We start from the raw sequence: 55,309 nt of genomic DNA, 5'->3' as shown, positions 1-55,309 counted from the left end.
CGCCTTCTCCGCCGTCCACCTGTACTGGCTCCTCGGCGGGCGACTCGGCCTCCCGGACGGGCTCTCCGTCCTCGGCAACACCCCGCTCCTCGTGATCGACATCCTCGCCATCCCCCTCTGTGCCCTCGCGGCGGTCCTGGCGCTGGCACTCGTCCGCCCCTGGGGTGCCCGGTTACCGGCCAGACCGCTCGCCGTCGCCCTCTGGGGTACGACGGCCCTCCTCCTCGTCCACGCCGCACCGTCCGTCTCGGACTGGGCCGCGCTGGCCTTCGGCAGCCGCACCACCTCGGACTTCGACGCCATGGGCCGCTTCGCGACCCTCCTCTACGAGCCCTTCTTCATGACCGGCGGACTGCTCTTCGCCCTCGCCGCCCTCGGCCGCCGTCGCCCGGGCCGCGCCTGACGGGTGGGCCTGAGGCGTCGGTCTGGGGGGTCGGTCTGACGGGTGGGTCTGGACCCACCCGACTGTGGGGCCAGACCCGTGTCGGCCCGGTCGCCCGCTCCGTAGCGTCGTCGCCACAACGACACGGAGGAGCGGACACCATGGCCACGACCGAGCCGGCGAACCTCGGCAACTCCCGTACCCAGAACACCTTCAGCACGGTGAAGAAGTGCATCACGCTGTTCGGCGCCGTCGGTGCCGTCGTCCTCGCGACCGTCGCCGCGATGGCCTCCCTCGGCCACGAGACCACGCCGTTCATGTGGATCCGCGGCGTCATCCTGCTCGGGATCGCCCCGGTGCTCCACCGCATCGCCACCCGCGCCGCCCAGGGCTCCTACAAGGCCTTCGACCGCATCCGGACCCTCTCCACCGTGATGCCGATCGCGGTCATCGCCGTCGACCTGGTCCCCGGCCTCTGCCCGCCCTGGTACGCCGTCCTCCAGGGCCTCTCCGCCCTCGCCCTGATCGGCGTCGCCGTCCTCACCCGCGGCTCCGCCCTGAGCGGCGCCTTCCCCAGGCCCAACTGACCCGCTCCGCACCGCAGATGGCCGGTCCGCACCCGCGGCACCCGGTCATCCGGCGTTTCCGGAACGATGCTCACACCGGGCGCTCGTACCCGATCGCCCGCAGGACATCGGCGAGCCACACCAGGTGGTGGCCCAGTGCCCGGTCCTCGTCGGCCAGCACATCCCGCAGGTGCCCCCAGGACTCGGAGGCCTGGCCGATCGTCAGCTCGTTCGGCGCCTTCGCCATGTCGTAGGCCTCGTCGGGTGCGACTGCCCAGAAGTAGTCCTTCTCCAGGGTGAAGCCTTCGTCCCCCGCGGCTGCCTCCACGTGCCGCAGCACCACATCGAACGCCCCGCGCAACTCATCAACGGACACCCGCAACGCTTCATCGCTCATGGGCCCCATCCTCGCCCGCCCTGAGCCCCGGGCATAGCGTTCACTTTACATCCATTGCAACGAATCCCATGCGTGGCGTTGCATTTGAATCACGCCCACTGCAACGATTTCACTGCATTCACCTGCGGTGACGGCATTTTGGCGCAACGAGTCTGTTGCCAGATGTCTGAACGCAACGTAGCTTTTCCGTTGTCAGAAACGGCGGGCCGACAGGGGCCCGCCACCGGACGAAGGAGAAGGAACCATGCACAAGTTCGCCACCACCGCCCCGATCGCCGCCGTCCTGGACGTCCCCGCCGGCCGCATCCAGGTCATCGCCGCCGACCGCGCCGACACCACCGTCGACATCCGCCCCGCCAACCCCGGCAAGAACCGCGACGTCCAGACCGCCGAGCAGACCGTCGTCAGCTACACCGACGGCGTCCTGCGGATCCACACCGGCGAGCCCCAGAGCAAGCTGCTGGGCCCCGGCGCGATCGAGGTCACCGTCCAACTGCCCGCCGGCTCCCGCATCGAGGCCCGCACCGCAAGCTGCGAACTGCGCGCCGTCGGACGCCTCGGCGACATCGACTTCGAAGGCGCCTACCGCCAGATCAAGATCGACGAAGCCGCCGCCCTGCGCCTGACCGCCGTCGACGGCGACGTCGAGATCGGCCGCCTCACCGGCCCGGGCCGCATCACCACCGCCCGCGGCGACATCCACGTCACCGAAGCCGTCCGCGGCACCCTCACCCTGCGCACCGAGGCCGGCCACATCACCGTCGCCGCCACCACCTCCGCCACCCTCGACGCCGCCACCGGCCACGGCCGCATCACCAACACCCTGCGCAACACCGGCACCCCCGAACTCGACATCCACGCCACCACCAACCACGGCGACATCACCGCCAACAGCCTCTGAAACCCCCGCCCCCACCCCTCATCCCTGATCGCGAAGGAGCCCCGCCATGACCAGCACCCAGCACTCCGCCCCCGCCTGGACCGGCATGGTCGAGGTCGACGACACCGCCCTGGCCGTCGCCGACACCGGCGGGGACGGCACCCCGGTCGTCTACCTCAACGGCTCCTACGCCGACCAGTCCCACTGGCGCCGCGTCATCGCCGACCTCGGCCCCGGCTACCGCCACATCACCTTCGACGAACGCGCCCGCGGCAAGTCCCGCACCGCCACCGACTACTCCTTCGAGGCCTGCCTGCGCGACCTCGACGCCGTCCTGACCGCCCGCGGCGTCGAGCGCCCGATCCTGGTCGGCTGGTCCTACGGCGCCCTGATCGCCGTCCACTGGGCCGCCCGCAACCCGCACCGCACCCTCGGCGCGGTCTCCGTCGACGGCGCCTACCTCACCGACCCGATCGACGACGCCACCCGCGCCCGGGTCCGCGGCCTCTTCCGCCGCCTCAGCCCGATCTTCCCCATCGCCCGCCGCCTCGGCATGGCCGCCCGGATGAGCGCCGCCCAGCACGCCGAGATCAACCTCGAACTCATCGACCTGTGCGCCCCCGACGCCCTGGGCCCCGTCCTCGACCGCGTGAGCGCCCCCACCCGCTACGTCATGGCCAGCGGCGGCAACCTCGGCGCCGACGCCAAGACCATGGAGAAGCTGCGCGCCGACCTCACCCCCGTCCTCGCCCGCAACCCCCGCATCAGCGTCCACACCAAGGTCCCCAGCAACCACTCCAAGATCCTGCGCAAGGACTCCCCCGCCGTCGCCGACGCCATCCGCGACCTGGCCGTCACCCATGGCCGGCAGGCCGCGTGAGGCCGCCCGCCCGGTCGACCCGTACGCCGGGTCGGTCCCCCGTCGAACCCTCCCGCCGGCGGCCCCTCGCGAAGAGCAAGGGGCCGCCGCGTCCGTGGCTCACACCGCGGCGGTCAGCAGCTTCCGGAGGTGTTCCACCGCCGCCGCCACCGGGACGGACCGGGTCTCGCCGGTGGCCCGGGTGGTGACCTCGACCGTCCCCTCGGCGAGGCCGCGGGCGCCGACCGTGATCCGGTAGGGGATGCCGATCAGCTCGACGTCGCGGAACTTCACGCCGGGCCGTTCGTCGCGGTCGTCCAACAGCACGTCGACCCGCTCGCCGCGCAGTTCCCGGTACAGGGCCTCCGCGGTCTCCGTCACCCGCTCGTCACTGCCGCCGAGGACCACGACCGCCACCTCGAAGGGGGCCACGGCGACGGGCCAGACGATGCCCTTGCCGTCGTGGTGGGTCTCCACGATCGAGGCCAACGCCCGTTCCACGCCGATCCCGTAGCTGCCCATGATCGGGACGACGCGCCCGCCGTCCGGGCCCAGCACGGAGACGCCGAGGGTCTCGGTGTACTTGCGGCCGAGCTTGAAGATGTGGCCCACCTCGATGGTGACCACCACCTCCAGCGGCGTACCGCACCGGGGGCAGGGCTCGCCCGCGGTCACCTCCCGCAGGTCCGCCCAGCGCTGCACGGCGATGTCCCGCTCGACCGACACCCCGCGCAGGTGGACGCCGTCCGTGTTGGCGCCGGTGGTCATGTCGGTACGGCCGCGCAGGGCCTCGTCCGCGAGGACGGGCAGCCCGGCGACGCCGACGGCGCCCAGGCTGCCGGGGGAGGCCCCGAGCGCCGCCTGGATCTCCTCGGCGGTCGCGGGACGCACCACCGTGGCGGCGAGGGTGTCGATGAGCTTCTGCTCCACCAGGTTGTGGTCGCCGCGGACCAGGATGAGCGTCAGCCGGCCGTCGACCACGTACACCAGGGTCTTGATCTGCCGCTCCGCCGGTACGTCATGACGACGGGTCAGCTCGTCGATCGTCCGGGCCTCGGGGGTGTCGAACCGCTCGGGCGCGTCCGGTCCCGGGCCGTCCACGACGGCGGGCAGGGCGGACGTCGCCTTCTCGGTGTTCGCCGCGTAGTCACAGCCGGGGCAGCGGACCACCAGGTCCTCGCCCGCCTCCGAGGGGCTCATGAACTCCACCGACGCGCTGCCGCCCATGCTGCCACTGGACGCCTGGACGGCGATCGCGGGCAGTCCGAGGCGGGCGAAGATCCGCTCGTAGGCGGCCCGGTGCAGGTCGAAGGAGCGGTCCAGGCCGGCGGGCTCCACGTCGAAGCTGTACGAGTCCTTCATCGTGAACTCGCGCACCCGCAACAGCCCGCTCTTCGGGCGGGCCTCGTCACGGAACTTGGTCTGGAACTGGTACCAGAGCTGCGGCAGGTCCCGGTACGAACGCAGCTCCTGCGACAGCACGGTGAAGATCTCCTCGTGCGTCATGCCGAGCGCCAGGTCCGCGCCCTTGCGGTCCTTGAGCCGGAACATCTCCTCGCCCATCACCTCCCAGCGACCGCTGCGCTGCCAGATCTCCGCCGGGTGCATCGCCGGGAGGACGAACTCCTGGGCGCCGATCGCGGCCATCTCCTCGCGGATGATGCCCATGATCTTGGCGCGCACCCGGACCGCCAGCGGCAGCAGGGAGTAGTGACCGGCCATCAGCTGCCGGACGAACCCTCCCCGCACCAGCAGGCGGTGACTCACCGCATCCGCGTCCGCCGGGTCCTCCCGGAGGGTGGGCACGTACAGCTGGGACCAACGCATGGGCCGGACACCGTCCTCTCGGCAAGGCTGCGGAATGCCGCCGCAGTCTAGTGGTGGAGCCACGACCGGGTCGCTGCATTTCGGCCCGTGTGGTCCCCACGGAAACGCCTCCGGGCCGCACGAGGGCGGTGGCCCTTGCGCGGCCCGGAGGCGGTCGAATCGGAGGATGACGGCTTGGTCGTGCGGTTGTCGGCAGTGCGCTGGTCCCGTTCTCGCGAGTTCAGAGGCTGTTGGCGGTGATGTCGCCGTGGTTGGTGGTGGCGTGGATGTCGAGTTCGGGGGTGCCGGTGTTGCGCAGGGTGTTGGTGATGCGGCCGTGGCCGGTGGCGGCGTCGAGGGTGGCGGAGGTGGTGGCGGCGACGGTGATGTGGCCGGCCTCGGTGCGCAGGGTGAGGGTGCCGCGGACGGCTTCGGTGACGTGGATGTCGCCGCGGGCGGTGGTGATGCGGCCCGGGCCGGTGAGGCGGCCGATCTCGACGTCGCCGTCGACGGCGGTCAGGCGCAGGGCGGCGGCTTCGTCGATCTTGATCTGGCGGTAGGCGCCTTCGAAGTCGATGTCGCCGAGGCGTCCGACGGCTCGCAGTTCGCAGCTTGCGGTGCGGGCCTCGATGCGGGAGCCGGCGGGCAGTTGGACGGTGACCTCGATCGCGCCGGGGCCCAGCAGCTTGCTCTGGGGCTCGCCGGTGTGGATCCGCAGGACGCCGTCGGTGTAGCTGACGACGGTCTGCTCGGCGGTCTGGACGTCGCGGTTCTTGCCGGGGTTGGCGGGGCGGATGTCGACGGTGGTGTCGGCGCGGTCGGCGGCGATGACCTGGATGCGGCCGGCGGGGACGTCCAGGACGGCGGCGATCGGGGCGGTGGTGGCGAACTTGTGCATGGTTCCTTCTCCTTCGTCCGGTGGCGGGCCCCTGTCGGCCCGCCGTTTCTGACAACGGAAAAGCTACGTTGCGTTCAGACATCTGGCAACAGACTTGTTGCGTCAAAATGCCGTCACCGCAGGTGAATGCAGTGAAATCGTTGCAGTGGGTGTGATTCAAATGCAACAAAGGTCGGGCGACTCGTTGCAATGGATGAAGAGTGAACGCTATGCTGAAGCCATCCGCCGATGCCACAGAGGAGGCCGCGATGCCGGGAGGCAGACTCACCCAGCAGGAACGCCAGCAGATCGCGCTGGGACTGGCCGACGGCCTCGCCTACGCGGAGATCGCCCGACGCCTGGAGCGTCCGACTTCGACCGTCACACGCGAGGTGATGCGCAACGGCGGTCCCACCGCCTACCGCGCCGAACTCGCCCACCGCGCCACCGAACACCGGGCCCAGCGCCGCCGGCAGCCCGCGGCCCGGGGAGCGGGCGCGACCCCGTCGGCCGACGGACGCGATGTCGAGGCCGTGCGCGAGTACGAGGAGATGTTCGCCTCCGTCTTCATCCAAACGGGCCTGCCCAAGATGACGGCCCGGGTGCTGGCCTGCTTCTTCACGACCGACGAGGGCAGCCTCACCGCGTCCGAGCTCGTCCAGCGCCTCCAGATCAGCCCGGCGTCCGTCTCCAAGGCGATCGCGTTCCTGGAGACCCAGAGCCTGGTCCGCCGGGAGCGCGACGAGCGCCGCCGCGAGCGCTACGTCGTCGACGACGACGTCTGGTACCAGTCGATGATGGCCACCGCCCGTGCCAACGCCCACTTCGTCCAGATCGCCCGGCAGGGTGCAGGTGTCCTCGGCCCCGGCACCCCGGCCGGCGCTCGCCTGGAGAACGTCGCCCGCTTCATGGACTTCGTCTCCGAGAGCATCGCCCGGGCCGCCGAGCAGGCCCGTGAAATCCTCCACACGAAGCCCGAAGCGGCTTCCGGCGACACCGAGGGCAGCGCCGGCTGAGCCACCGTCGCGAGGCCTTGGGAGAGGTCCCGGGGCCGTTCGCCCGGGGCGTGTTCCATGAACGCCGCCCGAAGCTCATCCGGCGGCTGCGCGCCGCTGCCGCACCAGGACCTGCCCGCCGCCTTCGACCGTACGGACGACGGCATGGCGCACCAGCGGTCGCCATGCCGTCGTCCAGGTCGACCGCGGCACCTGAGGGGCACCGGGCGCGACCAGCGCGGCCTGGAACCCGTCGGCGTCGGAACCCGGCGGCGTCAGAACCCGACGGCCTCGCGGAGCAGCAGGACGGTGCCCGGGGTGAGCCGGGCCGGCGCGTTGAGCACCAGCAGCTGGTTGACGGCGCTGGGCTGCCCGTAAGCGGCCCGGGCGCGGGCGTCCTCCAGCGGCAGGGCGTGCTCCTGGACGCGGCGCAGGGCGGTGGGCAGGTCGGGGACCACCTTCTGCGCGCCGACCACCCAGATCGCCCGCCCGGCGCCGCCGACGCCCCCGGGCAGCTGGCTTCCGGTGCCCGAGGCGAGGACCAGGGAGCCGGTCTCGGTGACGGCGGCGACGCTGCCCACGATGACGTCGGGGGTGGCGGCCAGGCGCCGGAGGTCGTCGGCCTCGGTGACCCGGTCCATGCCCAGTGCCCGGGTCTTGACGGACCGGTAGCGGCCGCCGGTGTTGATGTCCTCGTCGAGGCCGGACAGCCGGAGGGTCTCGCTCGCCCCGGTGAACACGCTCGCGTCCGCCGGGATCAGCTCGTGGACCCGGGCGCGCGCGGCGGCGGCGTCGTCGAGGATCTCGACGGTGAAGCCGTGTTCCGCCAGCGCGGCGGCCGCGCGCTCCAGCCGGTCCGCGGGCGCCGGGGCGGTGAACGGCGGACGCGCCTGCGCGGCCCCCGGCGCCGAGCCGGTCAGCGGGGTGGTGTCCAGGTACCGGATCTCATAGACCCGCTCGGCGAACCGCCAGCCCTGCGCCGTTCGGCGGTAACGGTCGTGGTAGATCGCATGGTTGAGCCCCTGGAAGTCGTTCTTCAGGCGAACGATCTCGTGCATGTACGCGCGGCCCGTCGCGGTGTCGCCGTCGATCTCGATGGTGCCCGGGTGGGTGGTCTGCACGAAGAAGTCCCACTGTTCCTGGAGCTTCTCGCCGCCGACGCGGATCTGCTCGATGCCGGTCAGCTCGACGGGGACGTCGGGCATCCGCAGCACGCCGTCGGGCGTGAAGAGTCGGGAGAGGCGGGCGCGGTCGCGCATCATCACGGCGTCGGTGAACTCGGCCTGCAGCGCCTGGATCTCGACGCGGTCGGCGATCACCTGGAAGTCGTTCATCGGGTTCCTCCGTTTCGGTCCTGTCCGGTACGACGACCGGCACGACAACCGGTACGACAGAACGGCCCGCCGGAATGTGAGGTGGGCCGGACGTCACATTCCGGTGCGCCGTCCGGTCGGAAGGAGGAGTGGACGGACAGCGGCGGGAGGCGGGGAATGGACCAGGACCTGGACGTGATCATGAGAGAGCGGCGTCAACTGATCAATCTGGCCTACCGATTGCTCGGTTCACTCGCCGACGCCGAGGACGTGGTGCAGGAGACCTACGCCCGCTGGTACGCGATGACCCCGGAGCGGCGGGACGCCGTCGCCTCCCCCGGTGGCTGGCTGACCACGGTCGCCAGCCGGATCTGCCTCAACCTGCTCGGCTCCGCCCGCGCCCGGCGGGAGCGCTACGTGGGCGAGTGGATCCCCGAGCCGGTGCCCGAGCGCCGGGAGTGGACCGACGGGGCCACGGCGGACCCGGCGGACCGGATCACCCTCGACGAGTCGGTCAACATGGCCTTCCTCGTCGTCCTGGAAGCCATGACGCCGGCCGAGCGGGTCGCGTTCATCCTGCACGACGTCTTCCAGTACCCGTTCGCCGAAGTGGCCGCGATCGTCGGCCGCTCGACGGCGGCCTGCCGCCAGCTGGCCTCCTCCGCCCGCCGCCGGATCCGCGCGGCGCAGGCGCCGGCCGCCCCGACGAGCACCCGGGCCGGCATCGTCCGGGACTTCAAGCGGGCCTGGGAGGCCAAGGACCTCAAGTCCCTGATGGACCTCCTCGACCCGGACGCCACCGTGATCTCCGACGGCGGCGGGCTGGTCATCGCCATGCTGCGGCCGCTCTCGGGCAGCGAGCGGATCGCCCCCTTCCTCGACACCATCCGGTCCGTGCCCGGCAGGACGCTGCTGGAGCGCACCGTCAACGGCCAGCCCGGCCTGGTCGCCCAGCAGGACGGCGTCACCGACACCGTGTTCGCGTTCCGGATCGCCGACGACCGGATCACCCACATCTGGGCGGTGCGCAACCCGGAGAAGCTCCGCCCCTGGACGGAGTGACGCAGGACACGTCCAGAGCTGTCACAAGCCGCCCGGCTGTCGTGTCCTAAGGGGCGGCGACGGAAACCGCGAGACCGAAGGAGCCGACGGGGGCGGGGGCGCCGACGAGGCCTGGGAGAACGCGGCGAAGCACTACGACGAGGAGCAGCTCGCGGCGCTGGTCTGCACGATCGCGCTGATCAACGCGTTCAACCGCGGCAACGTCATGATCCGCCAGCCCGCCGGCAGCTACCAGCCCGGCCAGTTCGCCCAGCGCTGAGCCGGCACTGCGGGGGCACTGCGGGGGCACCGCGGGGACATCGCGTCGACGGCCGGGGAGCCCCTCCCCGGCCGTCGGCGTTCCCGGCGCACGCCTGACGTACGCCCGGCGCCTGTACGCACACCACCGAGCCCACCCCTGCAGGCTTGTCGCCCAAAAACCGACCGATAAGGTGTTAATCCAACATTCATCCATGCCGCATAGCCTGCGAGAGCTAGCCTCATGCTGAACGTCATCGTCCGACCGGGAGGCGAAACCCCCGTGCAAGGCACTGTCACCACACCGGGCGGCTCCGCCGTGGCCGGGAGCCAGGGCGAGGCCTTCCTCCTCGTCGTGGACGACGAGCCGAACATCCGCGAGCTGCTCGCCGCCTCGCTGCGCTTCTCCGGATTCCGGGTGGCCTCCGCCGCGAGCGGGACCGAGGCGCTGGAGCTGATCGCCTCCGAACGCCCGGACCTGGTGGTCCTCGACGTGATGCTGCCCGACCTCGACGGCTTCACCGTCGTCGCGAAGCTGCGCGAGCGCACCACCCGGGGCCAGATCGCCGGACCCGTGCACGGGCACCCCGGCGACCACCTGCCGGTGCTCTTCCTCACCGCCAAGGACGGCGTGGGCGACAAGGTGCAGGGCCTGGCCGCAGGTGCCGACGACTACGTCACCAAGCCGTTCAGCCTGGAGGAGCTGATCGCCCGCATCCGCGCGATCCTGCGCCGGGCCGGCGGGCCCGCCGAGGACGGCCGACTGGTCGTCGCCGACCTCAGCCTCGACCCGGTCGCCCACGAGGTCACCCGCGCCGGCACCCCCGTCTCGCTCTCCCCGACCGAGTTCAAGCTGCTGCACTACCTGATGGCCAACGTCGGCCGGGTGGTCTCCAAGGCACAGATCCTCGACCACGTCTGGGCCTACGACTTCGGCGGCGACCTCTCCATCGTCGAGTCCTACATCTCCTACCTGCGCCGCAAGCTCGACTCCGGCCCGGCCCACGGCCCCAAGCTGATCCACACCGTGCGCGGCATCGGCTACGCGCTGCGCCGCCCCCCGCAGGGCTGACCGGACCCGCTCGTGTTCGCCCGCTTCTCCTCCAGGTTGTCGCTGCGCGCCCGGCTGCTGGTGCTCGCGCTCGCGCTGGTCACCACCGGGCTCGCGGTGAGCGACACCTTCGTGCTCGGCACCGTACGGGCGCAGCTGGTGGAGCAGTTGGACGAACAGCTCCAGCGGTACGGGCCGCCCCTGTCCCGCAAGCCCCCCGGCCGGCTCACCACGCCGGACGCCGGCAAGCCCGCCGTCACCGGGCGGCGGATCAGCCTGCCCAGCCAGTACCTGGTGCAGTACCTGTCCTCGGACGGCAAGGTCCAGGCGCTCATGGTCCAGCCCGTCTCGGACAGCGACCCGGCGCCGCAACTGGCCGGGCTGGACCCGACCCGGACCGCCCCGGACGTCCCCTTCGACCTGCCCGACCAGCGCGGCCACCACAGTTGGCGGGTGCTGGTACTGCCGCTGCGGGCGCCCCGCACCCCCACCCCCGGGATCGGCGCGTACGCCTCGCCGACCACCACCCCGACCTACGTCATGGTGGCCGTCTCCCGCGAGGACATCGACGCCACCATCGGCAAACTGCGCACCTCCTTCCTCGCCATCGGCGGAGCCGTCCTGGTGCTGATCGCCGCGCTCGGCTTCTTCGCCGTACGGGCCGGGCTGCGGCCGCTGCGCCGGATCGAGTCGGACGCCGCGCGGATCGCGGCCGGGGAGCTGTCGCACCGCATGCCCGAGCTCTCCCCGGGCACCGAGGTCGGACGGATGTCGATCGCGCTCAACGGCATGCTCACCCAGATCGAGGCGGCCTTCGCCGCCCGCGCCGAGTCCGAGGCCCGGATGCGGAGCTTCGTCGCGGACGCCTCGCACGAGCTGCGCACCCCGCTGGCCGGCATCCGCGGCTTCGCCGAGCTGTACCGGATGGGCGCGCTGCCCACCGAGGCGGACGTCAAGCGGACCATGACCCGGATCGAGAGCGAGGCCGTCCGGATGGGCGCCCTGGTCGAGGACCTGCTGGTGCTCGCCCGGCTGGACGAGGAGCGCCCGCTCGACCTCGCCCCGATGGACCTGCGCACCCTCGCCGCCGACGCGCTGCACGACCTCACCGCCCTCGACCCGAGCCGCCCGGTCGCGCTCACCGGCCCCTCCGGCACCGGGGCGCCGGCCGCCGCGCCCGTCCTCGGCGACGAGGCGCGGCTGCGGCAGGTGGTCACCAACCTGGTCGGCAACGCGGTCAAGCACACCCCGCCCGGCACCCCGGTCCGGATCGGGGTCGGCGGCGGGGCCGACGGGGTCTGCCTGCTGGAGGTCGCCGACTCCGGGCCCGGCCTCACCGAGGAGCAGGCCCAGCGGGTCTTCGACCGCTTCTACCGGGTCGACGCCTCGCGCAGCCGCGACAACGGCGGCGGTGGCGGCCTCGGCCTCGCCATCGCCACCGCCCTCACCCGCGCGCACGGCGGCACCCTCACCCTGAACACCGCACCGGGCGAGGGCGCTACGTTCCGGGTCGAACTGCCCGCGAACGGCGACCGGGCCTCCTGAGTCTTTGTCGACTCGTCAATTCCTCTGCGAACCAAGCAATTTGCTGCGCCGTTCATTGCCGGACATCGGCATGGAGCGTAAAGAATCCGTGTGCCTAAGGCGTTTCCGGGCCCGAAACTCCTCGATCGGGTGAACCCGCTGCCGTTCACCCGGTCGGCCCCTCGGTCGTGTGCGACTGTGCTGCCGTCGCTTGTGCGAGCTCGTACAGGCTGATCACACTGGACGGGAAAGAGGTGTCTCGTGAGCGCGCTCGTTTCTGAGGTGACCGTCGTGAACCTGGACCAGGTGTTGTGGCAAGCGTGGAAGTCCATGGATGTGCCCGAGGGGTTCCGCGCGGAGATCATCGAGGGGACGATCACGTTGTCACCCACTGGCGAGACCCGTCACTTCACCGTCAACAGGCGGCTGGGTCGGGCTCTGTACGACTACCTGAGCGGTACCGGCTACGGGCCGGCACAGGACGGCAACGTGATTGCCGATCTCAAGGTGTTCATCCCGGATGTCTTTGTGGCGCCGGACGACACAGACGACATCGAGCATCCCGAGGGCGTGGGGGTGCTGGCCTCAGGGGTCTCGATGGTTGTCGAGACTGTCTCGCCGGGTGCCGAGGCCCGCAAACGCGACCATGTCCTCAAACGTCGCGCCTACGCCGGTGCAGGCATCCCGGTGTATGTGATCATCGACGACTGCGACGAGGGCGGCACCGTGACCGTCCTCACCGGGCCGGACAGGGAGCGCCGCGCCTACGAGTACTCCGCGCGGATTCCGTGCGGCAAGGAGGCCGTGATCCCGGAGGGCCCGGCCAAGGGCTTCGTGATCGGCCCCGGGATCACCGGCGAACGCCGTGACTGACCCCGACGTTTCGTTCAAACGGGACCTGTCCGAGTGGCGGATCGCCCTCGTCGCCTGGCGCCTCCTGGTGCTGCAGGCCGCCGACCCGGTGGTGGGGGCCGGCATGACGGAGCACTCCACGTACCGGGCGCATCCGTGGCGGCGGATCGAGCACACGCTGGGGAGCGGGCGGCGGCTTTTCTACCAGGACGCGGAGGCGTTGCGGGGGGAGGTCGCGCGGCTGGACCGGGCGCACAAGCGGATCCGGGGGACGACGCCGGACGGGCGCCCGTACGACGCGCGGGACGCGGCGACCAGGGTGTGGGTGCTGCTGACGCTGTTCGAGTGCGTGGTCGCGATGCGGAGCCTGGGCGGAGACCGGTACGACGCCGCGCAACTGGAGCTGGCGTACGGGGAGTTCAAGGAGGCGATCGCGGCCTTCGGCCTGCCGGAAGAGGAACTGCCCAAGAGCGCAGCGGACTTGCCCTCCTACTTCGCCCGCTACGCCCGCGAGAGGCTGGAGTTCAACGAAGCGACCCGCTACCTGCTGGACGGCATCCTGCGGGAGGCTCCCCGTCCCCGCCGGCTCTGGTTCCTCGGGGACGCCGGCTGGCGGGTCACCCGCGGGCTGGTCGCCCGGGTGATCCGGGAGCTGACCGTGGCGGACCTGCCGCCGGTGGTGCGGGAGCGGTTCGGGCTGGTCGCCACCCGGCGGGGCGCGCTGCTGTCCGTCCTGCTGCACCGCGGCGCCGGTGCCGTCGTACCCCTGCTCCCGGACCGACTGCGCTACCGCTCCCCGGAGGAGCAGCGCCCGCCGCGCCGCTACCGCCCGATGCGCCGGGACGCGCGCGGGCCCCGGGTGGACCGGTTCTTCCGCGAGGTGCTCGACCAGACCGGCGACGGCTACATCACCGTGCACGACCTGCGGGCGATGGCGCACAACGTGTGCTGGCAGCTGGACTTGGACGAGGCCGCCGAGGCCCGGGTGTACGAGGCGTTCGACGGCTGGTGGGAGCAGCTGCGCGCGGTGATGGACGCCAACAGGGACGGCCGGGTCAGCCGGGAGGAGTTCACGGCGGCCACTCTGGCGGGCTGCGACCGGGACGAGGCCTACCTGGAGCAGGGGTTGCTGCCCGCGCTGCGGGCGGTGTTCACCGCGGCCGACGCCGACGGCAGCGGCTTCCTGGAGTTCGACGAGTACCGCGCGGTGTTCGGTGGGCCGAGGGTCCATCCGGCCGAGTTGTCGCACGGTTTCCGCCAGTTGGACACCGACGGGGACGGGCGGATCACGGTGGAGGAGTTCCTGCGCGGCTTCACCGAGTTCTTCACCGCCCGCGCCGACTCCACCTCGGGCGCCCAGCTCCTGGGTCGACCGTAGTCACGGGCCTGCACCCGAAGCCGGCCCCGCCCGCCCAGCAGGCCCCGCCCGCCTAGCACGCTCCGCTCGCCGAAGCGAGCGGGGCGCGCCCCTGTCAAGCGCCGGTTCGGCCAAGAGGCGCGCGTGGTCCGCCCGGTCGTTCGTTGCCCCGGCCCCCGCCGGATCCGCAGACTGTGCGGACCGCAGCGCAAACCGTGACGCATGGCACACGACTGTCAACCCCACCCCACCTGCAGTTCCCTCGTAAGGATGATGGATACTGAGGCTTGTGAACGTGTTCACGTTCACAAGCGGACAAGCCTGCGTGGTTGAGCAGCGGTCTACGGCTATGGACGAGGTTTGTCCGAAAACGCCCTGAGAGGGGCCGTTGGAGAGAGGGCGACGTGGAACTGGCAATCGCTCACGAGACCATTGCGCGATGGCAATTCGGCATCACCACCGTCTACCACTTCCTCTTCGTACCGCTCACCATCAGCCTCGCCGCGATCGTGGCCGGGTTGGAGACCGCCTGGGTGCGCACGAACAAGGAGAAGTACTTCCACGCGACCAAGTTCTGGGGAAAGCTCTTCCTCATCAACATAGCGATGGGTGTCGTCACCGGAATCGTGCAGGAATTCCAGTTCGGCATGAACTGGTCCGACTACTCCCGCTTCGTCGGTGACGTCTTCGGCGCCCCGCTCGCGATGGAGGCGCTGATCGCCTTCTTCTTCGAGTCCACCTTCATCGGCCTGTGGATCTTCGGCTGGGACAAGCTGCCGAAGAAGATCCACTGCGCCTGCATGTGGATGGTCTCGCTGGGCACCGTGCTCTCCGCCTACTTCATCCTGGCGGCCAACAGCTGGATGCAGCACCCGGTCGGCTACTCGATCGACAAGGCCACCGGCAAGGCGCAGCTCACCGACATCGCCAAGGTGCTGTTCCAGAACACCACCCTCACCGTGGTCTTCCACACCCTGACCGCGGCCTTCCTCACCGGCGCCGCCTTCATGGTCGGCATCGCCTCCTTCCACCTCTGGAAGGCCAAGCGCAGGCCGGAGACCGCCGACCCCGAGAAGACCGCCGTGATGCGCACCTCGCTGCGGCTCGGCCTGGTCATCGCGGTCATCTTCGGCGCCGGCACCGCGCTCAGCGGCGACACCCTCGGCAAGGTCATGTTCGAGCAGCAGCCGATGAAGATGGCCGCCGCCGAGGCCCTGTGGGACACCCAGGCACCCGCGCCGTTCTCGATCTTCGCGGTCGGCGACGTCAGCAAGGGCCACAACTCGGTCGAGCTGGAGGTCCCCGGAGTGCTGTCCTTCCTCGCCAAGGACGACTTCAGCTCCGCCGTCCCCGGCATCAACGACACCGCCGCCGCCGAGGCCGCCGCGCACGGCGGCAACCCCAAGGACTACATCCCGAGCGTCTTCATGACCTACTGGGGCTTCCGCTTCATGATCGGCTTCGGGATGACCTCCTTCATGGCCGGCCTGGTCGGCCTCTGGACGACCCGACGGAAGCTCTTCCTGCGCCCCGAATTCCGCACCGGCGAGACCGAGGTGCCCCGGCTGATGCTCACCCCGAAACGGGAACTGGGCCCACTGCTCACCAAGTGGAGCTGGCGGATCGGCATCCTGACCATGGGCTTCCCGCTGATCGCCAACAGCTTCGGCTGGATCTTCACCGAGATGGGCCGTCAGCCCTGGGCCGTCTTCGGCCTGATGACCACGGCGAGCGCCGTCTCCCCCAACGTCGGCGTCGGCACCCAGATCGGCGCGCTGGTCACCTTCACCGTGCTGTACGCGATCCTCGCCGTGGTCGAGGTCCGGCTGCTGGTCAAGTACGCCAAGGCCGGCCCGGTGGTGACCGAGCGGCCCCCGACCGGGGACCCGTCGCTGCGCGGCCCGTCCGCGGACGAGGACGCCGACAAGCCGCTCGCCTTCGCGTACTGACGCACCCCACCGTGGAACTGAGGATCTGACATGCAACTCCACGACGTCTGGTTCGTGCTGATCGCGGTCCTGTGGATCGGCTACTTCTTCCTGGAGGGCTTCGACTTCGGGATCGGCGTCCTCACCAAGCCGCTCGCCCGCGACACCGCCGAGCGCCGGGTGCTGATCAACACCATCGGCCCGGTCTGGGACGGCAACGAGGTCTGGTTGCTGACCGCCGGCGGCGCCACCTTCGCGGCCTTCCCGGACTGGTACGCGACCCTCTTCAGCGGCTTCTACATCCCGCTGCTGATCATCCTGGTCTGCCTGATCGTCCGCGGCGTGGCCTTCGAGTACCGGGCCAAGCGCGACGGCGCCCGCTGGCAGCGCAACTGGGAGGAGGCCATCTTCTGGACCTCCCTCATCCCGGCCTTCCTGTGGGGCGTGGCCTTCGCCAACATCGTGCGCGGCGTCGACATCGACGCGCAGAAGAACTACGTCGGCACCTTCTGGGACCTGCTCAACCCGTACGCCCTGCTCGGCGGCCTGGTGACGCTCGCCCTGTTCACCTTCCACGGCGCGGTGTTCGCGGCGCTCAAGACGGTCGGCGAGATCCGTGTGCGCGCCCGCAGGGCCGCCCTGCGGGCGGGCCTGGCGGCCGCCGTCCTCGCCCTCGGCTTCCTGACCTGGACCCAGGCCGACAGCGGCAACGCCAAGAGCCTGGTCGCGATGGTGATCGCCGTGCTGGCCCTGCTCGGCGCGCTGGCGGCCAACCAGCGCGGCCGCGAGGGCTGGGCGTTCGTCCTCTCCGGGGCGACCGTCGTGGCCGCGGTCGCGATGCTCTTCCTGGCGCTCTTCCCGAACGTCATGCCGTCCACCCTGAACGACGGCTGGAGCCTGACCGTCGGCAACGCGGCCTCCTCGCCGTACACGCTCAAGCTGATGACCGTCGTGGCGGCCGTGTTCACCCCGCTGGTGCTGCTCTACCAGGGCTGGACCTACTGGGTGTTCCGCAAGCGGATCGGCGTCCAGCACATCCCCGGGCACCACCCGGCCGCCCCGCTCGACCAGGCCTGACGCCGTGAAGCCGGTCGACCCCCGACTCCTCGGGTACGCCCGCACCACCCGTGCCTTCCTCGCCGGATCCGTGCTCCTCGGCGGAGCGGGCGCGGCCCTGGTGGTCGCCCAGGCGAGCCTGATCGCCGAGATCGTCGTCCGCGGCTTCCAGCGCGGCGCCACCCTCGGCGAACTGACCACCCCGCTGGTGCTGCTCGCCCTGACGGCCGTCGGGCGCGGGCTGGTCGGCTGGCTCACCGAGCTCACCGCGCACCGCTCCGTCGCCCGGGTGAAGTCCACCCTGCGACTGGGGCTGCTCGACCACGCCACCGCGCTCGGCCCGTCCTACCTGGCGGGCCGGCGCACCGGCGAACTCACCGCCCTCGCCACCCGCGGCATCGACGCCCTCGACGACTACTTCGCCCGCTACCTGCCGCAGCTGGCCCTCGCCGTGGTCGTCCCGGTGATCGTGCTGCTGCGGATCGCCGGCGCCGACGTCACCTCGGCCGCGATCACCGCCGGGACGCTGCCGCTGATCCCGCTGTTCATGGTGCTGATCGGGATGGCCACCCAGTCCCGGATGGACCGCCAGTGGGACACCCTGGCCCGGCTCTCCCACCACTTCCTCGACGTGGTCGCCGGCCTGCCCACCCTCAAGGTGTTCAACCGGGCCCGCGCCCAGGCCGCCACCATCGCCCGGATCACCGCCGACTACCGCCGCGCCACCCTGCGCACGCTGCGGATCGCCTTCATCTCCTCCTTCGCGCTGGAGCTGCTCTCCACCCTGTCCGTCGCGCTGGTCGCGGTCACCATCGGCTTCCGGCTGGTGGACGGCTCGCTCGACCTGGAGACCGGGCTGCTGATCCTCGTCCTCGCCCCCGAGGTGTACGTTCCGATCCGCCAGGTCGGCGCGCTCTACCACTCCAGCGTCGAGGGCCTGACCGCCGCCGACGAGATCTTCCGGGTGCTGGAGACCCCGCTGCCCGCAGCCGCGACCCGCCCCGCCCCCGAGCTCACCGGCGCCGTGATCACCGCCGAGGGCCTGACCGTACGCCACCCCGGGCGCGCCGTGCCCGCGCTGGACGGCGCCGCGCTGACCCTGCGCCCCGGCTCCAGCACCGCCCTCACCGGCCCGAGCGGGGCCGGCAAGTCCACCCTGCTGTCCGTACTGCTCGGCCTCACCACCCCCGAGGCCGGCACCGTCCGGATCACCGCCGCCGACGGTCGCGCGTACGACCTCGCCGAGCTGGAACCGGAGAGCTGGCGGCGGCAGATCGCCTGGGTGCCGCAGCACCCCCACCTGTTCGCCGGGACGGTCGCCGAGAACCTGCGGCTCTACCGCCCGGAGGCGACCGACGACCAGCTGTGGACGGCGCTGCGGGCCGCCCACGCCCTCGACTTCGTCACCGACCTGGACACCCGGCTGGGGGAGGACGGCGCCGGGCTCTCCGCCGGACAGCGCCAGCGCCTCGCGCTCGCCCGGGTGCTGCTCGCCGACGACCGGCCGCTGGTGCTGCTGGACGAGCCCACCGCCAACCTGGACGGCGGCTCCGAGGCCGCCGTCGTGGCCGCCGTCCGGACCCTCGCCGAGGACCCGGCGCGCACCGTGCTGGTCGTCGCCCACCGGCCGGCGCTGCTGGCGGTCGCGGACGAGCGGGTCCGGCTGGCGGGGCCCGCTGCCGTCGCGGCCTCGGATCCGGTCGCCCCGCTCGGCGACCCGGCCCCGCTCGGCCACCCGGCTCCGCCCCGAGCCGAAGGGCGCGCCGGTGCCGAAAGCCTGGGCCCCTCCTGCCCGATGGCGGGCAAGGAGGGAGAGCGACAAGCGACCGACGAAGGAGGGAGTGCCGGAGCGAAGAGCGTCGGCGCCGGGTCCGAGCGCCCGGAGGCGAGCGGGCGAGTAACAGTCCGCCCCACGCCCGCCCCCGCCGAGCCCGAGGAGCCCGGGACCGAGCCCGCCGCCCCCCGGCTGGCGCTGTCCGTCCTGCTCGGCTCGCTCGCCCTCGGCTGCGCCGTCGCCCTGATGGCCACCTCCGGCTACCTCATCTCCCGGGCCTCCCAGATGCCCCCGGTGCTGTACCTGATGATGGCCGTCACCGCGGTCCGCGCCTTCGGCATCGGCCGCAGCTTCTTCCGCTACACCGAGCGGCTGGTCTCGCACGACGCCGTGCTGCGCACCCTCGGCACCCTGCGGGCCGCCGTCTACCGGCAGCTGACCGTGCTCGCCCCGGCCGGGCTGCCCGCCTTCCGGCGCGGCGACCTGCTCTCCCGGCTGGTCGCCGACGTCGACGCGATCCAGGACCACTACCTGCGCTGGCGGCTGCCCGCCGCCGTCGCCGCCGTGGTGGCGCTGGTCTCGGTGGTGGCGACGGGCGCCTTCCTGCCCGCCGCCGGCCTGGTGCTCGGCCTCGGCCTGCTGCTCGCCGGCGTGCTGGTGCCCGCGCTGGCCGCCCGCTGGTCGGCCGGCGCCGAGCGGCGCCAGGCCCCGGCCCGCGGGCAGCTGGCCACCACCGTGGTGGACGCCTTCACCGGCACCGCCGAGCTCACCGTGGCCGGCGCCCTGCCCGGTCGGCTGGCCGCCGTCCGCGCCGCTGACTCCGCGCTGACCCGGCTGGCCGCCCGCTCGGCCGCCACCACCGCGCTCGGCACCGGGCTGATCGCGCTGCTCACCGGCCTGACGGTGGTGGGCGCGGCGGCCGTCGGCGTCCAGGGGGTGCGTGACGGGGCGCTGGCGCCGGTCTGCCTGGCGCTGGTGGTGCTGACCCCGCTGGCCGCCTTCGAGGCCGTCGCCGGGATGCCGCTCGCCGTCCAGGCCCGCCAGCGCAGCCGCGCCGCGCAGGCCCGGTTGGACGAGCTGCTGGACGCTCCCGCACCGGTGGAGGAGCCCGCCGAGCCGGTCGCCCTGCCCGAGCAGCCGCTGCCCGTCGCGGTGCGCGGGCTGACCGTACGGCACCCCGGACAGGCCGTGGACGCGCTCGCCGGGGTGGACCTCGACCTCGCGCCCGGCCGCCGGATCGCCGTGGTCGGCCCGTCCGGCTCCGGCAAGACCACCCTCGCCCAGGCGCTGCTGCGCTTCCTGGAGCCCGGCGCCGGGTCCGTCACCTTCGCCGCCGGTCGTCCACAGGCTGTGGACAGTCGCGCGCTCGCGGGCGAGGACGTCCGCCGGGTGATCGGCCTCTGCGCCCAGGACGCCCACGTCTTCGACAGCTCGCTGCGGGAGAACCTGCGGCTGGCCCGCCCCGGCGCGGACGAGACCGAGCTGCGCGCCGCACTCGCCGCCGCCCGGCTGCTGGCCTGGACGGACGGCCTCCCGGACGGCCTGGACACCATGGTCGGTGAGCACGGCGCCCGGCTCTCCGGCGGCCAGCGCCAGCGGCTCGCCCTCGCCCGGGCGCTGCTCGCGGACTTCCCCGTACTCGTCCTGGACGAGCCCGCCGAGCACCTCGACCTGCCCACCGCCGACGCCCTCACCGCCGACCTGCTGGCCGCCACCGAGGGCCGCACCACCGTGCTGATCACCCACCGGCTCGCCGGGCTGGACGACGCCACCGTGGACGAGGTGCTGGTGCTGGACGGCGGCCGGGTGGCCGAGCGCGGCCGCTGGTCCGAGCTGGTCGCCGACCCGGACGGGCGGCTGCACGCGATGTGGCGACGGGAGCGGGAGGCGGACGGCCTGCTGGAGCCGGCGGGTCTCTGAAAGCGGTGACCTTCTTCGACTGAAAACCGTACAAACTAGGCTTTCTTCCTAGACCCCACGCCAGACCTTCCCGAGGCCACTCCCGAGCCGACACCCCATTGGGTGCCCGACGCCGCGCTCGGCATGATCCTGCTGCCAACCGGTCCGGTCGGCGAGGGCGACGGACGGCCCGGCTGTAGGCGCGCAACAAGCGTGAGGTGAAAGCTGAACGAGGGAGAACTTCCCGGCCAACAGCGCAAGTTGTGAACGTTCCGGGCTTTCGGCGGTTCCGTGTGCGCACATAGCTTGTCATCCGTCTCGGAGGGGAAACCGGACGGAGGGGCAGTGAACGCTTCCGGCCGCGGCAACACCGCAGCAGGGGCAAGTCGAGGGGGGTTCCGGACCGAACGCGCTCCGGACGGGCGCTACCGCTGGCAGCTGAAGGCGTCCAACGGCCGGGTGGTGGCGATCACCTCCGCGCTGTTCGAGACGTCCGGCGAGGCCGAGCGGGGCTTCGACGGTCTGCGCGCCGGGGCCGCCGAACTGACCGCGCGGATCACCCATGTCCGCGACGGCATCGGATGGATCTGGGTCATCCCCGGATCGCGCGGTCTCCCCGAGGTGCGGTCCAGCCGCGCCTACGAGCGGTACGCGACGTGCCGGAACGCCTTCCGGCGCTTCGTGGTGCTGCTCGCTGAGCAGCCGGCCCGCGAACTGCCCGAGAGGGCCGTGTCGTCGAGACGCCCCGATGGCCGCTGAGCGGCCGGGCCGGATCGTCGAGGCCGGGTCGACCGGGCAGATCTTCGGGAGCCCGCGCGACCAGCGGACCTCCGACTACGTCAACGGTCGCTTCGGCTAGGGAAGTTGCCCGGTTTCCCGGTTGCCGGGTCGCCGGGTCCTACCGGGGCAGGAGCCCCTCCAGCACGGCCGCGACGCCGTCCTGCTCGTTGCTCACGGTGTGCAGCGGCACCGCCGCCAGCACCTGCGGGTGCGCGTTGGCGACGGCGTACGCGGTCCCGGCCCAGGCCAGCATCTCCAGGTCGTTCGGCATGTCACCGAAGGCCACCACCTCACTGCGGTCGATCCCGTGCTCGGCGCACCAACGGGCCAGCGTGCTGGCCTTGGTGACGCCGGACGCGCTGATCTCCAGCAGCGGGATCGGCGCGGAGCGGGTGATCTCCGCCAAGTGCCCGGCGGCCGTCCTGGCCTCGGCGAGGAAGGTGTCCGGGTCGAGGTCCGGGTGCTTGGCCAGCAGCTTGAACAGGCCCCGCACCGGGCCGCCGTCCGCCAGCAGCTCCTCGGCCGGGCCGATCGCGCGGACCGTGTCGTCGCCCCACATCAGTACCTCGTACCCGGGCTCGCGGGCCCACCCGTCCGCGTACTCGAAGGCGAAGGCGGTGCCGGGCAGCTTGGTCCGCAGCGCCTCGACCACCGCCAGCGTGGTCCCGGCCGACATCGGGAAGCACTCCACCAGCTCGCCGCGCCGGACGTCCACGATCGCGCCGCCGTTCGAGCAGATCGCCACCCCGTGGCCGCCGATGTGCGGGCTCACCTGCTGCATCCAGCGCGGCGGCCGCCCGGTCACGAACACCACCTGGATCCCGGCCGCCTCGGCCGCAGCCAGGGCCGCGGCGGTGCGATCGCTGACGGTGCCGGCGGTGCAGAGCAGGGTGCCGTCCAGGTCGGTGGCGATGAGGCGGGGGGCGGTGCGGGGTTCGGTCACCGGTCCATCTTGACCCATCGGGACCGCCGGGTCACCGCCCGGGGCGGCGGCCGCAGCCGTGGCCGTACGGGCGGGTTCCGGCCCTCCAGGCGCCGTTTCAGGCCGATTCGCCCCTGTCCGGGGTGTCGGTGCGGGTCGAACGGGCAGGAATGATCACGGTCACCCCGTCGGCAGGAAGAGCCATGCCCACAAGCCAGCTCCGAGACGAGCCGCCCCCGACCCGCCGCCCCACCACCGCCTACCCGGACGCGCCGGACGCGCCGGATGCGCCCGTCGCCTCCCGCGAACCGGTTCTGCTCGGTGAGGTCCTCTTCCACACCCTCGCCGAACTCGCCCGCCGCACCCCGGCCCCGGCCCCCTCCCTCCCCGCCCAGCGCACCCGCCCGCATCCGTGACCGGCCCGCGTCACCGCTCGGTGCGCCGCACCCGGTAACGCCGGCCCGCCGATGTGAGAGATGATCGCCATCCGCGCGGCAGTGGCTGCGCGACCGCATTCGGGCGGCCCGATGACGGACGGGCGGTTCCGCGTGGCCCGGCTTCGGCCAGGGGGCGTTTTCCGACCCGGAACTCGGTGGGTACGATCGCCGCCGGCCGTCACACTCCGTGTCTGCGGTCCGAGGAGTTTCCCGGTCCCGGCGAGGAAGTACCACCATGGCGAGTCACCAGCAGCCGGCCACCCGTACGGCCGACCTGTCGGCCGCCGGCATCGGGCTGGTGGCACGCGCTCTGCTGGCGCTGGCGCTGCTCGCCGGTTTCTACCTGCTGGCTCTCGGCATCGTCGGCGGTCTCCTCGCCGTCGACGTCCTGCTCGCGGTCAACTCGGCACACCCGTTCGGCCTCGGCGGGCTCAAGGTCTACGCCTTGAGCGCGGTCCTCGCCTACCCGGTGGTGCGCACGGTGTTCCTCACCCGTCGTCACGGGCCCGGCGAGCCGTCACCGGGAGTGTCGGTCAGCAGGGCGGAGCAGCCGGCCCTCTGGGCGCGAGTGCAGCAGTTGGCGCAGGAGTCCGGCACCCGTGGGCCGGACGAGGTGAGGCTCGTCGCGCAGGTCAACGCCCAGGTCTGCGAGGATGTCCGGCTGTTGGGCCTGCTGCCCGGGCGGCGGCGGATGGAGCTCGGGATCCCGCTGCTGATCGGTCTCGGTGAGGCCGAGCTCGACGCGGTGATCGCCCACGAGCTGGGCCACTTCGGCAACCGGGACACCCGACTGGGCGGGCTGACCCATGCCGGCCGACAGGCTGTCGTGCACACCGTCGGCGCGCTGCGCGAGCGGGCCGCCCGGAGCGAGGCCGCGCAGGCCGCCGAGCTCGCGGCGTTGGCAGCGGAGCGGCGCGCCAAGGGCAAGCGGGTACGGACGGCACAGGCGTCCGGCGGCGTCGACCAGGTGCTGGCCCGGATCTTCACGGCCTACGCCAGGCTGTACCTGACCGTCTCCAGCGCGGTGAGCCGTCGGCAGGAGGTGGCTGCGGACCTCGTCGCGGTCGAGCTCGCCGGCCGTGACGCGACGGCCTCGGCGCTGCGCCGGCTCCCGGTGCTCGACTCGGCGCTGGACCACTACCTGGACCGTTACGCGATGGTCGGCTGGGAGGCCGGGCTGCTTCCGTTGCCCGGGCAGGTCTACGGTGGCCTGGCGCACCTGCTGGCCGAACCGGCGCGTCGGGAGGAACCGGCCCGGCTCGGGCCCGACGTGCCCGAGGCCGAGCAGCACCCGTACGACTCGCATCCGCCGCTCGCTGCCCGGATCGCCGCCGTCGAGGCTCTCCCGCCGGACGGCCGCCCGACGGCCCGCTCCGGACCTGCCCTGGGTCTGCTGAGCTTCCCCGAGGAGACCATCGCCCGGGTGGAGGCCGTCACGCTGCCGCCGGAGTCCGCCGCCATGACGCGGCTGGACTGGCCCGAACTGGCCCGGCAGACCGGCCGGGCGCGGCACGCCGCGGGCGCGGACGCCCTGCGCCGGGCCGTCGGCCCGGACCTACCGGCGGCCGCCTTGCTGGCCGAGCTGACGGCCGGTCCGATCTGGGAGATCGCCGACCGGTTGCCGAAGAGCGCACAGGCCCGCGCCGCCACCGGCCGGGCCGCCCGGGAGTTCACCCGCCCGGTGCTGCGGACCGCGCTGTCCGACCTGGTCGTGATCGCACTGGCTGACGCCGGACTGGCCGGCTGGGAGGTCTCCTGGGCCGAGCCGGTGCGGCTGCGGCTGCCCGAGGCCCTGGCTCAGGGCCTGCCGGCCGCGGTCGACGCCCTGGCCTCGGACGCTCCGGACGGGCGGCCACTGCACACCCTGCTGGCGAACGCCGGCCTCATCCTCCCCCCGGCCCCCCGCTGACCACCGGAATCACCCCCCTCCCGGCTCACAGAAATCGACCGCACCATGGACGTTCTCTCCACTCTCGGCGGCGGCACCGGCTTGATAGTCGTCGCCGCCGTGTCCGCCTATCGCAAGTCCCGTCGCGCCCAGCGTGCTGCCGCGGCAGCAGCCGCACCGGCCCCGGCCGGTGGCGGCCGCACGATCGACCCCGCCGCCTACGGCTTCGTCCCCGGCGACCAGATCGACACCACCCGGGTCGCCGCGGATCCCGAGGGCGAGGCCGTCGAGGCGGCCGCACGGGCGGGTGACTGGAGGTCGGCCGCCGCCTACCTCGAAGCGGCCGGCACCGACTGGGACCTGCGGTGGTACCGACTCGGCCACCTCTCCAACGCGGCGGCCGACGACGACACCTTCGTCAAGGCCTGGCTGGCGGAACGGCCGAACGACCCGGGCGCCGCCCTGGTGCACGCGGACGCCATGGTCGCCCTGGCCGGGAAGCTGCGCGGCGCCAAGACCGCCAAGCACACCACGCAGGAGCAGTTCGACGCCTTCCACCGGGTGCTCGCCGAGTCGGAGGCCGCCTGCCGGCGAGCCGCCGAGCTCGCTCCGGCGGACCCGAGCCCGTACATCGCCCAGATCTGGATCGCAGTGGGTCTGGGCTGGTCGCACGAACGCTTCCAGGCCCTGTGGGCCGAGATCGTCTCGCGCGCGCCGCACCACTTCGGCGCGCACACCGCCGCCCTGCAGTACTGGTGCGCGAAGTGGCGCGGCTCCCACGAGCTGATGCACGAGTTCGCCCGGAAGGCCGCCGCGTCGGCGCCGGCCGGAGACCTGCTGGCCGCCCTGCCGCTGTTCGCCGTCTTCGAGCAGGAGATCCGGGACGGCAACGATGCGATCTTCCGGCTGCCCGAAACGGCGGCCGCGGTGGACGCGGCGTGGCGCGAGGTGGCGCAGGCACCCCTGGGGCACCACCGGCTCCCGCAGGTCCGGCACGTGCTGGCGTACTCCCTGGAAGGTGTCGGCCGGCACGCCGAGGCCGTGCAGCAGTTCCAGCTGATCGGCCCGTTCTGCGGCGCGTTCCCGTGGAACTACTACAGCAACCCGCTCAAGGAGTTCGGCAATTCCCGCGCCCGTGCCGCGGTGGGCTGGGAGAACGCCGGCCGGCCGCCGGTGCCGCAGGTCTGAGACAGTCTCCGCCCGGCGGCGCGGGCGGAGCGGGGCTGCCGGTCAGGAGGAGAGGCGGTTCAGTGCTGCGGTGGCGATGCCTTCGACGTAGGTTGGGGCGTCGGTGGGCTTGCCGGTGAGGTCGACGATGGCGACCCTGGTGCCGCTGCGCAGGACCGCGGCCCCGCCGCTGACGGTGCCGTCGCCGTTGTAGGCCGGGTACCAGCGGGCGGTGCCGCCGGTGACGGTCAGGGTGTGGGCCGCGCCGTAGTACCAGTGGCCGGCGGGCTCGTCCTGGCACTCCTGAACGAGCGCGACGAGCTGCTTCTCCCAGGTGGCGGCCGCGGCCTCGGTGGGGGCGCTCGCGGCCGACTCGATCAGCATGCCGTGGGAGTCGAAGGTCCAGTTCACGGACGCGTACGCGGTGGCCTTGTCCTTGGTCAGGTCGCGCATCGTCTCCTCGCCGGAGCACGCGGACAGCCCCTCGCGTCCGGTCAGCGCGACGGTCGCGCCGACCGGGTTCAGGCCCTTCTGGAAGTCCTCGCTCTGGACGAGGTCGGCGGAGCCGAGTCCGGGCGTGGCGGCCGCGGCCGCGGTGCGGTGCGCGGCGTTGTGCGCGGCCCCTTCGGCGGTGGCCGACTGGGTGCCGACGACGCTGATCGTGATCAGCGAGGCGGCGAAGCAGGCCGCGGCGGCGAGCCGGTTGCGGCGAACGGACTTCTGCTGGACGGTCTGGTTCTCGGTCATCTGGTCCCCCTGCTGGTCGGGACGCCTGCTGCGTCCTCGTACAACCGGGGAGATGTCGCCGTAGGAGGGAAAGTTGGAGCCCGGACCGGCTGTTTCACAGCTGTGACAGAGCGGTCCTGACGACGTGGTCCATCGCGGCCGTGCCCAGGCAGGCATTGACCTCCAGCACCGCGTAGTGGTTGCCGCTGCGCAGCACGGCGACGCCGCCGCAGGGCGCCTTGCCCTCGGGCGCTCTGCCGTTGGTATTGAAGGTTCCCTGGTAGACGCCCATCCAGCTCGCGGTGGCGTCCGGGGCGATCTGCAGCGTCGTGGTCCTTCCGTAGACCCAGTGCCCTGGTGGTTCCTCCTTGCAGGGCACCTCCTCCAGCAGCAGGCGCTCGGCGAAGTTCTGCGCCAGGGAGGGGCTCGGGGCCTCGGCGGCGACCTCGCGGGCGACCTGGTCGACGCGGTCGGCGGCCGGCGGGGGGTCGCCTGGGTTGGTGCGGGGGCTGGTCGCCAGTTCGCGGGAGTGGACGCCGGGCCCGCCCAGGGTCTTCTTCTCGCCGGCGCAGGCCGAGTTGGCGTAAACCCCGTCGCCGTACCGGTCGGTGACATGGATCTGCCCGATGCCCACGTCCGGGCTGAACGCCGCAGGGTCCAGAAGGTTCGCGGTCGTCACCGGCCCGGTCGCATCGGTCGGCGAGGCGGAGCCGGAGCCGGAGGCCGAGGGCGCGAGCGTCGGGCCGGACCCGCCGGGCGTCGCGAGAGCGGACGCGCCCTGGGACGCCCCGCCGGCCGCGGCACCCGACCGCGCCGCCGGGTGCGCGGTGGCACCGGGGGGAGGTGGCAGGACGAACCGGCCGGCCGCCAGCCCGAGCGCGGCGGCTGCCACCAGGGCGGCGACGGCGGACCGGAGCCGGACGACGGTGTGGCCGCCGCCCGCCGCGGGACCGCGGTTCACAGGCCGGTGACCAGGCGCTCGCGCATGAAGCGGCGGGCCTGGTGGATACGGTCCTTGACCGTGCCCAACGGGGCGTCCAGCTCCTCGGCCACCTGGACGTAGGTCAGGTCGCCCAGGTCGCGCAGCACGAAGGACTCCACCAGGGTGGGGTGCTGCTGCTCCAGCGCGGCCAGCGCCTCCATCAGGTCGAGCCGGGTCCCGGCGATGACGCTGGTGGTGCGCGGGTCGACGGGCTCGGGGAGGTCGGCGTGGCTGTCCTCGGCGCGTCGGCGCATCGAGCGGTAGGTGGACCGGGCGGCGTTCGAGGCGATCACCGTCACCCAGCCCAGGAAGGAGCCGTGGCCGCCGTACTCGCCCAGGTGCGTGCTGATGGACAGTAGCGCGTCCTGCGCTGCCTCCTCCGCGTCGGCGTGGTGGGGCAGGAAGCGCGAGCAGCGGCGCAGCACCACCGGCCGCAGCTTGGCCAGCAGGTACTCCATCGATCCCGGGTCCCCAGCCTGAGCAGCCGTCACAAGCCGTTCCAGCTCGCCTTCCTCGAACACCCGGATCCCCCGTTTCGTCCAGCCTGGCATCCCCACCCGTCGAACGGGAGTTCCGCACTCCCCCCGACTCCGGCAGAATGCTGCCACATGCGCAAGCTCGGCCGTTACCTCCTCCTGGAGCGGCTCGGAGCCGGCTCCTTCGCTACGGTCTGGAAGGCCTACGATCCGGAGCTCGACACCGAGGTCGCGGTGAAGGTGCTGGCCGAGAACTGGGCCGCCAACGCCGATGTGCGCGAACGGTTCCTGGCGGAGGCGAGGCTGCTGCGCCGGATCGCCAGCCCGCGGGTGGTCCGGGTGCACGACGTCGGGGTGCAGGACGACCGGCCCTACTTCGTCATGGACTACGTACGCGGCGGCACCCTGGCGGACCGGGTCGGGCAGTGCGACCCGCGGGAGGCGCTGCGGCTGGCCGCGGAGGCGGGCTACGCGGTCCAGGTCCTGCACGAGGCGGGCGTGGTGCACCGCGACGTCAAGCCGTCCAACCTGCTGCTCGCCACCGGCCCTACGCCCGCCGCGGTGCTGGTGGCGGATCTGGGCAGCGCGAAGCGACTGGCCGACGCATCCGGGCTGACGGTGACCACGGGCACGCCCGCGTACATGGCGCCGGAACAGGCCTTCCAGACCGGCGGGTTCGACGGGAGGGCCGACGTGTACGCGCTGGCCGTCGTGGCCTACGAGCTACTGACCGGGCAGAAGCCGTTCGGCCCGGGCGGACGCGCCACGGCCCTGATGACCGACCAGCCGACCGCCTCGACGCTGCCGGCGTTCCCAGCCGGAACGGAGCTCCCACCGAACGTCGTCCTGCTGCTACGGGCCGCGATGTCCGTCGAGCCGGCGGACCGACCGCCGACCGCCGAGGCCTTCGCAGACGCGCTGCTGGCTCCGGTCCCGCAGTCCCAGCCCCTAGGGCCTGTCCGGGAAGGCCCCGGGTGGTTGACCCCGCGCGCGGTCTGTCTGGCGTCGGGCACGGTGTTCACGGCGACGACCCTGCTGAGCTGGCTGCAGCGTTGAATCCGACAGGGAGCCGGTCCGCACCGGCGGTCGTGTCCTGGAGAGGAATCCGGCCGCGAACGCGTGCCGGCACGCCCGCCAGGATTTCACCCGAACGGGGACTCGCCGGAGATCGGAGCTCCGCCGGTCATCCCCGAGGAGATCAGGGGAGATCTGCCGAAAGCACAGGCGATCACCGAGTTGGCGGAGAAGGCCATGCCGAACACGGGTCGCCACTGATCACCGAAAGCCCGCGTTCGCGATTACGGATGGTCGGGTCGACGCGGCACACGCCGTGCCCTGGTGAACCTCTGGCGTCCGGTGCCGGCGGCGAGCTCGCTGAGGCGCTCGCCGATCACGGAAACGCCCGGACGGGGCTCCTGCTCGTAATATCAGGCCTTGCGTCGGTGGAGTAGCTCCTCACCGTGCAGCATCTCCCGATCGCCCTCGGCCAAGTCCCGCCGCCCTGCGACGAACCGGTCCACCACGGTCGAACCGTCCGGCAGGCGGTACCGGAGGATGAAGTTGTCGATGATCCGGATCGCCTCGCCCTCGTCCAACTGCCGCTCAGGGCCTGCTGCTTCCAGGAGGAGTGGGGTCAGTCGCCGGTCGAACCTCGGGCTCTGGGCGAATTCGACCAGTTCGCCTTTCAGTTCGGCACAGCGCTCGATCAGGCCTCGCAATGACGCCTCGTCCTCGCTCCGTACAACGACAGTCATGCGGGCCCTCCCGTTCTTGAAGGTTCCGACGCTCACTGCGCCCAGTAGTAGCGGTATGCCTCGACCCACTCCGCTCCGTCCGGAGCCGGTTCCGGCAAGGGAAGGTCCAGGAGCCCGATCGCCTGCCGGAACTTGCCGCGGGTGCACAGGGCAACGATCCTTCCGTCCCGTGAGAGGTCGATGCCGCGCACGGTCACCTCGACGCCCAGCACCAGGGTGCTGAACGGCACCGCCAGGTTCTCCTCGACGGCGGTGAACAGAGCCGACACCTGCTCGTGCTCGTCGTAGGTGTCGACCGTCGCTTCCTCGACCAGCGCGGCCAGTTCCCGCCTGCTCAACGTGCCCATGGCGCCACGCTGGCGGACCTGCTCGTGCCGACTCGCGGGCGGTCCGAAGTCCCGCTGATTCGCGCGCGTATCGTCACTGCATGCGCTTGAGTACCGTTATCCTGCCCATCCACCGGTGGGGCGAGGGGCAGAAGATCTGGCGGCGGGCCGAGGAACTCGGGTTCCACGCCGCCTACACGTATGACCACCTGTCGTGGCGGAGCTTCCGGGACGAGCCGTGGTTCGGGGCGATCCCGACCTTGACCGCTGCGGCGACAGCCACGCGGAGTATGCGACTGGGCACCCTCGTGACCTCGCCGAACTTCCGCCACCCGGTGACGCTGGCGAAGGAGCTGGTCACGCTGGACGACGTGTCCGGCGGACGGCTGACGCTCGGCATCGGCGCCGGCGGCACCGGCTTCGACGCCACCGCGATGGGCCAGGAGGCCTGGTCGCCGAAGGAGCGGGCGGACCGGTTCGGCGAGTTCCTGCCGCTGCTGGACGAGCTGCTGCGCAATGACGCCACCACCCGCGAGGGCGCCTACTACTCGGCGGTCGAGGCCCGGAACATCCCCGGCTGCGTGCAGACCCCGCGGGTGCCGTTCTACGTCGCCGCGACCGGCCCGCGCGGGTTGAAGCTGGCCGCCGAGTACGGCCAGGGCTGGGTGACGTACGGCGACCCGCGCGGCCCGGCGGACGTGCCGGTGGAGCAGGCGCCCGGGGTGATCGCCAAGCAGATCGAGAAGCTGACGGCGGCCTGCGAGGCGAAGGGCCGGGACGTCGCGACGCTGGAGAAGATGCTGCTCCAGGGCTCGACCGCGGAGCAGCCGCTGCAGTCGCTGGGCGCCTTCGTGGACTGGGCGGGGAAGTACCGGGAGCTGGGCATCACCGAGCTGGTGATCCACTGGCCCGTCCCGGAGTCGATCTTCGAGAACGACCTCGCCGTCTTCGAGAGGATCGCCACCGAGGGCCTGGCGCAACTGGGTTGAGCCGTACTCCGCCGCGGCGGCTCCGGGTGGACGGCGACCGCCACCCGCCTGGAGCCGCCGGCGGGTAGGTCTCGATGACCGCGCGGAAGTCGGCCGTGGCCGAGGGCTGGGGAGTCTGACGAACGGTGGTCCGGGGAGGGTGGGGGAGTGAGGCGCTAGTCTGTCCGCCGCACCTGCAACTGATCATGCGTTACACGGGGGGTCTTTCGTCATGTCTGCTTCCAGGAGGCTGCTCGCCGCCGCTCTGGTCACCACCGCCGCGTTCGGCCTGGCGGCCTGCGGCCCGGACGACTCGTCGGACCAGGGCGCGGGCGGCACCACCGCCACCGCCACCGCCGCGCCCGCCACCGGCGGCGCCGCCTCGCCGACCGCCTCGCCGACCGCCGCGCCGGCCACCGGCACGGCCAAGCCGGCCCCGACCGGCAAGCCCACCGACGGCGGCCCGGAGGGCTTCTGCACCCACGAACCGCTGCCCGCCGGGCAGAAGTGGATCTACCCGGTGAAGGGCACCAGCGCGACGGCCCTGGTCTACAAGGACACCAAGGACGCCTGCGGCGTCGACGACGTCAACTTCGAGGCGGTGGGCGCCGAGAAGACCGCGCAGTTCGCCCCGACCGTCAAGGGCCACCTCAAGTCGGTCGTGGCCGCGCCGAAGGACGTCAACGCGGCCGACCTGGCGAAGCACATCAACGAGTGCATCGCCACGCCGGGCAACCAGAAGGGCTCGTACCCCTGCTCGACCGGCGCCTACAAGGTGGCGATCGACGCCTCCGGCAAGGTGATCGAGATGTGGGAGCGTCCCAGCTCCTGAGGTGACGCCGGGTACGGCGCCGGACCGCTCACTTCACGGAGAGCGACTCGGCGCCGTTGGCGCATCCGAGTTTCACGGCGGCGCGCTCGGCGAAGCCGGTCACCAGCTCGTCGGCGCGTTCCCGGGCGGGGATATCGGGTTGGGGGAAGCGCCCGACCCTGAGGGTGGCCCGGTAGGGCTCGGCCTTGCCCATCAGGGTGCAGTTGAAGGTCGCCTGCCCGGCTTCGCGGTCGGTGGCGAGATCGACGCTGACGGCAAGCGCGTTCAGCGTTCGCCCTCCCTGGCCTTCGACCGTGCACCTCAGGCTGGGCTTGACGCCCCGGTCCGGGATGTGGAGTCCCGTCTCCACGAAGACCCGGGGGGTGTGCCCCAGCATCGTGGCGATCCCCGGGTCGTCGAGGGTGCCCTCGCACTCCCCGCGCGACAGCGAGACGGCCGGCGGCCGGTACTCGGTGCGGTCGAGGTACGCGTGCCAGCCGAGCAGGCCGCCGCCGAGCACCATGACCGTCGCACCCGCGATCAGTGGTCCGGTGCGCTTCACCCGCAGGCCTCCTTCATGCTCAGCGGCAACCTCTCCCGGGCGATCCGTTCCAGGTCCGCCTGCTGGTCGGTGCCCGTCCGGACCGCTTCGCCAGGCGTGACGATCAACTGGACGTGGCCGACCGGGCCTCCCTTGCAGTAGTCGGAGACGGTCGCACCGCCGGGCCAGGAGGCCGCCGCGGTGCCCGCGTCGAAGCTGCGGGCGTCCGGGTGTTCGGCGGCCTCGGGGGAGAGGACGGGCCTGCCGTCCTGGAAAGCGGCGGAGACGGTGACCGCGACCCGTCCGTCCACCCGGACCGTGCAGGACACCGGGGTCCTGAAGCCGCCGTCCCGCTTCTCCTCCACGTCCTGCCCGCCGGACGGCAGCAGCCGCCCGAGCGGGGTGCCGTCACCGGTGGGCAGTCCACAGAGGAAGGCCGCATGGCCGGGTTCCTCGACCGGGCGGTGGCCCTGCCAGTCCAGATAGCCGACGGTTCCGGCGCCTGCCACGGTTGCCGCCAGCACAGTGGGCAGCACCCACCGGCCGTCGATCACTCTCATGCGTTGCCCTTCGCATTGGCGGCCATGTCGCTGGAGAGCCCGTCGATGAAGCCGTCCTTGGCGCGGTCCTGGGCACTCCTGGCCAGTCGTTGGATGTCGTCGTAGCTCAGGTTCGTCTGGTAGGCCGCGTCCTTGATCGCCCGCGCCGCCGCGTCGCCCACGCTGTTCTTGTCCTGGTGGAGGTAGTAGCGGGCCTCCTGCTGGCCCTGCGCGCTGGTGTCGCGCGTGTTGGACTCGATCACGCTGTCGGCGATCGAGTCCACCAGCGCGCCGGATATCTCGCCGCCGAGCGGCACCTTCTCGGTCACTGAGCCGATGACGGCGTTGAAGGCGTCCTTCGCGTAGCCGACGTTCTTCTCCAGCGCGTCGTTGTACTCCTTGTCGGAGGCGGCGTGCTGGTTGTGGACCTCGTCGATCCGGGCCTCGCCCAGGACGCCGTTGACCACCCCGCCCGCCCGGGCGACGTGGTCGATGTCCGCCTGCAGCCGGGAGAAGTCGGTCTGCCCGCTGTCCAGGTGGCCGCGGACGACGGCCGTGGTGTACGCCTGGTTGGCGTTGGTCACCGCGCCGTACGCCTCGGGGTCGCGACCGAGCGCGTCCAGCAGACCGTGCACCTCCGGGCCGCTGAGGCCCGCCGGGGTGCCGTTGACCGGCAGGTCGGTGGTGTCCGAGAGCGCGTTCTGCACGTCTCCGATGTACTCGGCGGTCATGTGTCCGAGGCTCAGCCGCAGCGCGGCGAGCTTGCCGTCGTCCTTGATGTCGTCCAGCGCCCCGTGGTCGCCGTGGGTGCCGAAGGTGTCCACGACCCGCTTCATCAGGTCGGCCTGCTCGGCGGTGTGCTTGGCGGGCGGCTCGGCGGCCGGCTCGTCGTACGGGTGGCCGGTGGTGGCCGCCTCCAGGGCGTGGCCGAGGGCGGCCGGGCCGGCCTGCTTGCTCGCGTCCCAGACCTTCGAGTCCCGGGAGCTGGTGTCCGGTATCCAGTCCTTCCCGTGCACGTAGTAGTCGAAGTAACCGGCCGGCTTGGCCTTGCCGTTCGGGTTGACCGTGCCGTCCTCGTTGTACGCGGTCGGCTGCTCGGTGAAGAACTTGGTGGACGCCTCCGGGCTGTGCGCGAGCGCCTCCAGGATCGCGGTGGTGGGCCGGAAGCCGGAGCCCGCCTCGTCGCCGCCGATCAGGTTGAAGCCGTGCACCTTGGAGCCGGGCGGCGGGGCCGGCCAGTACTTGTCCCGGGTGTCGAGCTGGGTGACGTGCTCGGCGATCGGGTTGATGAACTTGGCGTCGTAGTCGCCGTTCATCAGGATGCCGGAGAGCACCTGGTAGCCGTACGGCTGGCAGTCCAGGCCGGAGGCCCGGTACGGCTTGTCCCACTGCTTCTGCGCACCGGCCTTGCGCAGCGCGGCCGCCCACTCGTCGGACAGGTGCGGCTCGTTGCCGCCGCGGGTGGCGGTGGCCAGGTTGAGCCCGAGGTTCCTCTGGAGGTCCTGGTAGGCCTTCCCGCGCGGGTCCTTGGGGTCGACGGGGTGCGCCGGGTCGCCGACCATGCTGTTCCAGGACTTGATCAGGCCGTCCGGGCCGAGGTCCTGGTAGAACGTGGTGGCGAACTTCGGGTCGCCCTGGTGCGAGGCCAACAGCGAGTTCAACTCGGTGAGTTCGGGGTCGCTGATGCCGCCGCCCTTGGCCGCGAGCCGGGCGGCGCGCTTGCCGTCCGCCTCGGGGCCGCCGCCGATGGCGTTGCCGTTGAAGGACTTCTGCTGGTCGGTGCCGGTGTCGGAGCGCAGTGCGAAGGCGATCCGCTCGTCGGCGGCGGTGGCCTCGGCGACGGCCGCGTCGATCGCCTTGCGGGCGGCGGTCGCCTTGTCGCCGTACTCCTTCTGGTAGTCCCGGTAGCCCTCGGGGTCGTGCCGGGTGGCGTTGTCGGCCGGGGGCCAGCTCACCGTGCCGTCGCCGGTGACGGTCAGCCCGTCCGTCCGCGCGTCCGCAACCGCCTTCTCCAGCTTGGTCTTCGCGGCCTGGAACTCGCCCGCGGCGTCCTTGAAGATCGAGGCGAGCGCGTTCGCCTCCGTCGCGGCGGCGCTCAGCTGCTCGTTGGTGCGCTGCAGCCCGGGTCGCGCCAGGTCGGCCGAAGGTCCGCTCCAGCAGGCGGAGTTCACCTTGGCGATGACCGTGCTGTCCCAGTCCTGGTCCATCGACTTGAGCTTGAGGGCGACCTGCTCCCAGGCCGTGGCGGCGCTCTCCAGGGAGTCGAACCTGGCGTTGCTGAGCTCGTGGAAGTCGACCATGTCCGTCCGTCCCCTCAGGCGCCCATGTCGGACGTCACGGCCGACTCGTTGCGCTGGTAGTTGGCGGCGCTGCCGCGCAGGGCCTGGGTGGTCTGCCCGATGGTGCTGCCGAGGGCGGCGACGCACTGGTCCCAGGCGGTGGCGGCGCCCCGGGTGGCCGTGCCGGTGCTCCAGTTGGCGAGCGAGGTGGAGACCTTGGCGGTGGCCTCGTCGGCGCCCCGGCCGTCGGTGTTGAGGCGGGCGTGGATCTGGTCGGAGTTGTTCCCCGCGGTGGTCAGCGCGTTCGTGTCGGCGCTGAAGCCGGCGCCCCCACCCGGCCCCTGGGCCGAGTTCAGCTGGGTGCGGGCCGCTTCCCGGGCCCGGGCCTCGGCGGTCAGGTTGCCGTCCGCGTCGTAGGCCCATGGGTTCATCATCCGGTCGAACGTGGTCGCCCGATCAGACATGTCGATCGTTCCCCTCCGTGCCGGCGCGCTCGCGCCGACACCCCCGTTGGCAAAGAAATGGGCAAGCAAGGTAAAGAGTTCGACAAGAGTACATGCGGGTCCCGGTTCCGCCGACCCGCCCCGACCCCTAGGGGGGACCGGGCCCGGCGTCATACCGCAGCAGCAGGAGGCTTCGTCATTCCAGCTCATGGCCCTTACCGCGCAAGACCGTTACGTTGAGGGCGTGTCCACTGCTGTCATCAAGACCGAGGGCCTCACCAAGAGGTTCCCCCGGGTCACCGCCCTCGACCAGCTGACCGTCGAGGTGCAGCCCGGGGTCGTCGGGCTGGTCGGGGCCAACGGGGCGGGCAAGTCCACCCTGATCAAGATCCTGCTCGGGCTCGCCCCGGCGACCTCCGGCCGCGGCGAGGTGCTCGGCCTGGACGTCGCCACCCGGGGCTCCGAGATCCGCGAGCAGGTCGGCTACATGCCCGAGCACGACTGCCTGCCGCCGGACGTCTCCGCGACCGAGTTCGTGGTGCACATGGCCCGGATGGCGGGCCTGCCCGCCACCGCCGCCCGTGAGCGCACCGCGGACACCCTGCGGCACGTCGGCCTGTACGAGGAGCGGTACCGTCCGATGGGCGGCTACTCGACCGGCATGAAGCAGCGGGTCAAGCTCGCCCAGGCGCTGGTGCACGACCCCAAGCTGGTGCTGCTGGACGAGCCGACCAACGGCCTCGATCCGGCCGGCCGGGACGAGATGCTGGGCCTGATCCGCCGGGTGCACACCGACTTCGGGATCTCGGTGCTGGTCACCACCCATCTGCTCGGCGAGCTGGAGCGCACCTGCGACCACCTGGTCGTCATCGACGGCGGCAAGCTGTTGCGCTCCTCCTCCACCGCCTCCTTCACCGAGGCGACGGCCGTCCTCGCGGTCGAGGTCACGGACCTCCCGGAGGACTCCGGCGCCGAGCCCGGCGCCGCGGTCCGCGAACGGCTGGCCGCCGCCGGCCTCACCGTCCAGTCGGAGGGCTCGCACCTGCTGCTGGTCCGACTGGCCGGCGAGGACACCTACGACACCATCCGCGACACCGTCGCCGAACTTGGCCTCGGCCTGGTCCGGTTGGAGCAGCGCCGCCACCGGGTCGCCGAACTCTTCACCGACACCGGCAGCGACAGCGACAGCGGCACCGGCAACGACAGCGACACCGGCAACGAGCGCGACAACGAGAACGCCAGGGGAGGGACGGACGATGCCGCAGCCTCCTGACGCCAGGCCCGCCGACACCGGTGTCATCCACGACATCGGCTACCGCGGCTACACCGGCCCCCGGCTCGGCCGCGCCTACGCCACCCGCTCGCTCTTCATCCAGAGCCTGCGCGCCGCCTACGGCCTGGGCCGCTCGGGCAAGTCCAAGGTGCTGCCGATGCTGATGCTCGGCGTGGTCACCGTCCCCGCGATGATCTTCGTCGCGGTCGCGCTCTCCATGAAGCAGGACGAGCTGCCGGTCGAGTACGCCGGCTACCTCGCCAGCCTCAACCTGGTGGTCTCGATCTTCCTGGCCTCCCAGGCGCCGGTGCTGCTCTCCCGGGATCTGCGGTACCACACCGTACCGCTCTACTTCTCCCGCCCGATCACCCGCACCGACTACGTCCGGGCCAAGTTCGCGGCCATGGCCTGCGCCCAACTCCTGTTGATGGCCGCCCCGTTGCTGGTGCTGTACATCGGCGCGCTGCTCGGCGGGATGGACTTCGCGCACAACACGAGCCACTTCCTGTACGGCCTGGCGGCGGCCGTGCTGTACGCCCTGGTGCCGACCTCCGTCGCGTTGGTGATCGCGGCGGCGACGCCGCGCCGGGGTTTCGGGGTGGCGGCCATCATGGGCTACCTGGCGGTCGGTTCGGCGGTGGCCGCGATCGCGGTCGGCATCAGCAGCCCCGGTCCCGGCGGCTCCGACGCCGCCCAGTGGACCGCGCTGATCTCGCCCAACGGCCTGGTGGAGGCCCTGGTCAACGAGGTGTTCGACCTCGGCGCCGGCCTGGACCGCCGGCACGCCCCGGGCGGGCTGGGCGTGGTGGTGTTCGCCCTCGTCGCCGCGGCGATGGTGGTCGGCTCGTACCGCCTCCTGCTGCGCCGCTACAAGAACGTCTGAGCAGGAACGTCTGAGAGGGCGGCATGGCCACCATCAGCATCGACAAGGTCTCCCGCTGGTTCGGGAACGTGGTCGCGGTCAACGACATCACCATGTCGATCGGCCCCGGCATCACCGGCCTGCTCGGGCCCAACGGCGCGGGCAAGTCCACCCTCATCCACATGATGAGCGGCTTCCTCGCCCCCTCCAGCGGCGCGGTCACCCTGGACGGCGCGCCGATCTGGCGCAACCAGCAGGTGTACCGGCAGATCGGCCTGGTCCCCGAGCGGGAGTCGATGTACGACTACCTGACCGGCTGGGAGTTCGTCCTCGCCAACGCCGAACTGCACGGCCTGCCCCAGCCCGGCGCCGCCGCCCGGCGCGCCCTGGACCTGGTCGAGATGGCGTACGCCAAGGACCGCCGCACCGGGACGTACTCCAAGGGCATGAAGCAGCGGGTCAAGATGGCCTCGGCACTCGTCCACGACCCGGCCGTGCTGCTGCTGGACGAGCCCTTCAACGGCATGGACCCGCGCCAGCGGCTGCAGCTGATGGAGCTGCTGCGCCGCTTCGGCGCGGACGGCCGGACGGTGCTGTTCTCCTCCCACATCCTGGAGGAGGTCGAGCAGCTGGCCCGGCACATCGAGGTGGTGGTGGCCGGACGACACGCCGCCTCGGGGGACTTCCGCCGGATCCGGCGGCTGATGACCGACCGCCCGCACCGCTACCTGGTCCGCTCCAACGACGACCGCCGGCTCGCCGCCGCGCTGATCGCCGACGGCTCCACCACCGGGATCGAGGTGGACGAGCGGGAGAGGGCGCTGCGGATCGAGGCGGTGAACTTCCAGGGCTTCACCACCCTGCTGCCCCGGGTCGCCCGGGAGGCCGGCATCCGGCTGTACACCGTCTCCCCGGCGGACGAGTCGCTGGAGAGCGTCTTCTCGTACCTGGTCTCGGCATGACCTGCCGCCTGATCCACGTCACCAACCGGACCCAGGAAGGGGCCGACCGACCATGAACCCGACCGTCGCCAGGCTGACCCTGCGCGGCCTGCTCGGCCGCCGTCGCGGCGCCCTGCTGCTGGTGGCCCCGGCCCTGCTGCTGATCGTCTCGGCGATCGCCGCCGGGTCGAGCGGCGACGCGCACAGCCTGACCGTCAAGATCCTCGGCCAGCTCGACCTCGGCACCCTCGTCCCGATCCTCGGCCTGGTGGTCGGCACCGGGGTGATCGCCACCGAGATCGACGACGGCTCGATCGTCTACCTGCTCGCCAAGCCGCTGCCGCGTCGGCAGATCGTCACCACCAAGCTGACCGTCGCGATCGGCACCGTCTGGGTGTTCGCCGCCGTCCCGACGCTGGTCTGCGGGCTGCTGCTGTACGGCACCCAGGACGGCGTGGCGCTCGGCTACACCATCGCGGTCCTGGTCGCCGGGGCCGCGTACAGCGCGCTGTTCCTGCTGCTCGGCGTGGTCACCCGGCACGCGGTGGTGGCCGGGCTGGCGTACGCGCTGATCTGGGAGTCGCTGATCGGCAACTTCGTCGAGGGCGCCCGGACGCTGAGCGTCCAGCAGTGGGGCCGGGCGGTCGCCGAGGCGGTGGCCGGGGACACCGCGATCGGCGCCGACGTCTCGCTCGGGGTGGCCGTCCCGCTGCTGCTGGTGGTCACCGTCGCGGCGACGGCGCTGGCCTCGGTGAAGCTCGCCGGGCTGACCCTCGCCGCGGAGGAGTAGCGGCCGGGGAGCGACGCCCTAAGGCGTGTCTGACAATTCCCGCCGGGCGCGAATTGTCAGACACGCCTTACAGCGTCCGGTTGCGGCCCGCGCCGAGGCCGGCCGCGCCGACCACCAGGACCAGCACCAGCATCAGCGCCAAGGTGGCCTCCCACCCGCCGGTGAGCTGGTGCAGCGCACCGGCGCCGACCGGGCCGGCCGCGGCGACCAGATAGCCGATCGCCTGCGACATCCCGCCCAGCTGGGCGGCGCCGGCCGCGGTGCCGGTGCGCAGCACGATGAACGCCAGGCCGAGGCCCAGCGAACCGCCCTGGGCGACGCCGAGGACGGCCGCCGACACCCAGGCGGCGGAGACCGGGGCGACCAGCAGCATGGCGATGCCGAGCCCGTTCAGGGCGGCCATGGTCACCGCCAGGGCGCGCTGGCTGGTCATCCGGCCGGCCATCAGCGGCACCAGGAAGGCGCCGGCCACCTGCACCAGGTTGGAGAAGGCGAAGACCAGACCGGCCTGGCCGCGGTCCATGCCGTGGTCGGCCAGGATGGTCGGCATCCAGGCGACCAGGATGTAGACCAGCAGCGACGAGATGCCCATGAACAGGCTGATCTGCCAGGCCAGCGGGGACTTCCAGATGCCCTCGATCGGCTTGCCCGGCTGGACCGCCGCGGCCACCGCGGTTTTCTCCTGCCGGGAGCGCAGCACCTGCGGCAGCCAGGCCACCGCCGCGACCAGGGTGAGCAGCGACCAGGCGCCGAGCGAGGCCGGCCAGCCGCCGCCGAGCACGTGCTCCAGCGGGACGGAGGTGCCGGCGGCGAGGGTCGCGCCGACCAGCATGGTGGTCGAGTAGACGCCGGTCATGGTGGCCGCGCGGTCCGGGAACTCCCGCTTGACCAGACCCGGCATCGACACGTTCAGCACCGCGATGGCCACGCCGATCACCACGCAGCCCGCGTACAGCGCGAACACCGAGGGCAGCACCCGCAGCAGCACGCCGGCGCCCAGCACCAGCACCGCGCCCAGCACCACCCGCTCGGCGCCGAACCGGCGGGTCAATCGGGGGGTGAGCGGCGCGCCGACGCCCTGGAACAGCACCGGGACGGTGGTGATCAGCCCGCTCGCGGTGGCGGACAGGCCGAAGGCGCGCTGGATCTCTCCGACCATCGGGGAGACGGCGGCCAGGCAGGCGCGCATGTTCAGCGCGACCAGCACGATGCCGGTCAGCAGCAGGGCGGGGTGGGCCAGCCGGGAGCGCAGGGGGAGCGGGGCAGGAGTGGTGACAACCGGCTGCTGGGCACGGGTGACGGCCATGGGTGTGCTGTTCTTTCCTGAATGCGGGGAGGGCGCGGACGGACGGAAGAGGAGCTCGCGTCGTCCTACTTCCGGGCCGCGATGGCCGCGAGCAGCTGCTCGACGGCCGCGGTCGGGCCGGCGAGCAGCGCACGACACGCCGCCTCGGCACGGTCCGGGTCACCGCTCTCGATCGCGTCGACCAGCGCCTCGTGGGTGGCCACGACCGCCTCGGGCATGTCGTGGTCGCCGAAGGCGGAGGTCATCGCCTCGCGCACGGAGGCGCCGAAGTAGCGGTACACCTCGGCCAGCGCCGGGTTGTGCGCGGCCTCGACGACGGCGGTGTGGAACTCCAGGTCGTGCTCGACGGTGGCCTCGCGGCTGGCCCGCTCGGGGTGCGCCGCGAACACCTCGGCCTCGCGGGCCAGCGCGGCCCGCATCCGCCGGATGTCCTCGGGGGTGTGCCGCAGGGCCGCCAGTCGGGCGCCCTCGGTCTCCAGCGCCGCGCGGACCTCCAGGACGTCCCGGATGCCCGAGCGCTGGACGCCGCGCAGCACCGCCGCCGGGTCGCTGGTGGACCGTACGAAGGTCCCCTCGCCCTGCCGGGAGACCAGCATTCCGGCGTGCACCAGCACCCGGATCGCCTCCCGTACGGTGTTCCGCCCGACCTGCAGCCGCTCGGCCAGCTCGTGCTCGGTGGGGATCTGCGACCCCACCGGCCAGGCGCCGCCGGCCAGCTGCTCGCGCAGCTGGTCGATCGCGGTGTCCACCAGGGAGCGCCGCCCGGCCGCCTGCAGGTTGTTGCCGTCGCCGCTCATTCCGGGCCTCCCTTCGCACACCGCTCATCAGTCGTCGGTCATCCTACAACCGATTGCCCGGTCATCCTACAACTGCTCGTGAACTCGCCTCGAACAGTCAGTCCTCGTCAATGTGCGTCCGCCGGACCGCCAGGTCCACCGGGTCACCGGCGTACCGGCGATCACCCGGGCCCCGCCTGCTCAGCGTGCCGGGTAGAGCCGCTCCAGGACGACGGCCACGCCGTCCTCGTCGTTGCTCGCGGTCACCTCGTCGGCGACGGCGAGCAGTTCCTCGTGGGCGTTGGCCATGGCCACGCTGTGCGCGGCCCAGCCGAACATCGGGACGTCGTTGGGCATGTCGCCGAAGGCGATGGTGTCGGCGGCCCGCGCGCCCAGGCGGCGGGCGGCGACGGCCAGGCCGGTGGCCTTGGACAGGCCCAGCGGCAGCAGCTCGACCACGCCGGCCCCGGCCATCACCACGCCGACCAGGCCGCCGGCGGCGTGCCGGGCGGCCTCGGCGAGGGCGTCGTCGGTCAGGCCCGGGTGCTGGATGTAGAGCTTGCTGACCGGGGAGGCGAGCAGCTCGTCGCGCTCGACCCGGACGACCGGCAGGTCCGAGCCGATCAGCAGTTCGTAGCCGGGGCCGGCCAGCACCTGGCCGTCCAGGCCATCCTGGTTGGCGGCGACGGCCAGCGGACCGGTCTCGGCCTCGATCTTCTCGATCGCGAGCGCGGCCAGCCGGCGGTCCAGGGTGAGCGAGGTGAGCAGCTTGTGCGCGCCCGCGTCGTAGACCTGGGCGCCCTGGCCGCAGACCGCTATCCCGGTGTAACCGATCTCGTCGAAGACCGGGCGGGCCCAGGCGGCCGAGCGCCCGGTCACGATGATGTGCAGCGCGCCCGCGCCGACGGCCGTGGCCAGTGCGGCGCGGGTGCGCTCGGAGACGGTCTCCTCGCTGGTCAGCAGGGTGCCGTCGAGGTCGGTGGCGACCAGCCGATAGGGCAGGTCGCCACCGCCGGGATGTGCGGTCGAGGTCACTTGACGGGCTCGATGACGGCGCGTCCGCCGAGGTACGGCCGCAGCGCCTCGGGCACGACGACCGAGCCGTCGGCCTGCTGGTGGTTCTCCAGGATCGCCACGATGGTGCGCGGGACGGCGACCAGGGTGCCGTTCAGGGTGGCGAGCGGGCGGGTCTTGCCCTCCTCGCGCATCCGGATCGACAGGCGGCGGGCCTGGTACTCGGTGGTGTTGGAGGTCGAGGTGACCTCGCGGTACTTGCCCTGGGTGGGGATCCAGGCCTCGATGTCGAACTTGCGTGCGGCCGAGGCGCCGAGGTCGCCGGAGGCGACGTCGATCACCCGGTAGGGCAGCTCCAGCGCGTTGAGGAAGTCCTTCTCCCACTGGAGCAGGCGGCGGTGCTCGTTCTCCGCGTCCTCGGGCGTGGTGAAGACGAACATCTCCACCTTCTCGAACTGGTGGACGCGGATGATGCCGCGGGTGTCCTTGCCGTAGGTGCCGGCCTCGCGGCGGAAGCAGGACGAGTAGCCGGCGTAGCGCAGCGGCAGCTTCTCGGCGTCGATGATCTCGTCCATGTGGTACGCCGCCAGCGGGACCTCGCTGGTGCCGACCAGGTACTTGTCCTCGTCGCCGAGGTGGTAGACGTTCTCGGCGGCCTGGCCGAGGAAACCGGTGCCGTCCATGGCAGCCGGGCGGACCAGGGCCGGGGTGATCATCGGGATGAAGCCGGCCGCGGTGGCCTGGGCGATCGCCATGTTGACCAGGGCGAGCTCCAGCAGCGCGCCGACGCCGGTCAGGTAGTAGGAGCGGGCACCGGCGACCTTGGCGCCGCGCTCGGTGTCGATCGCGCCCAGCAGCTGGCCGAGCTCGACGTGGTCGCGGGGCTCGAAGCCCTCGGCGGCGAAGTCGCGCGGGGTGCCGATCTCCTCCAGGGTGACGAAGTCCTCCTCGCCGCCGACCGGGGCGGCCGGGTCGATGAGGTTCGCCAGGGAGCGGAGCAGGCGGTCCGCCTCCTCCTTGGCCGCGCTCTGCTCGGCGTCCGCGGCCTTGACCTCGGCGGCCAGGTCCTTGGTGCGCTGCAGCAGGGCGGTCTTCTCCTCGCCCTTGGCCTGGGCGACCTGCTTGCCGAGCACCCGCTGCTCGTTGCGCAGTTCGTCGAAGCGGCTGCCCGAGGACCGGCGCAGCTCGTCGGCGGAGAGGAGGGCGTCGACCAGGTCGACGTCCTCGCCACGGACGCGCTGCGAGGCGCGCACTCGGTCAGGGTCCTCACGGAGCAGGCGAAGGTCAATCACAGGGCCAAGCGTACCGGGCGGTCGTTCCTCCACCGGTACCGGTTTTCCCCTGGGGATAACTCACCGGATCCTGTGGATAACTTCTGTGGGGAACTCTTCGGGGGCCGGTTATCCACAGGCCTGGGGCTGGGGCTGTGGATCGATGGGGAGGATTGGCGTCCGCTCGCCGGAGACGGGGAATTGAGGTTTCAAACCTCATCCGACTCTCTCGAGTGAGGGAATTGAAGCACTCGGACGGGTGATTTGCAGGCAAGCGGGTGACTCTGGTCCGATTAGTCATCTCTGCGACGCAAACCGATGATCCGACCAGGTCTGCGCAATGGCTATACCGTTTTGTCGACTCGTCCCCAGGCCTGTGGATAACTTCCGGCTGTGGACAGCGGGCGGGCCTGTGGACAGCGGCCTCCGGCCCCGGGCACCCCTGTGGACGACGGAACGGTCGCCCGTCCCGGCTGATCGGCCCGGTCGATAACAGTCGGAGAAAGGTCGGAAAGACAGGAGATGTCGTTCGGATGACGGGGCTCAGATGTCCCCGCGCCCGTCGAGCGCTCGGGAGAGCCAGTCCGCCGCCGCGGTGAAGTCCTCGTCCGAGGTCCCCGGCCGCCGGTGCTTGGAGCCCTGGCGGTCGGCGCGCGGATAGGAGCCGAGGAACCGCACCTGCGGGCAGATCCGCTTGAGCCCCATCATCGCCTCCGCCACCCGGCGCTCGGACAGGTGCCCCTCGCAGTCGATCAGGAAGCAGTAGTTGCCCAGCCCCTCGCCGGTCGGCCGGGACTCGATCCGCATCAGGTTCACCCCGCGCACCGCGAACTCCTGCAGCAGCTCCAGCAGCGCACCCGGGTGGTCGTCCGGCAGCCAGACCACCATCGAGGTCTTGTCCGCGCCGGTCGGCGAGGAGACCCGCCCGGGGCGGCCGACCAACACGAACCGGGTGGTCGCGCTCTGCGCGTCCGCGATGTCCTTGACCAGCGGGTCCAGCCCGTAGATCGGCGCCGCGAACTCGCCCGCGAACGCCCCGTCGTACCGGCCCTCGGAGACCAGCCGGGCGCCGTCCGCGTTGGAGGCGGCCGACTCCCACGTGGCGTCCGGCAGGTTGGCCGCCAGCCAGCGGCGCACCTGCGGCTGGGCCACCGGGTGGCTGGTCACCGTCTTGATCCCGGACAGCTCGGTGCCCGGCCGCACCAGCAGCGCGAAGGAGATCGGCAGCAGCACCTCACGGTAGATCATCAGCGGTGCGCCGGCGGCCAGTTCGTCGTTGGTCGCGGTGACCGCGCCCTCCACCGAGTTCTCGATCGGCACGAACGCCCCGGACGCCTCCCCGCCGCGCACCGCGTCCAGCGCCAGCGCCACCGAGGACAGCGGCACCAGCTCCCGGGTCGCCGCCTCGGGCAGCGTGTGCAGCGCCGCCTCGGTGAAGGTGCCGGCCGGGCCGAGGTAGGTGTAGCGGGTGGCCGACATGACGCCTCCGTTGCAGTGGGATAGTGCCTGAGCGGGATGCTGCCTGAGCGGGGTGGTGCCGAAGCAGTCACCATAACGATTCCGCCGCCCCGGCATGAAGGCGTTTCAGTGGCCGGGATCGCGCTTGCGGAACTACCCCTCCAACAGCTGCTGTCCGAGGTAGCCTGCCGCCGGCACGCCCGGCGGCACCGCGTACAGGCCGCTCGCCTCGTGCCGCAGGAAGCGGGAGAGCCCGTCGCCCCGGGAGAGCTTGCGCTGCACCGGGGTGAAGCCCTTGCGCGGGTCCGCCTGGAAGGCGAGGAACAGCAGCCCGGCGTCCGGCGAGCCGTCCGGCAGCAGGCCGTCGTGGTACGAGAAACCGCGTCGCAGCATCGCCGCCCCGCCGTTGCTCGCCGGGGCGGCGACCCGCACGTGGGCGTCGGAGGGGACCGCCGGACCGCCGTCCGGGCCCTGCGCGGACAGGTCCACCGCGGTGCCCTCGCCGGATCCGGCCGGTGCGCTCAGCGGCGAACCGTCCGCCTTGCGCCGCCCGATCACCCGCTCCTGGCGGTCCACCGGCAGCTCCTCCCAATGGTCCAGCAGCATCCGGATCCGCCGGAACACCAGGAACGAGCCCCCGGCCAGCCAGGCCGGGTGGTCCCCGCCGGCCGCGCAGAACACCGTGGCGGCGAAGCCGTCCTCGCCCGGCTTGGGGTTGTTGGTGCCGTCGATCTGGCCCATCAGGTTGCGCCCGGTCGCCGGCCGCGCGGTCGCGCCGGGGGTCCGGGCGAAGCCGGCCGACTGCCAGCGCAGCGCTGCCGTCCCGGCCGCCAGCTTCTGCAGCACCCGCAGCGCGTGCACCGCCACCAGGGCGTCGTCGGCGCCGATCTGCACGAACAGGTCGCCCTCGCCGCGCGCCGCGTCCAGCGCGTCACCGGTGAAGGCGGGCAGCGGTTCGAGCGCGGCCGGGCGGCGGTCGGCCAGCCCGGCCTTGTCGAACAGCGCGGAGCCGAAGCCGACCGTGACGGCGAGCGAGCAGGGCCCGGCGTCCAGCGCGACCTGGTTGTCGAACTCCTCGGCCGGCTCCCCGGCGGTCAGCCGGTCCACCGCCCTGGTCCAGCGCTGCAGCAGGGTGCGCAGTCCGTCCCGGCCGGCCCCGGCGGCCAGGTCGAAGGCGGCCAGTTGGACCCGGGCCTGCTGCGGTTCGAGGATGCCGGCCTGGTGCTCGCCGCGGAACGGCACCCGGCCGGCGCCGAGCACGCCGCCCTTGTCCGCCTTCTCGCCGGACGGGCGGTCGTAGGCGACCGCCCCGGCCACCCCGGCCCCGGCGCCGACCAGCAGCCCGGCGCCGGCCGTGCCGAGCAGCGCCCGCCGGGTGAAGCCGGCCGGGCCCTTCCGGTCCTCCCGGCCTGCCTGGCCCGTCAGGTCCGTCCGGTCCTCCCGGCCCGTCAGATCCGTCAGATCCGTCGAAGCGTCGCCCACCGCGCTCACCCGATCTTGAACTGCTGGGTCGGGGTGACCTGGTCGATGTCCGAGGAGCGGACCTGCACCGAGACCACCCAGGTGCCGGCCAGCGGCAGCTGCGCGGTGCCGCTCCAGCGGCCGGTGCCCCCCGGGGTCAGCGCCACCGGCAACGGGCCCAGGTCGCGGTCCGGCAGGGTGAAGGCGAGCTGCACCTCCGGGACGTCCACCGGCTGTCCGTCCGCACCGTCCAACGCGAGCTTCACCTCGTTCGGGCCGGTCTTGGCCGGAGTGACGGTGACCGTCGCGGTGCCCTTGGCGTTCGGCGTCCGGCCCTTGGTGTCGTACGGCAGCTTGAGCTCCACCGTGCGGCCCGGCTCGCTCTGCGGCGCCGCCGACGACCCACCGGCCACCGGGGCGGTGTTCCCGGCCGCGTTGATCTCGCCCGCCACGCGCCCGGGCGGGGAGTTGGTGAGCAGCGTGGTGACCACCAGCACCGCCACCGCGACCACCGCCTCGACCAGTACCGAGCGGCGCAGCCCGGCCCGGGTCGGGGTCAGCCCGCGCTCGCGCCCGGCAGTCGCCCGGGCGGCCTGCTGCCGGGCCAGCTGCGCCTGCCGGACCGGGTCCTCGCTGTGCGCCGCGACGCCGACCGGCTCGGACGCCTCGGCCGGCTCGACCTCCACCGCCTCGGCCGGGGCCGAGCGCAACCGGGCCAGCCAGCTGCGGGAGATCCAGGCGACGCCGATCATGACGACCACGCAACCGGTCTTCACCAGCAGCAGCTTCCCGTACTCGGTGTCGGTCAGCGCGCCCCAGCTGCCCAGGCCCCGCCAGGACTGGTAGATCCCGGTGACGGCCAGCACCGCCACCGAGCCGAACGCGACCTTCGAGAAGCGGTCCACCACCTCGGCGCCGACGCCCTCGCGCAGCGTGACCAGCAGCGTGGCCAGCCCGCCCAGCCAGAGCGCCATCGCGATCAGGTGCAGGATGCCGAACGGCAGCGCCAGCCAGACCTGGATGCCCACCGAGGCGTGGTCGGCGCCGACCCAGGTCGCCGACAGGGCGACCGCCAGCACCAGCCCGGCCACCCCCAGGCCCAGCCGGGCCTCGCGCTGCGGACGCTCGGCGGCCCGCTGCTCCAGCTCGCGCAGCTCGGCGGCCTCGGCGTCGTCGTCCTGTTCGTCGTGTTCGTCGGCCTTCGCGGGGGCCGGCTTCTGCGGCTGTCCCAACTGCCCGACCAGCAGCGACAGGAAGATCCCGCCCGCGGCGAGCAGCAGCAGCCGGGCGGCCAGCGCGGTGCCGATCCGCTCGTCCAGGGTGGCGCGCACCAGCGACAGGTCGAGCGCCTTGCCGATGCCCGAGCCGCGCTCGTACGGGCCGCGCAGCATCAGTACCGCGACGGTCGAGGCCAGCAGCGCCGTCCAGCCGGTCATCAGCAGCCGCTGCACCGATCGCCGGGTCGCGCCGGCCGGCCAGCAGACCAGCACGAACGCGGCCACCCCGGCGAGCAGCGCGAAGGCCGCGTACGCCACGGTGCGCCCGGTGCCGTACAGCACGGCGACCAGGCCGTCCGCCTTGGCGCCCTGCAGCGTGGTGGCGGACACCGAGGTGTCCGAGGGCGCGCCGATGGAGAAGGTGAACGCCCCGCCGACCGGGTGCGAGTCCTCCGAGACGGCCCGCCAGGCCACCGTGTACGTGCCGTCGGCGAGCCCGCTGTTCAGGGCGACCCTGGCGGTGTGGCCCTGGCCGTCGGCGTGCGCCGGGTTGCCGGTGTCCACGGCTTTGCCGGCCGGGTCCAGCACCCGCACCGAGTCACCGGACAGCGACACCGTCTCGCTGAAGGTCAGCGTGACCGCCTGCGGGGCGGTGGCGACCACCGAGTTCTGCCGCGGGTCGGTGGACTCCAGGGTGGCGTGCGCGGAGGCCGGTCCGGCGCCGGCGAGCATCAGCGCGAGCAGCGCGCCGAGCATCCCGAGCGCTCCGGCGATGCGTAGGGGGGCGATCCGGCGGTGCGAGGCCTTCTGCATGCTGGCGGGTCCCTTAACTCTGGCCGGGCCGGTAGGTGAGCTCCTTGATTGGCACCTTGACCGAGATGGTGCCGGACTTGGCGAAGGTGAGGTCGAGCTCGAGCTCGTCGCCGAGCGCGGGGGCCTTCTGCCACCCCATGATCATCAGGTGGGTGCCGCCGCGGGCGAGCTGCAGCGCGCCGTGCGCGGGCACGGCCAGGCTGTCCACCTGCTCCATGGTCGAGGCGGTCGAGCGGTGGATGGTGACCGACCCGGCGGCCGGGCTGGTCACCTTGACCAGCTGGTCCGGCCCGCCGTCGTTGCGCACGGTCAGGTAGCCGGCGCCCATCCCGCCGGCCGGGGGCAGCGGGATGTAGGGGTCGGCGACGCTCAGCTTCGCCGGCCCCGGGTCGCCGGCGCCGTCCTGGCCGCCCGTCCCGCAGGCGGCCAGGATGGCGCCGCCGCCGAGGGCGGTGGCGACCACGGTGCCCAGCAGGGCCGACCGGCGGAAACGTCGGTTCGCCGCGCTCCTCTGGACGGTGAGCTCGCTCCGCTCACTCATGCGCCCCCACCTCTCCTCCAGCCTCCGGCCGGGGGTGCCCCCATGCTCCGCTCGCTCACGCCGCGACTCCCTTGGCGAGCAGCGGCAGGTCGTGCTCGTAGGTCTTCTCCTCGGTGCCGCTCATGTAGAGCACGTGCGCCTTGTCGTCCGAAGGGAGGAAGGCCAGCACCTGGGCGCCGTGGGTGGAGGTGACCGTGCCGTCCGGGTTGACCACCGGGTCCTCGATCATGATGCCGAGTGACTTGGCGGCGGTCTTCACCTTCTCCAGGTCGCCGGTGAGGCCTATGAAGTCGCTGCCCATCGAGTCCAGCCAGGTGCGCAGCACCTGGGGGGTGTCGTGCTTCGGGTCGGTGGAGACGAAGACGACGTTGACCTTCTTCCGGTCCTCCGCGGAGAGCGCCTTCATCGCGACGCCGATGTCGCCCATGGTGGTCGGGCAGACGTCCGGGCAGCTGGTGTAGCCGAAGAACAGCAGGGTGGCCTTGCCGTTGGTCTGCTGCCGAAGGTCGTACGGCTGGCCGGAGGTGTCGGTCAGCTGGAGGTCGGGCTTCTCGAAGTTCTTGGCGAGCTTGGTGCCCTGGTACGGGCTGTTCTCCTTCTGCTGGGTGACCTTGGCGGCGGTCGAGCCGCCGCCGGAGGAGCCGCAGGCGGAGAGGGTGAGGGCGGCGGCCAGCGCGAGGGCGGCCGCGCCGGCCAGCCGGGTGGTGCGGCCGGCGCGGTTCGTACGGGTGGCGCGGTTCGTACGGGTGGTGCGGGACATGGGGTTCCGATCGTGCGCGGTGGACCGCCGGCGGGGCCGTGCCCGGGGTGGGCACGGCCCTGCCGGCGCGGGGGTCAGGAGGCGGAGCCGCCGCTCTTGCGACGCAGGCCGAGCACGCCGACGGCGGTGCCGATCACGCCGACCACGATGCCGACCACGCCGAGGGTGCGGGCGGTGCTGTCGCTGGACTTGCCGTCGCCCGAGGCGGCGGCGTGGTCGGAGCTGTCCCCGTGGGTGCCGGCGGCAGGGGAGGCGGTGACGCCGTGGCTGTCGCCGTGGTCGTCACCGCCGGCGGCCTTGGTGAGCTTCAGGACAGGGGCCGGGTGGGCCGGCTCGGGCTGGCCGTCCTTGGACTCGTCGATCCAGCGGACGACGTCGCCGTTGTCGTAGGTCTGCAGGGCCTTGAAGGCCATGTTGTCGGTGTCGGTCGGCAGCGGGCCGAGCGAGACCCGGAACTCCTGGAACTGGCCGGGGGCGATCTTGGTGCCCGCGTCGGCGGTCCAGGTGATCTTGGAGACGGCCTCGTTGACGTCGTTGCCGTGCACCTTGATCGGCTTGTCGAGCTTCGACTTCTCGACGGCCGCGGTCCAGCCCGGCATCGGCAGGGTCCGGACGGAGGCCAGCGGGTGGTCCAGCGGGAGGTTGACCTCCAGCTTCACCGTGCTCGCCGTGTCGCTCTCGTTCGGCACCCGGAAGTCGACGGCCGTGTAGCCGCCCTGGGCGGCCGAGCCCGGGTTCACGGTGACGTGCGCGAAGGCGGGGCCGGCCAGCGCCACCACGGAGGCGGCGGCGGTCAGGGCGACGGCGGCAAGGCGGCGGGTGGGAAGGGAACGCATGATGCGGGGTCTCCGATCGGAGCTCGGCGGTCCGCACTGCCGGGCGACGGGGGAACCGTGCCTCGGCGGGGCCGCGCGTGGGGACGTGGGGGCAGAGCCTGGGGCCGTCGTCGCTGTGGGCGGACGGGAACGGCCTGGACACCGCGCACGCCCGGAACCCGGTACCGCTCAGGGGTACGGGCAACGCCGGGTCAGTACGCGAAGGCCCCGCACGGCGGACCACGCCGCACCACGCTGTGCCGCAGCACCGCACCCGCCGGGAGCGGACCCTCGCCGCCCCTGGCCCCGAACCGGCGGGCCGGACCGGCCACACCGAACAGACCGCGCAGCAGCGCGGCCACCAGCACGAACGCCGACCGCAGCGGCGCCGCCCAGTGCTCCCGGGCCGCCGACGCGGTCACCCGCACCAGCCGCCACAGCGCCGCCTCGCCGCGCCGCAGCCACCAGCCCGCCACCAACGCGGCGGCCAGGTGCCCGGCCAGCATCGACGGCGTCATCCCGAACACGCCGCCCTGCCACCAGGGCGCGACGGCGTACGCGTGCGGGTCCAGGCCCGCCGAGGAGACCAGTTGCTCGGGCGACGTACCGGCGGGCAGGCCGACCAGCGTGCCCGGGCGGGCCTCGTTGCAGATCAGCCGACCGGCCGCCTGCGGCATGGTCATCGCACCGTGGTGCATGCCGCCGCCGAAGCCGTGGAAGAGGCAGTGCAGTCCGAGCTGCCCGGCGCCGAGCGCCCCGGCGATGGGCGCCAGCGAACGCTCCCGTCCGCCGCACGCCACCGCGAGCACCAGTACCGCGGCGAAACCCGTCGCCAGCGCGACCGGCGGCACATCGCCGCCACCCGCCAGGGCGTGCCCGGCGGCCGCTATCAGCGTGCACACCAGCGCGAACGGAACCGCCCGGGCAAGCCGCAGGTCCCAGGCGGCGGCCCCCACCGGCCGGACCGGTACGGAGGCGCCCGGGAACGGGGCGGCGGGGAGGGCAGTCATGGCCGGGCCATCATCTCATCGCGTACACCGCCGATACGGGCAGGGTGGGAAATCCCTACGAATGCCCCGTTCGGCGGCGGCGTGGACCACCGCCCGTGCGCCCTTCGGCACAGACCCCGTCCCCAGTCCATCCGCCGAACGGGCGGTAGCCGCCCCCGAGCACGGTTCGCCGCCGATTCGCCCGGAGATACCTAGTTGTATGTGGAGCCGCAGCCAGGAGGGACCTCCCGTGGACATCTGGTGGACTCTGCACCTCAAGCGCGACCCGGCCAGCGTTCCGCTGGCCCGGCGCATCCTGCTCGGTGCCATGGCGACGGCGGGCGTCGACCCGCAGATCGCCGACGACCTCGGCGTCGCCCTCACCGAGGCCTGCGCCAACGCCGTCGAGCACGGCGCCACCGGCCGCCCCGACGACGGCTTCCAGGTCACCGCCTCGATCAGCGGCGACCGCCTGCGGATCGAGGTCACCGACTCCGGCCCCGGTTTGCCGGCCCCCACCACCCCGCTCCCCCGCCGCCCGGCCGCCCCCACCGCGTCCCGCCCCGCCGCGTCCCGCCCCACAGCGTCCCGCCCCACCGCGACCGCCCGAGGGCCCCGCCGTTCCCGCCGCGCCCGCGCCACCGTCCCGGCCCGCATCCTCACCGCCCACCGCCCCCGCCGCGACGGCCACCCCTACGACACCCACGTCCTCCCCTGCCGCCCCCCGGCCCCCACCCTGCGCCCGGTCGACCTCGACACCTTCCCCGACCTCACCGCCGAATCCGGCCGCGGCCTCTTCCTCATCCACGCCCTCACCGACCACGTCCAACTCCGCAACCACCCCCTCCGGGGCGCCATCGTGAGCTTCGACAAGATCCTCAAGTGGCAGGACGACGCCCTGCTGCGGGCCGCGTGCTGACGGTGGCCCGCACCGGGCTGGTCCCCGTGCGGACATCGTCGGGTGCCGTGGTCGCCGGCGGTGTGGCGGCCGGGGTGAACCGGTGCCTCGGCAGCGGATCCGCGTGCGGGCTTCGGCGGCTCGCCTGGGCGCGCGGAGCAGTCGGCCCGCTGCTGTGCGCGGCCTCCCCACCGCAGTGCCGGTGGGCGCTCGCTCCCGGGTGGTCAGTCCTGGGCGGTCAGTCCTGGGAGGGGCGGCGGCGGGTCAGGAAGAGGAGGGTGGCGCCGAGGAGGAGGGTGGTGGTGCCGGCGATGGCGAGGGGGCGGGAAGCGGTGCCGGCGCCGGTGTCGGCGAGGTGGGTGGGTGCGGTCGGGGTGGGGGTGCGGTTGGTGTAGCCGGCGGTGAGCTGGGGGCAGGTGTACTTCTTCGCCGGGGCGGAGCCGCTCGGGAGCACCTCGGACTTGGCGGTGAAGGTGAGGCGGTGGTCGCCGATGGTGGTGGCCCGCAGCTGCAGGGTGAGCTTCTGGCCCGGGGCGAGCTGGTAGCTGCCGGTGTTGACGGGGGCCCCGGAGACGGTGAGGGGCTTCCAGGCGCCGCCGGGGGCGCGCAGTTCCGCGTCGAGGTCGCCGGTGCTGCCGTCGGCGAGGGCGACGGTGGTGGTCAGTTCCTTGACCGTCGTGGTGCTGATGTTGTCGAAGGTGACCGTGAGCTGCCCCGGGGTGCTGCTGCCGGTGACCGGCATCTGGACCGCCGCCGGGCCCTCCGGGCAGTCGGCGGGGGTGCCGGTCGCGGTCGGGGTGGCCGAGGGCGTCGCGGTGGGGAGGGAGCCGGCGGACGGAGTGGCCGTGGGGCCGGTCGTGGCACTCGGGGCCGGGGCGGACGGCGTCACCGTCGGTGTCGCCGAGGATATCGCCGACGGCGTCGCGGTGGGCGAGGAGTCGGCGGCGAGGGCGGGGACCGTACCGAGGGCGACCGGGCCGGCGGTGAGCACGAGGACGGTGCAGGCGGCGGGAAGGCGGGCGGGTCGCATCGGTGGGCTCCAGCGGTCGGGTCGGGGTGCGCTCTCCGGGGGAAGACCGCCGAGGGGCGCGAACGGTTGTCCGCGCCCCTCGGGTTCATCCGACGAGCGATCAGCTGTGCGCGCCGGCCTTGCGACGGCGCAGCACGAACACGGTGCCGGCACCGGCCGCCAGCACCGCCGCGCCGCCGAGGGCGATCGGCAGGGTGTTGGAGTCGGCACCGGTGTGGGCCAGCTCCGGACCGGCCGACGCCGAGGCGGACGCGGAGACGGAGGCCGCGGCCGAGGCCGGGGTGGTGGCGCCACCGGCGTCGGCGACGTGGAACTCGCCCAGGTAGTCGTCGAGGAACTGGGTGCAGGCCTGCGGCTTGTTGTTGGCCGGCGTGGGGACCTTGCTGTTCTCGAAGGCGTCCGAGCCGGCTTCGTAGTTCGCGCCGTAGCGGCCGACCGGGGCCTTCGCGGTGGCGGCGATCCGGACCTTGTAGGTGAGCTTCTCGCCCTTGGCCAGCTTGAAGTCCGGCACCCGGAGGCTGCGGTCGTTGAACTGCGCGGGCTTCCAGCCGTCGCCGGTGTTCAGCTGGACGTCGAAGAACTCGGTGCTCCAGTCGACCGGGCGGGGCCCGTCGAACTCGTCGGTGACGTAGTAGTCGTTGTGGACGACCGGCAGGTCGACGCCGCTCTTGTTCTCCCAGGTCACGGTGACCTCGGCGGCCGGACCGCCCTTGACCAGGGTGGTGCCGTACAGGCCGGTGCCGGTGGCCTTGAGCAGGGAGCTCTGGTAGACGCCGCCGTGGCAGATGTCGCCGGGCATCGGCTTGGGGGCGGGGAGGCTCGGCAGGCTCGTCGGCTTGGCGGTGGCCGTGGCGGTGGCCGTCGGTGCGGGGGTGCCCGGCGCGGTCGCGGTGGGGCTGGGCGCGGTGGTGGAGCTCGGGGCGGCGGTGGCCGTGCCGGTGGGGGTCGGGGTCGCGGGGACCCCGACGGCGCTCGCGGTGGCGGCGCTTACCGTGACGCCGAGGGAGAGCGCCACCAGCGTGGACGCGGCCAGGAGGCGGGAAGAGCGCACGTTACAAGGCTCCAGCTTTGGGTGAAATATGGCTGTTTTCGGGCGACTTGACGCTTCGGCGAAGGCCGTCGGCGCTGGTCGCGCTCGCGTACCCTACCGGGCGGCGGTAGCTGGATCTCGACCGGGGGAGCAGGCCCGTGGCGCCCCCGGTTGCCGGGGACCGGGGGTGGTCGGACGATGGGGTGCATG

General features: G+C 72.6%; 53 protein-coding genes and 1 pseudogene (2 of these 54 cut by a window edge). 27 read left to right on the top strand and 27 right to left on the bottom strand.

The window, feature by feature from the left end; genetic code table 11:
* Both ACH4E7_RS03045 and ACH4E7_RS03040 read left to right on the top strand, forming a co-directional pair.
* Window positions 1-403: the 3' portion of a DUF3995 domain-containing protein gene (locus tag ACH4E7_RS03045; RefSeq protein ID WP_396247252.1), read on the top strand. 71 nt of this gene lie to the left of the window's left edge; 403 of the gene's 474 nt are visible here — the last part of the coding sequence; its start codon lies off the left edge, out of view; its stop codon occupies window positions 401-403.
* Window positions 404-543: 140 nt separating this feature from the next.
* A complete protein-coding gene (locus ACH4E7_RS03040; protein ID WP_396247251.1) occupies window positions 544-969 on the top strand; it encodes a hypothetical protein in 426 nt (141 codons plus the stop codon).
* Window positions 970-1,039: 70 nt separating this feature from the next.
* Here ACH4E7_RS03040 and ACH4E7_RS03035 read toward each other — a convergent pair whose 3' ends face one another.
* Window positions 1,040-1,345 (bottom strand): hypothetical protein, encoded by a 306-nt coding sequence (locus tag ACH4E7_RS03035; protein ID WP_396247250.1) that lies wholly within the window; start codon window positions 1,343-1,345, stop codon window positions 1,040-1,042.
* 244 nt (window positions 1,346-1,589) lie between these two features.
* Here ACH4E7_RS03035 and ACH4E7_RS03030 point away from each other — a divergent pair, with 244 nt between their 5' ends.
* Window positions 1,590-2,246: a DUF4097 family beta strand repeat-containing protein gene (locus tag ACH4E7_RS03030; protein ID WP_396247247.1), complete on the top strand. Its 657-nt coding sequence runs from the start codon at window positions 1,590-1,592 to the stop codon at window positions 2,244-2,246.
* Window positions 2,247-2,292: 46 nt separating this feature from the next.
* Window positions 2,293-3,105, top strand: coding sequence for an alpha/beta fold hydrolase (locus tag ACH4E7_RS03025; RefSeq protein ID WP_396247249.1), 813 nt, complete (start codon window positions 2,293-2,295; stop codon window positions 3,103-3,105).
* Window positions 3,106-3,204: 99 nt separating this feature from the next.
* Here ACH4E7_RS03025 and ACH4E7_RS03020 read toward each other — a convergent pair whose 3' ends face one another.
* Window positions 3,205-4,911, bottom strand: a complete 1,707-nt coding sequence (locus ACH4E7_RS03020) for a proline--tRNA ligase (protein ID WP_396247248.1) — start codon at window positions 4,909-4,911, stop codon at window positions 3,205-3,207.
* Between the two features lie 220 nt (window positions 4,912-5,131).
* Complete coding sequence (locus tag ACH4E7_RS03015) at window positions 5,132-5,788, bottom strand: DUF4097 family beta strand repeat-containing protein (RefSeq protein ID WP_396247247.1); 657 nt, start codon at window positions 5,786-5,788, stop codon at window positions 5,132-5,134.
* Window positions 5,789-6,036: 248 nt separating this feature from the next.
* Here ACH4E7_RS03015 and ACH4E7_RS03010 point away from each other — a divergent pair, with 248 nt between their 5' ends.
* A complete protein-coding gene (locus ACH4E7_RS03010) occupies window positions 6,037-6,783 on the top strand; it encodes a helix-turn-helix domain-containing protein (RefSeq protein WP_396247246.1) in 747 nt (248 codons plus the stop codon).
* A gap of 254 nt (window positions 6,784-7,037) precedes the next feature.
* Here the strand turns inward: ACH4E7_RS03010 and ACH4E7_RS03005 are convergent, their stop codons facing one another.
* Window positions 7,038-8,096: a nuclear transport factor 2 family protein gene (locus ACH4E7_RS03005; RefSeq protein ID WP_396247245.1), complete on the bottom strand. Its 1,059-nt coding sequence runs from the start codon at window positions 8,094-8,096 to the stop codon at window positions 7,038-7,040.
* A gap of 156 nt (window positions 8,097-8,252) precedes the next feature.
* Here ACH4E7_RS03005 and sigJ point away from each other — a divergent pair, with 156 nt between their 5' ends.
* The 10 genes and pseudogenes from sigJ to ACH4E7_RS02955 all read left to right on the top strand — a co-directional run bounded on the left by sigJ (window position 8,253) and on the right by ACH4E7_RS02955 (window position 21,574).
* On the top strand, window positions 8,253-9,137 hold the full coding sequence (gene sigJ, locus ACH4E7_RS03000; protein ID WP_396247244.1) for an RNA polymerase sigma factor SigJ: 885 nt from the start codon (window positions 8,253-8,255) through the stop codon (window positions 9,135-9,137).
* A gap of 73 nt (window positions 9,138-9,210) precedes the next feature.
* Window positions 9,211-9,396 (top strand): annotated as a pseudogene (locus tag ACH4E7_RS02995) (carboxymuconolactone decarboxylase family protein); the annotation flags it as partial.
* 222 nt (window positions 9,397-9,618) lie between these two features.
* Window positions 9,619-10,446: a response regulator transcription factor gene (locus ACH4E7_RS02990; RefSeq protein WP_396247243.1), complete on the top strand. Its 828-nt coding sequence runs from the start codon at window positions 9,619-9,621 to the stop codon at window positions 10,444-10,446.
* A gap of 12 nt (window positions 10,447-10,458) precedes the next feature.
* Window positions 10,459-11,970 carry a sensor histidine kinase gene (locus tag ACH4E7_RS02985; protein ID WP_396247242.1) on the top strand — a complete coding sequence of 504 codons (1,512 nt, stop codon included), beginning with the start codon at window positions 10,459-10,461 and terminating at the stop codon, window positions 11,968-11,970.
* Between the two features lie 240 nt (window positions 11,971-12,210).
* On the top strand, window positions 12,211-12,822 hold the full coding sequence (locus ACH4E7_RS02980; RefSeq protein ID WP_396247241.1) for a Uma2 family endonuclease: 612 nt from the start codon (window positions 12,211-12,213) through the stop codon (window positions 12,820-12,822).
* Window positions 12,815-14,179 (top strand): oxygenase MpaB family protein, encoded by a 1,365-nt coding sequence (locus ACH4E7_RS02975; protein ID WP_396247240.1) that lies wholly within the window; start codon window positions 12,815-12,817, stop codon window positions 14,177-14,179. The genes ACH4E7_RS02980 and ACH4E7_RS02975 overlap by 8 nt, the downstream gene beginning before the upstream one ends.
* Window positions 14,180-14,562: 383 nt before the next feature.
* A complete protein-coding gene (locus ACH4E7_RS02970) occupies window positions 14,563-16,107 on the top strand; it encodes a cytochrome ubiquinol oxidase subunit I (RefSeq protein ID WP_396247239.1) in 1,545 nt (514 codons plus the stop codon).
* Window positions 16,108-16,137: 30 nt separating this feature from the next.
* Entirely contained in the window at window positions 16,138-17,163 is a 1,026-nt protein-coding gene (gene cydB / locus ACH4E7_RS02965; protein ID WP_396247238.1) for a cytochrome d ubiquinol oxidase subunit II, read from the top strand.
* Window positions 17,164-17,167: 4 nt separating this feature from the next.
* The gene (cydD, locus tag ACH4E7_RS02960; RefSeq protein WP_396247237.1) at window positions 17,168-20,836 is read left to right on the top strand and encodes a thiol reductant ABC exporter subunit CydD; all 3,669 of its coding nucleotides are present in this window, start codon (window positions 17,168-17,170) and stop codon (window positions 20,834-20,836) included.
* A gap of 324 nt (window positions 20,837-21,160) precedes the next feature.
* A complete protein-coding gene (locus ACH4E7_RS02955) occupies window positions 21,161-21,574 on the top strand; it encodes a DUF1508 domain-containing protein (RefSeq protein ID WP_396247236.1) in 414 nt (137 codons plus the stop codon).
* A 139-nt stretch (window positions 21,575-21,713) separates the two neighbouring features.
* On the opposite strand, the gene ACH4E7_RS02950 is transcribed toward ACH4E7_RS02955, so the two are convergent.
* Window positions 21,714-22,556, bottom strand: coding sequence for an HAD family hydrolase (locus ACH4E7_RS02950; RefSeq protein ID WP_396247235.1), 843 nt, complete (start codon window positions 22,554-22,556; stop codon window positions 21,714-21,716).
* Window positions 22,557-22,720: 164 nt separating this feature from the next.
* Here ACH4E7_RS02950 and ACH4E7_RS02945 point away from each other — a divergent pair, with 164 nt between their 5' ends.
* The 3 genes from ACH4E7_RS02945 to ACH4E7_RS02935 all read left to right on the top strand — a co-directional run bounded on the left by ACH4E7_RS02945 (window position 22,721) and on the right by ACH4E7_RS02935 (window position 26,030).
* Window positions 22,721-22,933 carry a hypothetical protein gene (locus tag ACH4E7_RS02945; RefSeq protein WP_396247234.1) on the top strand — a complete coding sequence of 71 codons (213 nt, stop codon included), beginning with the start codon at window positions 22,721-22,723 and terminating at the stop codon, window positions 22,931-22,933.
* 256 nt (window positions 22,934-23,189) lie between these two features.
* A complete protein-coding gene (locus ACH4E7_RS02940; RefSeq protein WP_396247233.1) occupies window positions 23,190-24,863 on the top strand; it encodes a M48 family metallopeptidase in 1,674 nt (557 codons plus the stop codon).
* A gap of 45 nt (window positions 24,864-24,908) precedes the next feature.
* On the top strand, window positions 24,909-26,030 hold the full coding sequence (locus ACH4E7_RS02935) for a hypothetical protein (protein WP_396247232.1): 1,122 nt from the start codon (window positions 24,909-24,911) through the stop codon (window positions 26,028-26,030).
* Window positions 26,031-26,072: 42 nt separating this feature from the next.
* On the opposite strand, the gene ACH4E7_RS02930 is transcribed toward ACH4E7_RS02935, so the two are convergent.
* The 3 genes from ACH4E7_RS02930 to ACH4E7_RS02920 all read right to left on the bottom strand — a co-directional run bounded on the left by ACH4E7_RS02930 (window position 26,073) and on the right by ACH4E7_RS02920 (window position 28,175).
* Window positions 26,073-26,756 carry a hypothetical protein gene (locus ACH4E7_RS02930; RefSeq protein ID WP_396247231.1) on the bottom strand — a complete coding sequence of 228 codons (684 nt, stop codon included), beginning with the start codon at window positions 26,754-26,756 and terminating at the stop codon, window positions 26,073-26,075.
* A gap of 94 nt (window positions 26,757-26,850) precedes the next feature.
* A complete protein-coding gene (locus ACH4E7_RS02925; protein WP_396247230.1) occupies window positions 26,851-27,696 on the bottom strand; it encodes a hypothetical protein in 846 nt (281 codons plus the stop codon).
* A complete protein-coding gene (locus tag ACH4E7_RS02920; protein ID WP_396247229.1) occupies window positions 27,693-28,175 on the bottom strand; it encodes an RNA polymerase sigma factor in 483 nt (160 codons plus the stop codon). Before ACH4E7_RS02920 ends, ACH4E7_RS02925 begins: the two co-directional genes overlap by 4 nt.
* Before the next feature lie 150 nt (window positions 28,176-28,325).
* Between ACH4E7_RS02920 and ACH4E7_RS02915 the strand changes: the two genes are divergently transcribed.
* Window positions 28,326-29,249, top strand: coding sequence for a serine/threonine-protein kinase (locus ACH4E7_RS02915; protein ID WP_396247228.1), 924 nt, complete (start codon window positions 28,326-28,328; stop codon window positions 29,247-29,249).
* A 371-nt stretch (window positions 29,250-29,620) separates the two neighbouring features.
* On the opposite strand, the gene ACH4E7_RS02910 is transcribed toward ACH4E7_RS02915, so the two are convergent.
* Together ACH4E7_RS02910 and ACH4E7_RS02905 are read right to left on the bottom strand one after the other, a co-directional pair.
* On the bottom strand, window positions 29,621-29,947 hold the full coding sequence (locus ACH4E7_RS02910; protein ID WP_396247227.1) for a hypothetical protein: 327 nt from the start codon (window positions 29,945-29,947) through the stop codon (window positions 29,621-29,623).
* Between the two features lie 32 nt (window positions 29,948-29,979).
* The gene (locus ACH4E7_RS02905) at window positions 29,980-30,294 is read right to left on the bottom strand and encodes a hypothetical protein (RefSeq protein WP_396247226.1); all 315 of its coding nucleotides are present in this window, start codon (window positions 30,292-30,294) and stop codon (window positions 29,980-29,982) included.
* Between the two features lie 80 nt (window positions 30,295-30,374).
* Between ACH4E7_RS02905 and ACH4E7_RS02900 the strand changes: the two genes are divergently transcribed.
* Both ACH4E7_RS02900 and ACH4E7_RS02895 read left to right on the top strand, forming a co-directional pair.
* Window positions 30,375-31,262, top strand: a complete 888-nt coding sequence (locus ACH4E7_RS02900) for an LLM class flavin-dependent oxidoreductase (protein ID WP_396247225.1) — start codon at window positions 30,375-30,377, stop codon at window positions 31,260-31,262.
* A 211-nt stretch (window positions 31,263-31,473) separates the two neighbouring features.
* The gene (locus ACH4E7_RS02895) at window positions 31,474-32,073 is read left to right on the top strand and encodes a hypothetical protein (protein WP_396247224.1); all 600 of its coding nucleotides are present in this window, start codon (window positions 31,474-31,476) and stop codon (window positions 32,071-32,073) included.
* 28 nt (window positions 32,074-32,101) lie between these two features.
* Here the strand turns inward: ACH4E7_RS02895 and ACH4E7_RS02890 are convergent, their stop codons facing one another.
* Genes ACH4E7_RS02890 through ACH4E7_RS02875 form a run of 4 tightly spaced genes read right to left on the bottom strand, consistent with a single transcriptional unit; the run spans window position 32,102 to window position 35,875 of the window.
* Complete coding sequence (locus ACH4E7_RS02890; RefSeq protein ID WP_396247223.1) at window positions 32,102-32,614, bottom strand: hypothetical protein; 513 nt, start codon at window positions 32,612-32,614, stop codon at window positions 32,102-32,104.
* Window positions 32,611-33,153 (bottom strand): hypothetical protein, encoded by a 543-nt coding sequence (locus ACH4E7_RS02885; protein WP_396247222.1) that lies wholly within the window; start codon window positions 33,151-33,153, stop codon window positions 32,611-32,613. The genes ACH4E7_RS02890 and ACH4E7_RS02885 overlap by 4 nt, the downstream gene beginning before the upstream one ends.
* Window positions 33,150-35,432, bottom strand: coding sequence for a hypothetical protein (locus ACH4E7_RS02880; protein ID WP_396247221.1), 2,283 nt, complete (start codon window positions 35,430-35,432; stop codon window positions 33,150-33,152). The genes ACH4E7_RS02885 and ACH4E7_RS02880 overlap by 4 nt, the downstream gene beginning before the upstream one ends.
* 14 nt (window positions 35,433-35,446) lie before the next feature.
* Window positions 35,447-35,875: a hypothetical protein gene (locus ACH4E7_RS02875; RefSeq protein WP_396247220.1), complete on the bottom strand. Its 429-nt coding sequence runs from the start codon at window positions 35,873-35,875 to the stop codon at window positions 35,447-35,449.
* A 187-nt stretch (window positions 35,876-36,062) separates the two neighbouring features.
* On the opposite strand from ACH4E7_RS02875, the gene ACH4E7_RS02870 reads away from it, so the two are divergent.
* The 4 genes from ACH4E7_RS02870 to ACH4E7_RS02855 are packed head-to-tail and all read left to right on the top strand — an operon-like array spanning window position 36,063 to window position 39,720.
* On the top strand, window positions 36,063-37,127 hold the full coding sequence (locus ACH4E7_RS02870) for an ATP-binding cassette domain-containing protein (protein ID WP_396247219.1): 1,065 nt from the start codon (window positions 36,063-36,065) through the stop codon (window positions 37,125-37,127).
* Complete coding sequence (locus ACH4E7_RS02865) at window positions 37,111-38,010, top strand: ABC transporter permease (RefSeq protein WP_396247218.1); 900 nt, start codon at window positions 37,111-37,113, stop codon at window positions 38,008-38,010. The genes ACH4E7_RS02870 and ACH4E7_RS02865 overlap by 17 nt, the downstream gene beginning before the upstream one ends.
* 23 nt (window positions 38,011-38,033) lie before the next feature.
* Window positions 38,034-38,951: an ABC transporter ATP-binding protein gene (locus tag ACH4E7_RS02860; protein ID WP_396247217.1), complete on the top strand. Its 918-nt coding sequence runs from the start codon at window positions 38,034-38,036 to the stop codon at window positions 38,949-38,951.
* Window positions 38,952-39,003: 52 nt separating this feature from the next.
* Window positions 39,004-39,720 carry an ABC transporter permease gene (locus tag ACH4E7_RS02855; RefSeq protein ID WP_396247216.1) on the top strand — a complete coding sequence of 239 codons (717 nt, stop codon included), beginning with the start codon at window positions 39,004-39,006 and terminating at the stop codon, window positions 39,718-39,720.
* Between the two features lie 67 nt (window positions 39,721-39,787).
* Here the strand turns inward: ACH4E7_RS02855 and ACH4E7_RS02850 are convergent, their stop codons facing one another.
* The 11 genes from ACH4E7_RS02850 to ACH4E7_RS02800 all read right to left on the bottom strand — a co-directional run bounded on the left by ACH4E7_RS02850 (window position 39,788) and on the right by ACH4E7_RS02800 (window position 52,162).
* Window positions 39,788-41,026 carry a CynX/NimT family MFS transporter gene (locus tag ACH4E7_RS02850; protein ID WP_396247215.1) on the bottom strand — a complete coding sequence of 413 codons (1,239 nt, stop codon included), beginning with the start codon at window positions 41,024-41,026 and terminating at the stop codon, window positions 39,788-39,790.
* 65 nt (window positions 41,027-41,091) lie between these two features.
* Entirely contained in the window at window positions 41,092-41,823 is a 732-nt protein-coding gene (locus tag ACH4E7_RS02845; RefSeq protein WP_396247214.1) for a FadR/GntR family transcriptional regulator, read from the bottom strand.
* Window positions 41,824-42,003: 180 nt separating this feature from the next.
* Window positions 42,004-42,837, bottom strand: a complete 834-nt coding sequence (locus ACH4E7_RS02840; protein ID WP_396247213.1) for an HAD family hydrolase — start codon at window positions 42,835-42,837, stop codon at window positions 42,004-42,006.
* The gene (serS, locus tag ACH4E7_RS02835; protein ID WP_396247212.1) at window positions 42,834-44,108 is read right to left on the bottom strand and encodes a serine--tRNA ligase; all 1,275 of its coding nucleotides are present in this window, start codon (window positions 44,106-44,108) and stop codon (window positions 42,834-42,836) included. Before serS ends, ACH4E7_RS02840 begins: the two co-directional genes overlap by 4 nt.
* 522 nt (window positions 44,109-44,630) lie before the next feature.
* Complete coding sequence (gene pheA, locus ACH4E7_RS02830) at window positions 44,631-45,566, bottom strand: prephenate dehydratase (RefSeq protein WP_396247211.1); 936 nt, start codon at window positions 45,564-45,566, stop codon at window positions 44,631-44,633.
* Between the two features lie 132 nt (window positions 45,567-45,698).
* Window positions 45,699-47,027 (bottom strand): iron uptake transporter deferrochelatase/peroxidase subunit, encoded by a 1,329-nt coding sequence (gene efeB, locus ACH4E7_RS02825; protein WP_396247210.1) that lies wholly within the window; start codon window positions 47,025-47,027, stop codon window positions 45,699-45,701.
* A gap of 5 nt (window positions 47,028-47,032) precedes the next feature.
* Complete coding sequence (locus tag ACH4E7_RS02820) at window positions 47,033-49,036, bottom strand: FixH family protein (RefSeq protein WP_396247209.1); 2,004 nt, start codon at window positions 49,034-49,036, stop codon at window positions 47,033-47,035.
* 13 nt (window positions 49,037-49,049) lie between these two features.
* Entirely contained in the window at window positions 49,050-49,577 is a 528-nt protein-coding gene (locus ACH4E7_RS02815) for a copper chaperone PCu(A)C (protein ID WP_396247208.1), read from the bottom strand.
* A 55-nt stretch (window positions 49,578-49,632) separates the two neighbouring features.
* Window positions 49,633-50,337 (bottom strand): SCO family protein, encoded by a 705-nt coding sequence (locus ACH4E7_RS02810; RefSeq protein ID WP_396247207.1) that lies wholly within the window; start codon window positions 50,335-50,337, stop codon window positions 49,633-49,635.
* A 74-nt stretch (window positions 50,338-50,411) separates the two neighbouring features.
* Window positions 50,412-51,173, bottom strand: a complete 762-nt coding sequence (locus ACH4E7_RS02805; RefSeq protein ID WP_396247206.1) for a YcnI family protein — start codon at window positions 51,171-51,173, stop codon at window positions 50,412-50,414.
* A 191-nt stretch (window positions 51,174-51,364) separates the two neighbouring features.
* The gene (locus ACH4E7_RS02800) at window positions 51,365-52,162 is read right to left on the bottom strand and encodes a hypothetical protein (protein WP_396247205.1); all 798 of its coding nucleotides are present in this window, start codon (window positions 52,160-52,162) and stop codon (window positions 51,365-51,367) included.
* A 229-nt stretch (window positions 52,163-52,391) separates the two neighbouring features.
* Here ACH4E7_RS02800 and ACH4E7_RS02795 point away from each other — a divergent pair, with 229 nt between their 5' ends.
* Entirely contained in the window at window positions 52,392-53,060 is a 669-nt protein-coding gene (locus ACH4E7_RS02795; protein ID WP_396247204.1) for an ATP-binding protein, read from the top strand.
* 217 nt (window positions 53,061-53,277) lie between these two features.
* On the opposite strand, the gene ACH4E7_RS02790 is transcribed toward ACH4E7_RS02795, so the two are convergent.
* A complete protein-coding gene (locus ACH4E7_RS02790) occupies window positions 53,278-54,069 on the bottom strand; it encodes an LPXTG cell wall anchor domain-containing protein (protein ID WP_396247203.1) in 792 nt (263 codons plus the stop codon).
* A 100-nt stretch (window positions 54,070-54,169) separates the two neighbouring features.
* The gene (locus ACH4E7_RS02785) at window positions 54,170-55,120 is read right to left on the bottom strand and encodes an LAETG motif-containing sortase-dependent surface protein (protein ID WP_396247202.1); all 951 of its coding nucleotides are present in this window, start codon (window positions 55,118-55,120) and stop codon (window positions 54,170-54,172) included.
* A 186-nt stretch (window positions 55,121-55,306) separates the two neighbouring features.
* Between ACH4E7_RS02785 and ACH4E7_RS02780 the strand changes: the two genes are divergently transcribed.
* On the top strand, window positions 55,307-55,309 hold the 5' portion of the coding sequence (locus ACH4E7_RS02780; protein WP_396247201.1) for a hypothetical protein. The gene runs 228 nt beyond the window's last position; only the first 3 of its 231 coding nucleotides appear in the window; the start codon lies at window positions 55,307-55,309; the stop codon falls past the right edge of the window.

The sequence above is a fragment of the Kitasatospora sp. NPDC018058 genome (genome assembly GCF_044327205.1).
In the GTDB taxonomy this organism is placed as follows: Bacteria; Actinomycetota; Actinomycetes; order Streptomycetales; family Streptomycetaceae; genus Kitasatospora.
Note: the sequence above shows the minus strand (reverse complement) of the source record. Positions and strands in the feature narration are given on the sequence as shown.

Excerpts from the sequence above, each read along its gene's own strand:
- ACH4E7_RS03040 (WP_396247251.1), top strand. The coding sequence starts at position 544 with ATGGCCACGACCGAGCCGGCGAACCTCGGCAACTCCCGTACCCAGAAC.
- ACH4E7_RS03035 (WP_396247250.1), bottom strand. The coding sequence starts at position 1,345 with ATGAGCGATGAAGCGTTGCGGGTGTCCGTTGATGAGTTGCGCGGGGCG.
- ACH4E7_RS03030 (WP_396247247.1), top strand. The coding sequence starts at position 1,590 with ATGCACAAGTTCGCCACCACCGCCCCGATCGCCGCCGTCCTGGACGTC.
- ACH4E7_RS03025 (WP_396247249.1), top strand. The coding sequence starts at position 2,293 with ATGACCAGCACCCAGCACTCCGCCCCCGCCTGGACCGGCATGGTCGAG.
- ACH4E7_RS03020 (WP_396247248.1), bottom strand. The coding sequence starts at position 4,911 with ATGCGTTGGTCCCAGCTGTACGTGCCCACCCTCCGGGAGGACCCGGCG.
- ACH4E7_RS03015 (WP_396247247.1), bottom strand. The coding sequence starts at position 5,788 with ATGCACAAGTTCGCCACCACCGCCCCGATCGCCGCCGTCCTGGACGTC.
- ACH4E7_RS03010 (WP_396247246.1), top strand. The coding sequence starts at position 6,037 with ATGCCGGGAGGCAGACTCACCCAGCAGGAACGCCAGCAGATCGCGCTG.
- ACH4E7_RS03005 (WP_396247245.1), bottom strand. The coding sequence starts at position 8,096 with ATGAACGACTTCCAGGTGATCGCCGACCGCGTCGAGATCCAGGCGCTG.
- sigJ (WP_396247244.1), top strand. The coding sequence starts at position 8,253 with ATGGACCAGGACCTGGACGTGATCATGAGAGAGCGGCGTCAACTGATC.
- ACH4E7_RS02990 (WP_396247243.1), top strand. The coding sequence starts at position 9,619 with ATGCTGAACGTCATCGTCCGACCGGGAGGCGAAACCCCCGTGCAAGGC.
- cydB (WP_396247238.1), top strand. The coding sequence starts at position 16,138 with ATGCAACTCCACGACGTCTGGTTCGTGCTGATCGCGGTCCTGTGGATC.
- ACH4E7_RS02950 (WP_396247235.1), bottom strand. The coding sequence starts at position 22,556 with ATGGGTCAAGATGGACCGGTGACCGAACCCCGCACCGCCCCCCGCCTC.
- ACH4E7_RS02945 (WP_396247234.1), top strand. The coding sequence starts at position 22,721 with ATGCCCACAAGCCAGCTCCGAGACGAGCCGCCCCCGACCCGCCGCCCC.
- ACH4E7_RS02940 (WP_396247233.1), top strand. The coding sequence starts at position 23,190 with ATGGCGAGTCACCAGCAGCCGGCCACCCGTACGGCCGACCTGTCGGCC.
- ACH4E7_RS02935 (WP_396247232.1), top strand. The coding sequence starts at position 24,909 with ATGGACGTTCTCTCCACTCTCGGCGGCGGCACCGGCTTGATAGTCGTC.
- ACH4E7_RS02930 (WP_396247231.1), bottom strand. The coding sequence starts at position 26,756 with ATGACCGAGAACCAGACCGTCCAGCAGAAGTCCGTTCGCCGCAACCGG.
- ACH4E7_RS02920 (WP_396247229.1), bottom strand. The coding sequence starts at position 28,175 with ATGGAGTACCTGCTGGCCAAGCTGCGGCCGGTGGTGCTGCGCCGCTGC.
- ACH4E7_RS02915 (WP_396247228.1), top strand. The coding sequence starts at position 28,326 with ATGCGCAAGCTCGGCCGTTACCTCCTCCTGGAGCGGCTCGGAGCCGGC.
- ACH4E7_RS02910 (WP_396247227.1), bottom strand. The coding sequence starts at position 29,947 with ATGACTGTCGTTGTACGGAGCGAGGACGAGGCGTCATTGCGAGGCCTG.
- ACH4E7_RS02905 (WP_396247226.1), bottom strand. The coding sequence starts at position 30,294 with ATGGGCACGTTGAGCAGGCGGGAACTGGCCGCGCTGGTCGAGGAAGCG.
- ACH4E7_RS02900 (WP_396247225.1), top strand. The coding sequence starts at position 30,375 with ATGCGCTTGAGTACCGTTATCCTGCCCATCCACCGGTGGGGCGAGGGG.
- ACH4E7_RS02895 (WP_396247224.1), top strand. The coding sequence starts at position 31,474 with ATGTCTGCTTCCAGGAGGCTGCTCGCCGCCGCTCTGGTCACCACCGCC.
- ACH4E7_RS02885 (WP_396247222.1), bottom strand. The coding sequence starts at position 33,153 with ATGAGAGTGATCGACGGCCGGTGGGTGCTGCCCACTGTGCTGGCGGCA.
- ACH4E7_RS02880 (WP_396247221.1), bottom strand. The coding sequence starts at position 35,432 with ATGGTCGACTTCCACGAGCTCAGCAACGCCAGGTTCGACTCCCTGGAG.
- ACH4E7_RS02875 (WP_396247220.1), bottom strand. The coding sequence starts at position 35,875 with ATGTCTGATCGGGCGACCACGTTCGACCGGATGATGAACCCATGGGCC.
- ACH4E7_RS02870 (WP_396247219.1), top strand. The coding sequence starts at position 36,063 with ATGGCCCTTACCGCGCAAGACCGTTACGTTGAGGGCGTGTCCACTGCT.
- ACH4E7_RS02865 (WP_396247218.1), top strand. The coding sequence starts at position 37,111 with ATGCCGCAGCCTCCTGACGCCAGGCCCGCCGACACCGGTGTCATCCAC.
- ACH4E7_RS02860 (WP_396247217.1), top strand. The coding sequence starts at position 38,034 with ATGGCCACCATCAGCATCGACAAGGTCTCCCGCTGGTTCGGGAACGTG.
- ACH4E7_RS02855 (WP_396247216.1), top strand. The coding sequence starts at position 39,004 with ATGAACCCGACCGTCGCCAGGCTGACCCTGCGCGGCCTGCTCGGCCGC.
- ACH4E7_RS02850 (WP_396247215.1), bottom strand. The coding sequence starts at position 41,026 with ATGGCCGTCACCCGTGCCCAGCAGCCGGTTGTCACCACTCCTGCCCCG.
- ACH4E7_RS02845 (WP_396247214.1), bottom strand. The coding sequence starts at position 41,823 with ATGAGCGGCGACGGCAACAACCTGCAGGCGGCCGGGCGGCGCTCCCTG.
- pheA (WP_396247211.1), bottom strand. The coding sequence starts at position 45,566 with ATGTCGGCCACCCGCTACACCTACCTCGGCCCGGCCGGCACCTTCACC.
- ACH4E7_RS02820 (WP_396247209.1), bottom strand. The coding sequence starts at position 49,036 with ATGCAGAAGGCCTCGCACCGCCGGATCGCCCCCCTACGCATCGCCGGA.
- ACH4E7_RS02815 (WP_396247208.1), bottom strand. The coding sequence starts at position 49,577 with ATGAGTGAGCGGAGCGAGCTCACCGTCCAGAGGAGCGCGGCGAACCGA.
- ACH4E7_RS02810 (WP_396247207.1), bottom strand. The coding sequence starts at position 50,337 with ATGTCCCGCACCACCCGTACGAACCGCGCCACCCGTACGAACCGCGCC.
- ACH4E7_RS02805 (WP_396247206.1), bottom strand. The coding sequence starts at position 51,173 with ATGCGTTCCCTTCCCACCCGCCGCCTTGCCGCCGTCGCCCTGACCGCC.
- ACH4E7_RS02800 (WP_396247205.1), bottom strand. The coding sequence starts at position 52,162 with ATGACTGCCCTCCCCGCCGCCCCGTTCCCGGGCGCCTCCGTACCGGTC.
- ACH4E7_RS02790 (WP_396247203.1), bottom strand. The coding sequence starts at position 54,069 with ATGCGACCCGCCCGCCTTCCCGCCGCCTGCACCGTCCTCGTGCTCACC.